Raw genomic sequence first — 57,671 nt, forward strand, 5'->3', positions numbered from 1 at the left:
TGGTTCGCCTGAATCCCCTTAGACTGAAGGACATAAAACATCATTTGTTGAAAATCTTGATATAATCTATTCAACAAATCCGCATTTAAAAACTCCTTCTCCAAATTGTTTAGATACTTAGAAGCTTCAGCACATACTTCGTCAAAAGCCCCCTCTTTTAACATAACGGACCATAAGGTAATATTGGCGGGCGCATATTTAGATGAGTGGGTAGGAGATTTCGATAGCATGAATACTTTATTACTGTAAGCAACGTTATTTCTATCCATTTCATTGAGTTTATTAACCATTCCTAACATTTCATGAGCCTGGACGTTCTGCCCAATATAACAGGAGATATCACAGTAAAAATAACGACTACAATCATCGATGTACTTTTTACTAATAGTTTCTAGATCTAAAGAAAGAATTTGGCTAGCTTCGACAGATAATACAGCAAGCATCCTTCTGTTGTTTAATGCAATGATTAATCCATCTTGGCTAAGTTCAAGGAAGATCTCTTCGGCCGAATTTTTGAGACCATATTCCAGGATTTTTTCTTCTCTCAGACTCAAAGGTTTATGCCACCTCTGAATGCTTATGAGAATAGGTATAAAGACCATCTCTTCCAAGTAGGGAATATTTCGTTCAGCCGCAGCAAGCCTTACGGCATTGGAGATTGAGGGGACTGTTTGATTCAGTATATCCTGCCAGAAACGTTCAATTAACATAGGTTGATTTTTGAACCAATAATGCCCGAAACGACTATATTGGTCCATTTCTGATTCTTTATCAATCTTCTCTTTTGCTTTTTCAATCACTAATTCTAATTCAGCAAATGGCACTGGCTTTAAAATATAATCCAGACTTCCTAACTGAATAGCCTGTTTGGCATATCCGAAATCTGCATGGCAAGTCAAAATAATCGTTTCAGTCTTGGGATATCGTTCTCCTACCCATTCTGTTAACTCTAATCCTGACGTCTGCGGCATCTCAATATCACAGATCATAATGTCTATATGCTCTCTCTTGAACAGTTCTTTCGCTTGTTTTGCAGTATAAGCCGTAAATACAGTTTTGATACTAAGTTTTTCCCAATTGACACCTGACAGAATTCCTTCGACTGCATGGATTTCATCATCAACGATTAACATTCGATACATAGTGGGTCCACCTTTCTAAAAATCGTCCTTATAGGGAAGATTTATTTCAATTACAGCTCCATTAGGGTAACCATTATAACAAGATATTGAGGCATCATCACCATATAAAAGTTGTAATCTCTTCTTAACATTCCAGATACCAATATGTTCTCCTTTTTCATCTGTGATTCGATTTCCCGCGCGAATCTCTTCTAGAATCTCTTCTGAAAAACCCTTTCCAGTATCCCGAATAATGATTTCAACATAAGGAATAAATCCTGTTTCCTTTAAATCAAGAGTCACACTTAAATGCATTGCCTCTTCCAATGTAACACCATGTTTAATAGAATTTTCTAAAAACGTTTGAATCGTCAATGGAGGAATATGTAAATTATTCAGAAAAACAGGATAAGTGATCTCGCACTTTAATTGATCAGGGAAACGTAATTCTTGGATTTGAATATAGTTACGTACATGTTGGATTTCCTCCTGCAAGGATACAAAGGATAGATTGCTTCGAAACATATAACGAAAATACCGAACCAAGCACAGCGTCATCTCTTGAATGAGCTCAAAATTCTTCACTTGTGCCAGATTATACAGAATATTTAAAGTGTTCATAAAAAAATGAGGATTAATTTGAAGTTGGAGATGTTGGAGTTCCGCCTTCTGTTTATTCAATTGTTCTTCATAGACATTAATTTTTAATTCTTCAATCTGCGTAATCATTTTATTAAAAGTCTGATTCACCATCTGAAACTCATCTGAGGTTTTGTGATCCTCTACTCGTACATTAACAAGACCTTTGTTGATCTTATTCATTACAGTGATTAGACGATTCAATGGGACTAGCAACGATCGATGCAGGAACAATAGGCTTAAAGGTAATAATGCTATGGCAGAAAATGATATCCATTTGATTACCCATGTTATCATGGGGAGCTTTTGCAAAATTTGATCATTGGGAATAATGGCAGCCAAACTGAATTGACCTTCTTTAGACGTTTCCCCAACTACAAGCAAATTATTGTTGCTAACGGTTAAATAATCCTGTTGGAATCCTTTCGAAAGATCAATATCTTCATCGTAAAACAAATGGGTGCTGACCATAGATTTACCAGCAGAATTAACCAGTAGCGCATTACCTTTCGTTCCTAAATCAATCAGATTCATTGGACCTAATAGAGTATTGACATTTACCCAAGCACCTATATAAAGGTTCCCTGATTTTATCGTACGAAGAATATAACTGTTTTTTTCGATTTCTCTAACATACCAGTCATGAGCTACCTGTGCGTTCGTATTCGCAAGTTGATTTAAATGTTGAACAAGAAAACTTTCAACTTCTATCCGTTCAGAATAGGAAATGGAAGACTGAAAAACATCCAGCAAATCTTGGCGTTCATGATTAAATATAAAAAAAGCATCGATTGAATTATACAAAAGAATATTGTTAGATAAATTCATAGATACATTGTGTTTTGCGAGCTGATACTCATCTTCTGAATTAGGCATATCCATGGATTGAACATCATAATTGGCTGTAGACAATCCCAGTATATTATTTTCAGCAACTTGTAACTGAGTATCAATCTGACCCATGTACAAAGAAATGAGATTTTTGTTGGATATGGCCACCTGGTTACGGACAACATCTATACTGTAATAATTGTTGTATAAGAGCAGTGAGATAAGCGGGACAGTAACGATGAATAATGCGATAATCAACTTTAAACGAATGGAGTTCCAAGAAACATGCGGAAATCGAATACCCATGTGAAGTCCTCCTGTTTATTTTACGAATAATGTCTTCAACTTATTGGCAGTCGATCCTATTTTATCTTTGTTGATCTTATTTGCAAATAGATAGTACTTATCCAACATTCGCCTCTGGAACTGAATCACCTCTCTAATGTTGAGGGTTGTATTATGCTTCCCTCTAGCTTCGTCTATCAGTCAATTCCTTATTCCCGATAAATATAAAAGCCGTGTCTCCATTTAGAGGAGTACGCAGCTACTATTTTTACGTTTTATATACTGAAATTTGTTCTTGAAGACGTGAAGCCTCACCGTTCATTTCAGAAACGGATTCAGTGATTTCAAGTGTCGTTTGCTTCTGTACTTCTGCTTCTTTCACGACTTTTTCTATGCGGTTGTATGACATTTCAGCTATATCCGCAAGCTCTATTACAGATGTGTTGATCTCTTTTGTACCTATGGTCATCTGTTCAATAGCCGAAGTAACTTCCTGAGATTGTTTAGAGATAGCGATAGTATCTCGCAATATTATTCCAAATGCTTTCTTGGCTACTTGTAGAGTTTCTGTTGTAAGTTCCACTTCTGCCTTCCCAGCTTGAACTGTCGATACAGTTAAACGAGTATCATTCTGAATGTTTTCAACAATCCGGTAAATATGCTCAGAGGAACTACTCGTTTGCTCTGCAAGCTTACGAATTTCGCTCGCAACAACGGCAAACCCCTTCCCTCGTTCCCCTGCTCTAGCAGCTTCAATTCCAGCATTAAGTGAGAGAAGATTAGTTTGTGACGAAACCGCTTTAATAACATCCATGATTTGATTGATATCTTGGGACTGTTGCGTCAATTTGTTTGATATTTCAGCAAAAAGGAAAATGGTATGTTTCAGAGTGCTCATTCGCTCCTCTGTTTGATCCAATAATTCATTACCTTGAAGGGCCTGTTTTTTCATGGAAGTAGTTAGAGTCGCCACCTTCGTTGTAGACTCAGCTATATGTAGCGTTCCTTGAAACAGTTCATCCATCGCTAAAGCTGTTTCACTCGTCGTTTTCATTTGTTCCAGAGCTCCAAGAGCAATATTATTTAATGAATCTGTAATTCTGACCAATGTTTGCGATGAATCACGAGCGTGCTCTGATACCTTCATACTAGAAACAACTACTTGACTGGCTGTTTGCTTTGAGGTCTTGATAAAATTGGACAGACTTGCGCGCATTTGTTCCATAATAAGTGCTAATTGACCGATCTCGTCTTTACGTTTATAGTCGAGCGTGTTACTTAAATCCCTGACAGAGATCCGTGACGAAATGTTAATGAGTTTATGGATTGGTCGGGTTAGGGATAGTCCGAAATAATAAGATAGTAAGAATGAAGACGTCAATATAAAAATTTGAAAAATCAAGACGTTGCCGCGTGTTTCCTCGCTTGTTTTCACAACATGATTGAGCGATTCACTGAGTTTTTTTGTGTTTTGATTTCTCATATCGATGACTAATTCATTCAATCGAACCGCATTTTTAATGTCACCTCTAATATAATCAGAAAAAATTAGCATGATCTCTTGGATACTTTCGTTCTCCTCAGGAATCAGCCTAGCATACAGTGTTGCTTTCTCTCTAAAATCCTTTATGTATCCTTGAATTATTGGTTGCTTTGATGTTGGTATAGTAGATTCAGTAGATGGAAGTAGCATTTGTATCTGGAACCCATTTAAAAGTTGTTCAAGATCTTGAGCAATTAAGGCAGCTTTTAAAGTCCTTTCATTAGCTTTCTTTATTTCATCCACTTGTATGTTGGATTGTTGGAGTTGGTAGAGGGTAGTACTTAACAATAGTAACAGAATTATTCCAAAGGATAGGAAGGTTCGAGTACGAATGCTCATTTTGTTGTAGTCCCCTAACTAGTAAATTAATTTGACACCATCTTATAAAGAGCCAAGTTTACTTGTAATATTTCATTACATGATATCCCCTTCCACGTATAATTCAGCATTATAGTCACTACATCTACTATTCCAACATGAATAAACGGATCAAAACTACCACAATAACGACTTTATGATGTGCATTTGACGACATTTTTCGCATCAAATAATTACTACAATCTTGCCTGGTAATTTAGACATGATAGCTCTGGAGCGGTTTCATTCACTCTAAATCAAGGATCTTTTAGGCGTTTAGGCGGAATACGCTTACTCACGGCCACTTGGCTGTAAACTAATTAATAGGTTAACGAAAGTTGAATTAAATTAGCGACAGCTAGGAGTATATTTTATCTTCCATGGCTGCCGCTCTGAGGAAATATATATATTTAAATTGATCGAAAAGTAAACTATATATTTAGTTTAGTTTTTTAGTTTTATAGTTCTGTAATCGTTACCTGTGATGAAAATACCTTTCGTTCAACGTTAACTTTTTCTCCTGTAATCTCAAAGGAACCTTTTAATCGAATATCTTGGGATGAAGCACCTATAAATAATTCCATAGTTCCGGGTTCCACCACTTGATCCATGTTCAAGTCATGAAATGCCAGTTGTCTCATGTTCACTTTGAAAGTAAATGTCTTTGTTTTATTCCCATCTAGTGTAACCCGTGCAAATCCGACCAGCTGCTTAACAGGTCTTGCAACACTGCTTACTCGATCCCGGATATAAACCTGAATTACTTCATCTCCGGTAATCTGTCCTACATTTCTCAGCTTAAATTCGATGTTTAGTTCACCGTTTGCATAAACCGTTCTGTCATGTACCAAATCGCTGTATTCAAATTGTGTATAGCTTAATCCATGTCCAAACGGATATAGCGGTGCATTATGGTCCGTTTTAATGTAAGAAGCCCATTCATTAATATCAATATAGAGTGGCAATCTGCTATTATACATTGGAATCTGTCCTGCTTCTTTCACAATGGTCACCGGCAGCTTTCCGCTCGGGTTAGTCTTTCCCGTAAGTATGTTCAAAATGGCTTCAGCTCCAGACTGTGCCGGAAGCCAGGAATACAATACTGCTTTACTGTGTTCACTAATAAAAGGTGTAGCTAATGGTCGGCCATCAATAATAATTGAAATAACAGGTTTATTCAGCTTAAATACTTCTTCCATCATTTCCATTTGAGGTTTTTCGAGACCAATGTTGATGTTATCTTTGTTTTCACCGCAAGTAGCTTCCGGATCGATCATGCTTTCTTTGCCGCCTAAAACTGCAATCACAACATCCGCTTGCTCTACCGCATCTTTTACTGCTTCAATCCCTCCATCTATGGCCTTGAACATATTGCAGCCTTTAGCATGAAGCACATCATCTTTCCCAAACTCTGCTTCCATAACTTCTTTTACAGATTTACAATCTGGATAGAATAATTGAACAAATTCTTCGTTCGTTTTATAGACTCTTTTTGAGGAATCATCAGAATTTAAATTTTCTCTGAGCATATTCATAATAATTTCTTTTTGTTCAGGAGTTGGTTGTTCATCAAATTCAATTCCCATCAATTTTAATGACTCTTTATTGTCGGTAATGGTTCCTGTATAAATCATTCTCAGGAAAGTGTCTTCTTCGGATTTATCGAAGTCACTGCTTTTTGTGTTAGCCGATCCTACTGATGAATATCCCCCAAAGAAATTGGTTTTAGTATCTGTGTTCGGGCCAATTAGCGCTATTTTTAGCTTCTTTTTGAGTGGTAGAATGTTGTCCTCATTTTTCACCAAGACCATTGATTTCTCCGCAATCTCTAGTGATAATTCCGCATTCTCCACTTTTTTTATTTCATTGAAGAAATCTCCTTCCCCATAGGGATTCTCGAATAGTCCTAATGTGAACTTGGTCTCTAGAATCCGTCTTAGCGAAAGGTCAATATGTGCCTCTTCAAGTTCACCTGACTCAACTGCCTCTACCAAATGCTGGTAACATTGGTTGCCGGGCTGTTCTACATCCATTCCAGATTTTAATGCCAAAATTCCTGCCTCTTTAGCATCCTCTGCCACTCTATATCTTAAAAATGCATGTGTGATACTACCATAATCCGCTACAACCAGCCCCTGAAAGCCCAGCTTGTTTCTCAATATGTCCGTAAGAAGCCATTTTGACGTAGAAACTGCCTGCTCATTTAACATCCCATAACTATTCATTACAGCTTTTATGTTTGCCTCATGAATGGCTGCTTCAAAAGGAAAGCAATAACTATCCAATAAACTTCTCTCGGATATTTGCTGTTCTCCACCGCCTCGTCCCCCTTCGGCATTTCCGTAGCCGACAAAATGCTTGGCGGTAGCCATTATCTCATGATCCCCTTGTATTCCTTTGACAAAAGACACGCCCATCTGCGCAACTAAATAAGGATCTTCCCCGTAAGTTTCACCAACTCTTCCGAATCGTGGATCTCTCGACAAATCGAACAGAGGAGAATGTACGGCCTTGAATCCAAAGGCCAGTAATTGCTTTTTGACTACCGTACCCATTTTTTGTGCCAATTCCGGCTCCCAAGTTGAAGCAAGATTAAGAGACTGAGGAAATGTTGTTGCACTGGGGATCTGCGCCCCAGCTATTCCTTCACTGTGAATCAGCCCCGGAATGCCCAATCTCGTTTCCTCGACAAGAAATTTTTGTATGTCTTCTATAGTCTCCCTATCTTTTTTAAGGTCACCTGTAAAGGAATCATTTAAGTAACTTATAGTCCCAATGCCGTCCTTTAACTTTTCAGTTCTAGTGTCATAAATGGATTCTCCACCATATGAATTTGCACAATATAATTGGGCTACTTTCTCCCTCAATGTCATTCTTCCAATTAAATCCTCGACTCGCTCATGAATAGACTTACTTGCATCTTTGTAAATCATCTCTTACCTCCTAGTCATAATGTCTGCGTTTAGATAAACGGCACGAGCTAGCTCTTCTCTTAAAACGACTTTTATTATCATCTGACCATTTGATCTGTCTTCGTCTGTGCCTGCTGTACAAGTTCGAACGAAGCCTCTTTCACATCAATGGAACTTGTGCCGATATATACCTTGAAATCCCCCGGTTCAGTGCCATACGTCTGATTCGGATTCCAGTATACTAATTCCGCTTTAGAGATACTGAAGCAGATTTCTCTTGCTTCACCTGTTGCCAATTTCACTTTTTTAAATCCTTTCAGCTCCTTCACAGGACGAACCACGCTGCCATACAGATCCTGGATGTACATCTGAACGGTTTCTTCTCCCGAGACCGCTCCTGTATTCGTAACTGTTACGCTGGCAAATATTGTTTCCGAATCTGTCATCTGTGTTTTCGATAATCGAATGTCCGAAATCTCAAAAGTTGTATAACTTAAACCGTAACCGAACGGGTATAGCGGGTCATTGGAGCCATCGATATATCTAGAAAAGAACTTTTCCCCCTTATTGCTTTCCGTTACGGGTCTCCCAGTTTTAAAGTGGTTATAGTATACCGGTACTTGTCCGATATGTACGGGGAAACTCATCGTAAGTTTGCCGGAAGGATTATATTTCCCCAGGAGCACATCGGCTATGGCATGCCCCGCTTGAGATCCTAGAAACCAAGTCTCTACAATGGCATCCACGTGGCGCTCAAACCAATCCAGTACCAGAGGCCGTCCATTAGTCAGAACCAATATAGTTGGCTTGCCCACGCGAACAACGGCCTCCGCAAGTTCCTGTTGCACCTTCGGTAGTGTAATATCCATGCGGGACGCAGCCTCACCAGATAGTTCACTGCTCTCTCCGAGCGCAAGAATGACGATATCGGCTTGTTCCGCCGCTCTGACAGCCTGCTCAATTCCCTCTTCCAATGCTTCTTCAACCTTACAGCCGGCTTCCACCATCAGATGTGTCTTCAAAATCCCGTTCTTTTCCAGACCTTCTCTCAGCGTTATAGTCTCTTTCGAATAGCGGGACCACTGCCAAGGACCCAGCATATCCTTGCTATCGCCGAATGGACCGATCAACGCAAGCTTCTGTTCCTTGTTGGCAAGCGGGAGAACGTTGTTATTTTTCAACAGAACTATGGACTTCTTCGCCAACGTTAGACTTGCCTCCAAATGATTCGGATGAAAGTGATATTCCTTTTCTTTCTCCGGACGAACATAGCGAAACGGATCATCCATAATCCCGATCTTATACTTATAGGTCAGGATTCGCCGCACGGCTTCATTTAATTGATCTACGGCAACGAGACCTTGTTCAATTAATTCATGCAGATGATCATACGAACGGGTTACCATTTCGATATCCATGGTTGCGTCAAGTGCTTTTTGTGCTGCTTCCTTACTGTCTTTCGCATTTCCATGAGCGACAATTTCATCGATGGAGCCATAGTCGGAAATCAATATTCCGTCAAAGCCTAACTCTCTTCGAAGCAAATCGTTAAGGATGTAGCGGCTTGCTGCCACAGGCACGCCTTGATACGTATTAAAGGAATTCATAACTGAACCTGCTCCAGCTTCAACCCCTGCTTGAAAAGGCGGCAAATACATATTGCGAAGTGTGCCTTCAGAAATATCCACTGTATTATAATCCCGCCCTGCTTCCGCTGCCCCGTATGCGATAAAATGTTTCAAACAAGCAATAATTGTTTCTGGATCGAATAGGCTGTCCCCTTGAAAACCTTCGACTTGCGCTTTGGCGATTAGGCTGCCCAAGTAAGGATCCTCGCCTGCGCCTTCAACGACACGTCCCCAACGCGGGTCTCGTGTAATATCCACCATCGGCCCATGATTGTAGTTTATACCGGTAGCACTGGCTTCTTTTGCTGCAATCGCGTTAGCTTCTTGGATTGCTTCCATGTCCCAGCTACAGGACCAGGCAAGTGGTACGGGGAAAACCGTCTGAAAGCCGTGGATCACATCGAAGTTAAATAACAAAGGAATACCATGGGGAGACTGTTCTACCGCAATTTTCTGCAATTCAAACACGCGATTACTGTTTACAGCAGAAAGTACCGAACCCACGCGGCCTTCCCTAATCAGTTTCTCTGGCGTGTCAGACTCGACATCAGATCCGAGGGAGAGGTTGGTCGACATACACTGGCTCATCTGACCGATTTTATCAGTGATGGACATTTTTTTCAGCAGGGCTTCAACTGCTTGACGGATCTCATGATCATCGCGTTGCCGTACATCTTTCTTCCGGTAAGGAGCGAGCGTTGAGATCAGTAAATCTTCGAGGGAGGGACCTGTTCCTTTCGAACCACTCACGAAGAAGTCTTCCTGGTGGGGAAGTTTGATCCTGCCTTGGAATCCCTGATCTTCAAAGGTCAAATCAAATTCGAAAGATTCACCAGGGACAAACTGTGACATGCCTCTGGCTTGTAACATATTCCCTTCAACCGTCACGGTGTGGATTTCAACTGGAAATGGAAAGGGTTCAAGGATAACAGATAATGCAATATCTTCTTTATTTTCGATGATGAACTGCATCTTAATCGTCGTATCTGGTGTTTGATGCAGAAAATGCCAGGTGCCGATCATACGATTCAACTCACTTTCAAGGAATAATTTGAAACGATCTCCGAACGGAAATATTATAAAGAGCACAGCATGTCTACTGCGCTCTGACAAACCGGGTAATGATTATTCTTCTATATTAGGAATGCCTTTTAGTGAGGCGATTCCAATTCGTTACCTGACTTGTCTCACAAGATGAGGTGTAACTTTGGTAATCGTATACCGTATTATATTGTAATAATGGTGTCTGAATGGTCGTACTCCATTGTTCAATCAATGTCTAGTCTCCTTTCGATGTGTGAACTTCGACCAATGGAATATGTGGAAGTTGATTGGAAAGAAAAAGCGTCGAGTAGGATGGTAAAAATGAAAAACTCTCTGCGCAATGATAGATTTAGGAGCACCTCGATTCTTTCTATGATATATCTACACGGTTCCTCTTCTCTGCTCTTCCAAAGACATTTCGTTGTTGATTGTAAAACAAACCGCAACGACGCATGCTGTAAGCGTGAAAATCTCTACTATTCTTCTCACTATCGCTAGAGCAGTATCATCAGTTTGACAGCTGCAGCACACAAATATAACCCGACAGAATTGTAATTAAGCCAAATATGTTGTACCAGTCAAAGTGTATGTCCTAGTGATATAACGCATTGCCCAGTCTAATCATTAGGGTAATTAAAGTGGGCTAGATAGAATAAATCATACGCAAAAGCACGACCTTTCATAGGTCGTGCTTATGGTTAGGTACATTTTATGTTAGGAGATCTTTATCTCGTTAATACCGCTTTCTCCGAGCAATATTAAAAGATAAGTGCCTGCACAATCAACGGTTTCGGTATCCTTAGGTAACGAAGCCACGGAGAGGAGATAATGGTTAACAGAAAGGGTCATATGCTTCTTTAATGAAATACCGTCGGCTGGATTACCGCTAAAATAAGTATAGACTTCGGTCTGGATGCGGAAAGTCTCCGCTATTGTATCAAAATGAATCTCTCCGGAATCTGAGCAAGAACACGGTCATCAGGCAAATTCTATGATCAGAACCATTTAATAAAAATTATTAAGTGCTATACCGTTCTGACACCGAAAAAATACGGAAACAAGAAAAGTTTGATGATTTATCCTTTACTGAATCTTAAATAAGCATGAATTTCAAGTTACATGCCCGTCGAATACTAATTCTTAGGATTGGTTTCCATTCTCATTTGATTGATGTTGCAGTTTCTGCATAGGTATACGGATGATAACGTCAGTACCTAATCCGGGCTTACTATGGAACGTAAGTCCGTAACTTGTACCATAAAAAAGATGAATTCGCTCATTAATGTTTCGTAGGCCGTATCCACTACCTTTCGTTTGATTGTGGAGCTCGCTAGTGAGTAATCTGGATACGGTATCCGGGGACATGCCTTCACCATCATCCGATACAATTATCTCAATATTGCCTTTGATGAGACCGCCCCTTATTCGAATCGTACCGGCTTCTTCATCTGTGCATAATATTCCATGGATGATGGCGTTCTCTACAATAGGCTGTAGTGTGATTTTTAAAATGCCACACTCTATAATTGCTTCATCCACCTGAATATCCAGTTGGATTTTACTGGCGTATCGGGCGCTCTGTATTTGCATATAACTGCTGACATGGAGAAGTTCATCACGGATGGAAATGATCGTATTCCCCCCGCTTAAGCTAAGTTTGTAGAACTTCGAGAGCGAGGTCACAACCTGTCCTATCTCGTCGGTCATTCCGCTACGTGCCATCCATTTCATCAAATCAAGTGTATTGTATAAAAAATGAGGATTGATCTGTGCTTGAAGCGCTTTCAACTCTGCACTCTTGATTTCTTGACCAGAGCGGAACTGTTCTTCTAACAATCCCCCGATTTTATGAACCATATAATTATAATTCTCGATTAACTCCCCGAACTCATCCCTGGACGAGGGTAGTGAGAGTGCTACGACGTTGCCCTCTTGTACATTTCGCATTTTACGCATGATCCGAGTTAAGCGTGATGTCATATAATTTGAAATCAAAACGGATAGGAGCAAAGCGATTAAGCCAATAACGATGAGCAAAAGAACTGAGTTTTTTAGCATGGCTTTGCTTTCAGCAGCAATTTCCTCTAACGGAATTACTGTAACCATATACCAATCGGTTCCGGGAATCATTTTGCTCTGTAGATAAACTTCAGAGTTCTCCAATTTAACAAAATGAGGGTCCCTCTTAGAGGAATGAATTACCTGATCCTGATCAATATTATATTCCTGTTGAAGCGAGAGATTAGAACTTGCAACAAGTTCCCCATTGGAATTTTGAATATATGTCAAGCTATTCTGAATGGGTGCGGCATTGTTTAGAATATCAGTGACCATGCTGAGCGGAATATCCAATCGGATAACGCCAAGAAATTCCGAATAATCATTGGGATTACGAAATGGCCGGAGAACCGCCAAAAAATCATTTTTATTTGCCTCGGAATCTGTAAAGTAAGAGTTCGGTGCCCACAAAATCCCTTTACTACTCTCCATCATTCGCTTGAACCAATAGGTCTGACGTGCTTTCTCCAGACTAAAGAGGTTAATGTTCTCATTTGAATAGAACAATTCCTCATTAACGAATAATTTGACGTTTTGAATATTACTGTGGTCTTCCAAGGAAGATAAGAATGGCTTCAAATCGAGAAAATCTCTGTACTGTATGAAGAAATCATCAGTGCTTCCTTCGGATGTCATCACATCGGTAAGCATTTTCTCTGATATAAGAATATCACTCGCTGTACGAATTTGTTGAAATTTGAAGGAAAGAAAAGAGAATGACTGGTCAAAGTTTCTTTCCACAGAAAATGAAGTCCTATTTAAAAACTGTTTGTACTGTTGCTCAGAAGACAGATAGAAATACCCGCCGAGCGGAAGTATGATCAGTGTGAAGAAGGAAAGGATCAGTTTATTTCTAAGCTTGAGATCAGAAAAAAATTGGAAAAACCGTGCTTTCTCCTTCATTTTCATCCTCCAAGCCCCTCCCTATATTCTGATGGATTGTACCCTGTCAATTTACGAAAACATTTAGCAAAATAGTCTCCATTGTTATATCCCACGCTCAACGATACATCAGCCACCTTGCGCGAGGGATCACGCAATAGCTCCTTCGCTTTATTAATCCGATAATTCGTAACATACTGATTAATCGTTTGGCCAGTCTCCTGTTTAAAGCGGTTACAAAGATAGGAGGTCGTAAGCATCGTATGGGTACTGATTTTACTGATGGATAGATGAATGTCGGAGTAATGGTCATGAACATATTGAAGAATTCCGTTAACAATACCACTATACGGAGATTGCTCCATAATAGATGACGAATAGTGCTCCACCTTCATGACGATCAAATCTTTCAACTCGCTCAAGGTTTCTAATTCGTGCATCATGTTCCATATCGATCTCGAGCTCTCCGTATTATCGAAGAGGTGGATATTTCGTTCTCCTGAAGCACGAATCAATGTCATCAAAAGCTGGAAATACATTTCTTTTACATAATTGACCATGGTGTTTTTATGCTGCTTGATATCAAAGGTGAGACTGGAAATAAGCCGAATCGCTTGCTCAATTTCCTGTTTGGAGAGATGTTCCCCAAAAACTGTCACTAAGTTAGGATCAATGGAATACGCAGGTGTCTGATTCTCGTGATACCCGTAAACGGAATATCCGTTATAGAACATATGCTGCAAGGCTATTACCGCTGTACTATAGGACTTTTCAGTAGCCGACAGCCCAATGACGGTTTTGCCTGAAGCAATGAATACCATTTCTTTGTCTGGCAGGATATCCAATAAGTTCGAGGCAAATCGGTCAGCAGCATTCTGGAGTTCATCCAGATTGCCTGAGACGACGTACAGGTGTATGACGATATGAGATTCGTCCTTCACAGCCGCGATCCCCGTGGTGCTGGATTCTGTCAGCAAACCAGAGACTAAACCATAAATGTTTTCTACAGTCAATTCCAATCGTTGTGGATTCAGCATGTTTTTCTTACGAACCTTCACCAATAAAGATTGCAAACGCATTCTGGATGGAAAAGTATATCCTGCTAATTTAACCAACTCATCAATCCGTTCTTTGCTACATTTGGGTTTCGTAATTGCTATCGCGAGTTCGCTGGAGATGAGTGGTATAGCTGCCAACATCATGTTCGTTTCCACTTTGGCATTCTGCCCTGTCGACCGAGTCTGAGAAACTCCCAACTGGAGAGCATCTTGTAGTTCGTTTATTTCTATGGGTTTCTCAACGTATGAGACTGCTCTCAATTTTATTGCGGATTTCAGATATTGTTTGTCAGAGAATCCACTCATGAAAATAATCTGACAGTTCGGATTGATTTCCCGATAAGCGGTTGCAAGCTCAACCCCGTCCATTTTGGGCATACGTACATCGGTTAACAGAAGCTCGGGATGCTCTTGGCGTGCGATATCTAACGCTTTACTTCCATTGCTCGCTTGCAACACTAGATCGATGCCGAACTGGTCCCAGTTAATCGCCCCAATTATCCCCTGAAGCGTAAATGGATCATCATCTGCAATTAGAATCTTCATTTCGAAATGCTCTCCTGTCATGGACTTATTTTTATTTCCGATCCTACAATATATTTGGCTAGATTACAATTTTGTCGGGTTTTATTGGTGTTGGATAGCTGTCAAACTAACGATAACGCTTTCATGATTATTACAAAAAGAATAGGAGGTTTCAACAGTGAAACGTGAATCGTTGCTAAAGCATCTGATTAAGAATCGACTATTGGTATTTATGGCCTTACCTGCTGTGGTCTTCTTTTTCATTTTCAACTATTTACCCATTGCAGGGTTGGTGATCGCATTCAAACAATACAACTACCAAGATGGTATCTTTGGTAGCCCGTGGGTAGGATTAGACAATTTTCGATTCTTCTTCATTTCAGGTAAGGCTCTACTTGTGACGACTAATACGTTCTTGTACAACATTGCGTTTATTATCGTCAACAACATTTTGGAGATTGTACTTGCAATCGCGCTTGTAGAATTATCAGGGAAGTGGTTCCGTAAGATTACGCAATCGATGCTATTTCTTCCTTATTTCGTTTCTTGGGTAACCGTGGGGTTACTGGTCTTCGGTTTTGCTGATTTTGATTCAGGTATCATTAATGGTTTCATGCGATCCTATGGATCCGAGCCCATCGATATCTACAATACCCCCGATTACTGGCCGTTATTGATTATCCTTGTCAGTGCATGGAAGTCTGTAGGGTATGGAATGATTTATTACCTGGCTGCCATTATGGGCGTGGATAAGGAAATTTACGAAGCTGCTCAGATTGATGGTGCGAATATATTCCGCCGGATATGGCATTTGACCTTACCCTTCCTTACTCCAACCATTGTTATCCTGGTGCTTCTTGCAATTGGGAATATCTTCAGAGGTGATTTTGGTTTGTTCTATCAGTTGGTACAGAATAACGGTGTTCTATATGATAAGACGGATGTCATCGATACTTTCGTTTTCCGTTCTTTGCTCTCAACAAGGGAGGAAGGTATGGCAGCTGCCGCGGGCTTCTACCAATCCATTTTGTGCTTTGTCACCATCATGATTGCGAATTATGCGGTCAAAAAATATAACAAAGATTATTCTCTGTTTTAGAAAGGGGCTGCCAACTTGAGAAAACCATCTGGAGATATCGTACTTTTTAATGTTCTCTCTTATCTATTGCTGGGTGTCTTTGCAATCCTGTGCTTCGTGCCATTTCTAATGGTCCTATCTTCCTCATTAACTGATGAACAGGAAATTATCCGTAACGGTTATACCCTTTTCCCGACTGCTTTTTCTTTAAAGGCTTACGAAGTCGCGCTTGAAAATCCAATGGTGATACTGAGAGCCTATGGCGTAACGGTACTGGTCACGGTGGTTGGTACCATAGCCAGCGTGTACCTGATGGCTATGACGGCTTACGTTATTCATAAACGTACGTTTCGCATAGCTAACGGCTTGGCTTTCTATTTCTTCTTCACTACGCTGTTTAATGCAGGTCTGGTGCCTTGGTACATCCTAATTATGAAATACTTGAATTTGAAAGATAATTTGCTTGTTTTAATCATTCCAGCACTCTTTAATGTTTTTTACATCATTGTGATGAAAGCATTCATGCGAGGAGTACCTGAAGCACTTAGTGAATCCGCCTTCATAGATGGAGCAAACGAATTTCGTATATTCACTTCCATCATTCTTCCCGTATGCAAACCGGTACTTGCAACAGTCACGCTCTTCGTTGCCTTGCAATATTGGAATGATTGGTATTTATCGATGCTATTTATATCAGACGAGAACTTGCGACCGTTGCAACTGCTTCTTTACAATCTTGTCACGAATTCCGACGAGTTGCGAAGAATCTCAGCGTTATCCAATGGAGGAGCTTCTGTTGATATGAGTAGTATGCCGCAAAACTCTCTTAAGATGGCTGTTACCATGATCTCAATAGGTCCTATTCTTTTTCTATATCCCTTTATACAACGATTCTTTGTGCAAGGGCTGACTTTAGGTGCTGTGAAAGGTTAGTTTCGGCAAACTGTCGATTTAACATATACTACTTATAGGAGGGTCAACATGAAAAACAAACGAAGCAAGTGGTCTAGCACGCTGGCAATTGTTATGGTCTTTGCATTGGTCTTGTCAGCTTGTAGTAATTCAGAGCAAAATAGTTCATCTGAGTCAGAGAACAATGAAGTCGGTAAGGTCACTCTTAAGATGATACTTCTCGGTGATAAGCCGGCTGATGCGGATCTTGTTTATCAGGAATTAAGCAAAATGGCACAGAAAGATATCAATGCAAAAATTGAAGTGACTAACTTTACCTGGGGTGAATGGGCACAGAAATACTCCCTTCTTTTCTCAGCAGGAGAAGATTTCGACCTGATTTATGCTTCGAACTGGACCGACTATCAAGGTTTTGCCAGTAAAAATGGGTTCTTGGAATTGACCGAGGATCTTTTATCCAAGAACGCGCCAATCACTTGGGAGAAAACACCTAAGGATGCTTGGGAGCAGGCAAAAGTAAATGGAAAGGTATACGCTGTACCTCAGGCAGTTCAGGAGAATGGAGCAATTGGATTCTTACTGCGCGGAGACCTAAGAGAGAAAAATAATGTGCCGCCGGTTAAAGATATGGCTGGTTTGGATACCTATTTAACGGCAATTGCAAAGAACGACCAAGGAATTACTCCGTTTGCTTATCATCATTCAACGGAAAATTTCATCCGAACCTTATTTGATCCGAATTTAGAAGCGCCTGACAACATAGGTGTGCCATCAAACCAAGCCCTTTCCTGGAATGTTCACAGTAAAGAAGGAATGCAAGCTAAGGTTACTTTCGAAAATGAAGGGTACAAAAATTTTGCGAATACAATGTTCCGCTGGCAAAAAGAAGGTATCCTCTCGAAGAATGCATTGTCACAAAAAGAAAAATCGCCTGAGTTGTTTGAAGCAGGAAAATCGGCAGTTCAGGTTTCGTCACTTGATCAAATTTCAAACACAGCTGTAACCATTGAAAAGAAACATCCAGACTGGAAGGCTGAGATATTCATGCCTGAAATGAACGTTGTTCCTTCTGGTTACATGCAAAATGGAGTAGCAATAAACGCTCGTTCCAAAAATCCTGAACTTTCGCTTCAATTCCTGGACCTACTAAAGTGGAACAAAGAATACTCAGATCTAACCTGGTATGGAATTAAAGGTAAGCATTGGGAGCCTGTCGGGGACGACCGATTCAAAGAACTTGCAGATTCTTCAAATTATCCTCCTGGAGCAAATGACCCATGGGGATGGCGCGGCCCTAATGAAAGATGGAGCGTTGAATCACCTGATGAAATCGTCAAAGAACTAAGAGATTATCGGAAAATTGAACACAAATATCCATATGGGTCTAACTTTATCTACAGTGACGCTAATGTGAAGAACGAAAATGCAGCCATTCAAAATCTCGCCGAACAATACATGAATCCGGCTAGCGTTGGCCTGATCGATTATGAAACCGCTTATGCGAGATTTGAGTCGGCTGCCAAGAAAGCAGGTCTGGACACAACCTTAAAAGATCTGCAGGCACAGCTTGACGCATACAAGGCAGAAAATCCATAAGAAGAAAATCAGCCGTATTGCTTCCGACTCGGAAACAATACGGCTGATTTTGTATTTCGTTCATTCCCCCACTTCCATGCTGAGTCGGATTTGGCCACGTTTCTACTACAGGATGCGCGGGCTATCACGGAGATATCACATGATCGTTGTTGCACCGATTCGCGAAACCAATATCGAATATCCTACTTGGGAATGTCCCCCGCCCGAACTGAGCGATGAAACTCCTGCAAAAAACTCTATGACCATAACTTAGGACTTCTTGGTTTACTGGCTCCTAATTACCTTTATGCACCTGATTATATATCCAAGCGAGTAATGCCAGACTGTAAGCAAAAAAAGAGTGGTACCCTTCTTTTTTTTTGGGGTAAATAACTTCGTTTTCAAGCCTAACTCCCAACTATTCGACGAGTGGGAGTTGGAACTTTACGAACAAGATATCCAAGTGATAAAACGACTACTGTCACACGTTACTCTGCCCGTAAGCTTAATGAATTATTAAATTAATTAGATGTATGCCTAATCAGAAATAGGACCATATTCTTGTCCATTTCGGCAATCGGTAGAAGTTCTTGTCCTTAATAGCTACTTTCTGTATCAATATTTCACTGTTTTGATACCTATCTGCCTATGTGTACCTCTTAGCATGCCAGTTGTTCCATAACAATTTAAATATTTTTGTGTATTATGGTGTTAAAGAATGTATGTGTTCGTTGTTTAGATATTGATCTAATCGGTAATCGGTACAAGTTCTTGTCCTCAACTGCCAGTTTCAGTCTGATATTTCGCTTTTTAATGCCTAGCCGACAGTGTTTTTACCTCTCATCGTGTCGGTTTTCCTTTATCAATATGAACATTGTTATGTATTATGGTATTTAATGAATTTGTAAATGCGTGTGCTTAATGTTTAGAGATACACCTAATCGGCAATCGGACTATGTTCTTGTCCCTTGACACTTTGCCCATACATCATTTTGTGATCATCGGTATTTGTAGTATATTTAGAAGCCAATCACATATGAACGGGCTGCTTTTTATGTTTGATTGAGCTAACGTTTCCCGTTAGCTTATTCCCATTCCTTCCAAAAGACCCATCCTCCATTTTTAAGCGAAAAAAGTGATTTACACTGCTTGCATCTCAGAATCGAACCAGAAGGATATTTTGGATTATCGATATACAGTTTGGGAACACATTTCTCGTACCCACATTTTGGGCATATCTGTCTCATACTTTTCTTTGTTTTCAATTTCTTACCTCAATTTATTCTTATATTTTCTTTACTTTAGCATCGTTCATTAAAACTAAACTGCCCGTTAATTTAATGAATTGACGGGCAAAATACCGATTAGATGTTCATCTAATCGGTAATCGGCCTATGTTCTTGTCCATTCCGGCAATCGGTACAAGTTCTTGTCCTTGGCTCGGGACAAGAACTTGTACCGATAAATTAAAAAAGCCGCTAAAATAGCGACTTCAATGGGACCATGTTCTTGTCCCTCGACACTAATGCTTCATCCATATACTAAATAAATAAATAAAGCTAAGGATCGCCCTTGTCGGGAAACGATCATTAGCTTTATTTTCATCAGAGTGATCTCTGGAACTATAGGTGATAAACTCTACACTATCTAGTCGGGTCTCGGTGCCACTTATCATCTCCCATTATTCTATCAACAATATGATGAGCTTCCCAAGCAGCCGCCATCTCTAACCCTTCACATTCTTCGCGAGTAGAAGGTCTAATCTCTCCCAAATGATATATTTCATACCCTCCTGATATCCTATCAATGATACAGGCAGGTGGGGGCCACGCCTCTTCTTCATACGGGAACGGACGATTCTCAACGACCGGCCAATCGCCTGATTTCAGTACATCATCATACACACCCACGATAAATTGGTATTCCTCTTCTTGAGGTATCTCTTCTATCGTGTCACTTATCACATTATAGATTGCAATGCTGGCATCTTTAAGCCTTCTCCCAAAGGCAAACTTACCGTTAGGCAGAGGTATAGCGTAGATATCACCCAATTTTATTCGTTTACGTCTCGTATTTTTCACGGTTTTCCAAACTCCTTCGTTGCGGCTTTAATATACTTACTGTACTTCTTATTTTTTGGAGAAATTCCATTATACGCATTACCAGAAGTGCCCTTTTCAGATTTGGCTCGGCCATTTTTTATGATCATTTGCTGTTCTCGTCCACGTATTGCATTTTTGTTACTTGAAGACTTATCTATGTTGGAATATTTACTAAATGAAAAATTTGCTAAATGTTGTCCGTTCCCCAAATACTTATTGCATTTTGGGCTGTACTCCACTCTATATTGATTGATAAATGTCTAATCGGTAATCGGACTATGTTTTTGTCCTTTTCGGCAAAGGAACCAAGTTCTTGTCCTCGGCTTGGGAAAAGAACTTGGTTCCTTAAATCAAAAAAGCCGCTAAAATAGCGACTCTGAATGGAACAATGTTCTTGTCCCTCGACAATCATCCGCTTGTGTTTTTACTGCGATTTCTCGAAGGTTGCAATTTCTGCACTTCTATATCACTATCCTGCCCGTTAGCTTAATGAATTAACGGGGAAAACGATTAAATATACACCTATTTGTGAATAGGAACATGTTCCTGTCAAATCTGGTAATAGGTACAGGCTTTTGTCCCAGATATCAGCACAAAGTAAGATAGTTCATATGTTTCTCCTCCCTTGACCCAGAGTCACATTCAGCATTCACCGTATCCCCCTAGTGTTGAAGCTGGTCTCTTGATCATAATCCATCCTTTATTGTGTTAACAACTCAAAAGAGACTTACTTCTCAAACGTAGATATACATCTAATCGGAAATGGGAACATGTTCTTGTCCATTTCGGCAATCGGTAGAAGTTCTTGTACTTGGGTTGGGACAAGAACTTCTACCGATAAAATAAAAAAGCCGCTAAAATAGCGACTTTAATGGGAATATGTTCTTGTCCCTCGACACTTAAAACAAAAAAAGCCGCTATAATAGCGACTTTATGGGCTGACCGACTGAGTACGTCTCCCCCTGTTCATCATAACTGTATTGCTGTATTCTCTGACCAGATTGGTCTTTCACTTCAACTAATTGATTCAGTGCATCATAAATATACGTTTGTTTGCCATCGTCCTTTTCCATTGACAGATGTCAACTGATTGGCGTTATTATGCGTATATGTTGTTATTTGCTCTTGCCCACTGCTGACGTCTACCTTCTACGTACGATTACCCTCCTTGTTAGACCCTGTAACTCCTTTTTCGAGCTCTAATAAGTATTCTGTCCATCATTAGGTAATTAGCTAACTCGTTTTCATGAAGGCTAAAATGAAGTTCATTACAAATATCACATTCATCATAATTAAAAAAGATTCGATTGCCTAAAACTGCTGGAATAACATCTGCCTCCTTTTTAAAAGGCACATAGGAGGCCCTTTGACCGCAAAAAGGCAAATTCTATCTTGGTAATTCCCTATTTGTACATACGAGAGGTAACCACTTGTGGGAGCGATGCCCTTCACACTTTACCTGTTTTCTTGGATCTGAAAATCATGAAACTAATCGCAGCCAAAACCCACACACCAATGCCACCATATAGCATTACCAAGCCAAAGCCGTGCACAAGAGCTTTATGGACCAAGGCTCCTGACGTATCTAGAGAGGACAGTTCTGGAAAACTCTGCTTGAGAGATGTAAAATTTCCGGCCGCTATTTTCTCAGCTAAAGTCCGCAATTTCGTTGTATCGAAAATCCCATGAAGTGCTCCCTTCAAATAAGACAAAATACCATTCTGCAAAATGAATCCCATAACAGCGATGTTAATAGCTAGACTGATCAATCTGGCACTCATGTCTATACCCGAAGCCATGCCTGCACGTGTAATCGAAACCGAGCCAGTCGTCGTGTTGGTTACAGGCGTGTTCGTCAATCCCAGCCCGATACCAGCAAGCAGAGAACCTGGAAGCATGGTTAGCCAGTTGGCGTTATCTCCTCCACTACCATATTTCATTAAAATGAAGCCCGTACCGATGATGAACAAGCCCAATGGAATAACTATACGCGGCTGATAACGGAGCGAAAGGCGCTCTGCCAAGGGAGGGATCACCAAGGTTGGCAGAGCATAAGCCAAGAGAGACAGCCCAGCAGCTACAATGCCATAACCAAGACCGCTCTGAAAATAAATCGGCAGATAGATCATGAACGGCCAGAAACTGAAATTCATGCCGATAGAGCCAAGAAGAGCACCGGAAAAATTACGTATCTTGAATACGGAAAAGTCGAACATCGGATGGGCGCTAAGCGTTTCCGCAAAAAGAAAAATAATGAAGCTTGTTGATGCTGCAACAAGAACGCCTATGGATACTACGCTAGTAAAGCCATGTTCGGTTCCTTGAGTGATAAAGTATGCCAGACCAAAAACCGTCAACGAAAGCGTGACGATGCCAATAATATCTAGTTTTTCCGCATGAGGATCGCTTGATTCATCCACACCGCCAAAAACAAGGATCAATGTGAGGATAGTCAGTGGGACGTGGATCAGGAAAACCCAATGCCAGTTTAATACGGCCACAATCATCCCCCCAATAATGGGTCCAAAACCAAGGCCGATACCAAATACGATCCCCCATACTGCAAAGGCTTTGCTACGCTCCCGCTCCTCCTGAAACCGATGCGAAAGAATTGCAATCTGGCAAATCTGCATTGCACCCGCACCCACACCTTGAAGAAATCGACTGATGATTAGAACCGATGTGTTTTGTGCCAAGCCACAAATCAAAGATGTAATACCAAACAAGACGAGGCTAATAATAAAAATACGTCTCCTTCCATAACGGTCAGCCAGCGTTCCCACTGCCATCAGAACCGTCGCACAGGCAATGGTGTAGGCGTTCATAATCCATTGCATATCCTTGAGGTTTCCATGCAGCACCTTTTCCAAGGTAGGCAGAATTACTGGCACACTGGAAATTTCGAGGCCAAACATTAGTGCGGACAAACATATCGCAGCCAATGCGATTATATTTTTGCTAGAATGGGAAATAGTCATTGAAAGTACCCTCCAATATAAACACGTACATATAACTCTTCTGTAATTACTTTATTTATTTCATATCTACTCATTGCTTGCCATCCTCTCTGACTTCTCATGTATAATTTACGTGTGTCTTATTATATAATTTATATCTTCCATTTTACATATCATATAAAATCAAATATGATAATTATGCTAAGTAATAAAAGCTATTTTCTTCAAAACACCTTAAATTTAAAGGAGCTTATTCAAATGGATCATGTAGATAAACAAATACTCTTCTATCTTCAAAAACAGGCGAGGATTTCAATGACTGAGCTAGGCAAAAGCGTTGGGTTATCCCAACCTGCCGTAACGGAACGAGTTAAGAGAATGGAAGAGAAGGGAATCATCGAAGAATATCACACCGTTATTTCTCCTGAAAAAATTGGGAAGCATGCGACTGCCTATATGCTTTTTCAAACTAGAGACTGCTTGGCATTTCTTGATTATGTCCATGCATCTCCCCATGTTGCTGAGTGCCACCGCATAAGCGGAGAACATAGTTATTTATTAAAAGTTGTAACAGAATCCACACGCACGCTCGAGGAGTTCAGCAATCAGTGCGATAAATATGGAACCTACACCATCTTGATTGTCATGTCTTCACCGATCGATCATAGTCTTCTCATTCGTTCTCTCGAAGAAGCCAATAGAGCGGACTAATTCCAAGCTGAACTTCCAAAATCATAATCAAGTTCTATATCAACGGACGTTTACAGATATAATAAGGGCCTTAGTCCGAAGAAACTCAGGACCAAGGCCACTTATCTCATTTTTTTACTGTGGAGAATTTCATTTTAATCAATTCCTACGGTCCGATGTCATACAGATCAGAGGTTTTAACTACATATGCTTAATTTTAGATAATCATCTAATCGGTAATCGGACTATGTTCTTGTCCATTTCGGCAATCGGTACAGGTTCTTGTCCTTGGCTCGGGACAAGAACCTGTACCGATAAAATAAAAAAGCCGCTAAAATAGCGACTTTGAATGGAACAATGTTCTTGTCCCGTGACATCTCTCTGTGAGATCCCTAATACCTTACCTATCATAGCCTTTTCGTTTTAAATTAAACCTATGCTATCAACACTCAACTTGCTCCGTCAATTAACATTTATGTTAAATTCTTAAAAGGGCAGAAATTAGTTAATCTGCCCTTTTCTTTGAAAGTTATTGTTTGTTAATGAGATAGGATTCATTCGTTCATTGTATATCCCCCTCATCATTTCTAATTTAGTGTCCATGTAGAAATTCTTAAAGGGTAAGACCACCATCGGCTACGATAATGGAACCTGTCATATAACTTGATCCATCCGAAGCCAGGAATGCAACGACTTGAGCGAGTTCCTCTGGTTCAGCAAACCGTCCAATTCTCATATTAGGGAATTCTTCTGGCATATATTCATTGTCTTGCAGCATTTGTGGAACAGCCGCTGTCAATGGTGTAGCTACACCACCAGGACAGATCGCGTTAACACGGATACCTTTTCTGACGTATTCAAGCGCAGCTGCCTTGGTTAAACCGGCAACGCCGTGTTTGCTGGCTGTATAAGCGGCCAAGCTGTGTTCAGCGCGAATGGCTGTTGTAGATGCAGTATTAATGACATGACCGTATCCTTGTTCGTCCATCACTCGAAGTGCATGTTTCATTCCGAGGAATATGCCCTTCAGATTGACATCGATGATTCGATTGAAGTCTTCCAGGCTCATGCTATGGAAACTTTGGAACTGTTGGATGATTCCGGCGTTATTAAAAGCTACATCAATTTTTCCGTACGTATTAACAGCTTGCTGGATATAATTTTGAACATCATCTTCTTTGGAAACATCGGCTTGTACAAAAATGGCTTCGCCATCTTGCTCCTTTACCAGCTCCAGTGTCTCTTGTCCTGTTGCAGTATTATAATCGACCAGAACCAGCTTGGCTCCTCTGGCTGCCATCAGAATGGCGCTTGCTCTTCCTATTCCACTGCCTGCTCCTGTGATTGTAATGACTTTACCTGCCAGGGAATCAGATTGTTTGTTTGCAGCAACCGCAGGTTTGGTTTTCGGAGTTTCTCCTGACACAATTGAAATACCAGCCAAATCATTCTTTAAAGCTAGCAATGTAACTTCAGGAATATCCACTTGAGGAACCGCTACCAACTGATTTAGTGTGAAATTGGAAGCCATCTTAAATGTAGGAGCGTTAATAAACTCGGGTAGATGTTTAGTTAGAATTGCTAACGCCTCTTCATTATTCAGTAAATCCCCGATTTCAATATTTTCATTGTAGGCCATTATTCTTCATCCTCCGATACATGATGTGTGTAAAATATTAAATGATAGTATGACTATCATTTTGATTGTTAAGATATCATTTATTGTCTACATTTGCAATTATCATTTGAATACTTGGTAAATTATCGAGGTGGAACGGGAACAAGCCGCAATTGATGATCCAACTGGATTGCTGCTGCTTCTGATAAGAGATCACCCCCAAAGTCAAGAATAGCTCGGAGAGGAACTTCCATTGCTTCTTGATTCAACGATTCCCCAAGAACAGGTATTGCGGCTAAAATGACCTGTTTACAGACTTCATTTTTCCACAAAACACCCAGTTGTACATCCAAACTGTATTGATCAACAGAATCAACCTGAACGCTCTCTCGCTCCGAGGCGAACTCACCAAATATGCCTCGGAGCCAGCTTATACAAAGACGAAACCACTGCGCAACAGCCGGTTCGACCATGCTGCGTAACCCTCCTGAAGTATGAGGTCTTGCGAGCGATAAGCCATGTACGCCTTTGGTAAAGATATGCATCTCAAACGGGACATTTGCATGGTTAAGAGCTTCTGCAAAAGTCAAAGCGTTACTAACTGGAACCAATCGATCCTCGTACGTGTGAAATATGAACGTTGGCGGTGTTAACGCATCTACAGACTTATCGACGCCTGGTACCAGTACAGGGAAAATACGGCTCATCGATTCCACAATGCATGGATAACCAAGAATCATGGCATTGGGCCTAATCTTTCCCATAGTTCCTAACGCTGCCGCTAAGTGTCCACCAGCCGAGAAGCCACATACAGCTATTTTGTCTGGATCAATCCCCCACTTCGAACTATTCTCCTGAATCAATTCCAGTGCTTCTTCTGCATCATTCAAAGGTTTCGGAAATACAGCGTTCTGATTAATCGAATATTGTAACGTAAAAGCCTGGTACCCCTCCGCTAGAAAAGCCATCGCTATCGGTTCTGCCTCCCGCTCTGAACATGCTCTGTATGCCCCACCAGGTAAAATGAGAACAGCAGGTCGATTGCCCATGTTAGACATTCCTTGTGAAGAATCCAATACATAAGCCGTTAGACTAACGTTCGTATTGGTGAGTTCAACCGTTGTTAACTTCATATATCCTCCTATATTTTCATTTATAGTATATTGAAGCGTTCTCAATTTAAATTTTAGCGGTTCTTCTTTCTTCGAGATCTTTAAGGACTTTAGGGAATTCTTTATCCAGTTTGTAGAAGAACAGACAGATTGCAATCACGACCATTACAACAATAGGTACATATATGTTTAAAGCAATAATAGCTTGTTTAGCTGCATCACCTTGCTCGCTCGCCTGCTCCACGTAACCACCTAAGGCTAGAAACCATCCAATCATGGCTGCTCCCAAAGCAGTACCCACCTTGTTGCCAAAGGCATTAACACTATTCGTTAACCCAACCATTCTTTTACGGAACTTCCATTCTCCATATTCAATCGTATCCGTGGTGAGTGCTCCTCCAACTGCCATGAGAGGAATCGTACCCAGGGTTTGGAATACCGAACACACAAGTCCTAGCATAATACTCTCGGGTGCAATCAATCTAGCCGTTGCTCCAATCAAACCAATGATAACACCACCAAGAGCTGTGTTACGTTTGCCAAACTTTTTGATAAAGGGTCCCGACAAGCTAAAACCGATCACGACCGGAATAAGACCTATCCCTCCCATAATGGCAACCAGATTCACATCTCCCCAGATGTACTTGGCGTAATAGGTTCCTGCAGCGACACCTAATGCGAACAAAATATGAGAAAAGGTACCAACAGTGAACATCAAAAGCCAGTATTTATTGGAGATCAACATTTTCAAACCTTGGACTAGTGAAATTTTCTCCTGAAAAACGCCAAGCTCGTCCAATTGTACATTGTTATATTTCTCTCTGTTGGAGAAAAAGGCGATGAGTATTCCTGCCGCGGCCATGAATGCGAAAATCCCGGCTAATATAGTCCATTCCCTTCTGCCACCACCCATAGCGTTGACAATAGGAAGAAAAGCAATCGCCACAACCATTCCTGCTAAATAACCGCTACTTGATCTGATAATACCCATTAAAGATCTTTCATAGGTGTTGCGTGTAGTCAGGGCCATCAAACTTGAGTAGGGTATGAATGTAGGTGTATACACCATAATGTAAAATACCAGATTTGTTATAATGGCATATACAATTTTACCAGTGACGCTGATATCCGGAACTGAAAATAACAGTAACAACGATACAAACATCGGAATGCTCATCCAGAGTAGCCACGGACGTGCTTGCCCATACTTGGATTTAGTCCGGTCTACGAGCACGCCCATGCCCACATCTGCAACTGCATCAAGTAGTTTGGTAACCAATAGAACAGTTCCTACAATTGCTGCCGATACACCTACAACATCCGTGTAATAATACGTAATTAGTCCCAGCAATCCGCTTGAAATGTTCAGCCCAAACATTCCCATGGAATCTCCGATCAGTCTTTTAGTCGGAATTTCACGTTCAGGTTGATGAGGTGTGTCTGTGTGAGATGTGACGTGTTGGTCATTTACTGCAACTCCCATAGCTTTTCCCCTCCGATATACTCTTGATGGATACGCAATGAATTCGCTTTCATACTTATATTGTAAGATCCATACAGGAATACGGATATAACGCGTTGTTAAGATGAAATAACGTAATCCAAATACAATATCGGAGGTGAGTACCTTATAAAAAAAGAAGCCACGATAATTGTGGCTTCTCTTCATTCAATATGAATAAGTACGTTTATCATTTAATGTAAATCAGAACGAAACCGGGAAGTCTTTTAATCCGCGAATAATCATGCCTTGGCGCCATTCCAATGATTCCTCTGTTGTGTTCAGACGAATATCAGGCATTTTACGCAGTAACGCATGAATAGCAATCTCCCCTTCTAGTCTCGCTAAGGGTGCTCCAAGACAGAAATGTATGCCCTTTCCAAAGGCAATATGATTATTCACCTTACGTGTAATATCAAACGTATCCGGCTCGGGGAACTGCTGTGGATCACGATTTGCAGACGAAAACGAAACAAAGAGCATATCCCCTTGTCGAATATGTTTTCCGCCATACTCTACATCTTCAGTAGCCCAGCGTATGTTGCTCACTTCTGCCGGTCCGTTATACCGAAGGATCTCCTCCAGGGCTGGATGAATCAATTCAGGATCATTCAAGAGCAATTGCTTCTGCTCCGGGTTATCAAGCAACGCCAGCATACCGTTCCCGATCAGATTCACGGTTGTTTCATGGCCTGCAATGATTAGAACGAAGACAAGGGCATATAGTTCCTGCTCCGAAAGAACATCTCCCTCCTCCTCCACGCTGATGAGGTCGCTAATCAGGTCTTCCTGAAGATGTTGGCGTCTTTCTGTGATCAACACATGCAGATAGTCTACGAATGCCTTCATGACCTCATCGCTCTTCTCGTTCATATGTGGATTGTTGAATCCCTCCATGATGGTATTGGACCACTCCTGGAATTTGTCCTGATCCTCTAGAGGAACCCCCAACATTTCACATATAACCATGATCGGAAGGGGAAAAGCATAATCTGCGATCAGATCCAGTTCCCTTTTTCCACTCGCCAGTACCTTGTCAAGCAATTCATCGCTTATTTCTACAATTCTACCGCGCAGGCGCTCAATCATACGGGGTGTAAAAGCTTTCTGTATCAATCTCCGTAGACGGCGGTGATCCTCCGGATTCACACTAAGCAAATTACGAGAAATGATCTCTTGATGTGGCGGAGCTGCCCCCTCAACATTTCCCATGAACGGAGGATTCGTCACAAAGCGTTTATCCTGAAAAATCTCAACGGCGTCTTCGTAGCGAGTAATCATCCATGCAAAGTGACCACTGGGCAAAGGAAACCGATGCACTGGATCTTCGTTTCGCAGCTCCTTGTAGACCGGAAAGGGATTATTTATAAACGATTGATCAAGAAAATCAACTCCCGACTTCGAATGTCCCTTGTTGCCATTGGTAAACATTACAACGCCTCCCGAATATATGATAGTTTGTATATCAATACAATATCAATTCTATCATTACCGAATACGACTTTCAAATTTTGTAATCTTACGTACCCTGCTACACTCACTGGTCAAGCTGAACCATCGCCAACTTGCGATCAAGTTCATCCAACTGTTCTTCAGGTGCGCTGAAGGATGGATAACTGGCCAATTCACGTATACTCGCTTCTCCCATTGGTCCAATGGTTTCTGGATTCAACGTAGCAAAAACTGGTGAAAATCCGCTTAAAGCTTCGCGGCCTCCCTCATTACGAAGCAAGTCATTGAGTGGAGTGTGTGTGCTAAGAATTTTCTTGTATACTTTGGATGGAGCATAGCTTACTTCATACGTACCACTACTCACTTCAATTATGGTATTCTCTTCTTCCTGTGTGACAGGTAATCCGGAATCGGTAAGGATAACACCGTTCAGGGTCACATTCTCCATTTGAGCATGTGGTAGTTTTATCGTAGCTGTTGCATTGAACGGTATGGAGAAGCTGAAGAACAGATTCCCTTGCTCGTTGAATTTCCATTCGCTCTTATACCGTCCTGCTGCCGTATCTACATGAGCTTTAACCCATTGGATTCTGAAATCAGGTAGAGGTGCCAGTAAAGCATGACGGAATCCTGGATTATCCTCGACGGGATTGATTCCTGCCATATTCCGATACATCCATTCTGCAACCGCTCCATAAGCATAATGATTGAGCGAGTTCATGCCATCTCCGCTGATTTTCCCATCCGGAAGAATAGAGTTCCAGCGTTCCCAGATCGTTGTCGCCCCCATATTGACCGCATACAGCCAGCTTGGATAATCATCATTCAGCAGCAGTGTGTATGCAATGTCGTTGCTTCCATGCTCTGACAGAACCCGGTTCAGATAGGGTGTTCCGACAAAGCCTGTTCGCAAATGGTTCTGGTCTTTGCGCAGACGCATGCGGATGTCTTCCTCAATCCGCGGAGTGTGTTGTTCTGGCACCAGATTCATAAACAAGGCAACCGCATATGCCGTCTGCGTATCTACAGCGAGACGTCCATTGCTGGTAAAGAATTCATCCTTTATCGCTGCTCTAACCTCTAGTGCCAGTTGCGCATAGGTCTCCACGAGGTCTCCATGTCCCAGAACTTTGGCTGCCTTCGCTACAATATCTGCTGAATAAGCGTAATACGCTGAAGCCACAAAATGATTATCCGTTCCCCCCATTGGAGAATCGGGATTACCCCCATCCAGTGCAAGCCAGTCACCAAAATGGAAACCTACTGTCCATAACCGTTTGCCGCCTAATTCATCATCGGTACGTTTGATGAAGTCCACCCATGCCTTCATGCTGTCAAATTGTTGCTCAAGAATACCCTTATCTCCAGAGTGAACGTAACTGTTCCATGGAATAATGGTGGCTGCATCGCCCCAAGCACTAGACCCACCGCCTTGCACTCGGCCAACGGGGATCACCATGGGTACCATACCTTCCCGATCTTCCTGTTCCATCCATAGATCATAACCATACTTACTGAAGAAAGCATAGGTATCCATGTTGAAATTAGCAGTACCAGAGAAGACCTGTGCATCACCTGTCCAGCCCATTCGTTCATCCCGTTGCGGACAATCTGTAGGTGTATCCAGGAAATTTCCTTTTTGACCCCATAGTGCATTCTCATATAGACGGTTGATTCCTGAATGGCTTGTCTCCAAATATCCGATGCGGTCCATATCCGAGTAAACAACACATCCTGTAAAATCGTCCAAGTCCAACTTACCAATCCAACCCTCTACTTTGATATATCTGAAGCCGTAGAAGGTAAAGTAGGGTCGAATGATGGCTTCATTGCCATCTGATGTATACGTATATTCCGCCTTGGCCGATCTAAGATTCTCCCGATAGAAATTACCATCCTGAAGTACTTCGCCATATTGTAAATGAATGACTGATCCACGCGGTGCCTGAGTGCGAAATTGTAGCCAGCCGACCATGTTTTGTCCCATATCAATGACGGTCTCCCCAGCTGGGGTGGTGAGGACCTCGATCGGTTTTAATGTTTCCTTGATCACAACGGGGAGACTCTTTCTAGCCATCAGACGCTCGTAGCCTAGATTCGTTTCTTTGACTGGATATTCCTCAGAAACATCCAGAGTAGCATCATAAATTTCTCCATCATAGATGTTACTATCCAACACCGGGGAGCGGGTAGCTCGCCAGGACGTATCTGTTTTAAATACGACTTCGGTACCATCTGTATAGGTAATAATGATTTCGGAAATCAGTGCAAAATGGTCTCCATACAGCTCCCCTGTTGTATCGCCTTCAAAACCAAAGCGACCTTTGTACCAACCGTTCCCGAGGCCTACATCAACCGTGTTTGTACCAAGCTGTAGCATATCTGTAATATCGTAGGTCTGATACTGCAACCATTTGTGATAGGCATTATAATGGGGAGCCAAATATTCATCTCCAACCTTGGCGCCATTAAGCGTCATCTCGTAAACACCCAGACCACATACGTAGGCACGGGCTTGTACCACTGAACCCGCAATTTCGAAGCTTCTTTTCAAGACAGGATGGACTGAACTGTCCAGTTCAGGGGTAATCCACTGAGCTGTCCACGCCTCTTCCTGCTTTGCGGTTTCAAACCAGGCTGTCTCACTGATGGCATCTTCACCACGTTCGTTCCATACCCGAACTCTCCAGTAATATCGGGTCCTTGGAGCTAACGTCAGAGAGGGTATATATGCAAGCGGATCAATGTCCTCTTTTATATCACTATCAAAAACGATGTTAATGAAGGCTTCATCCAGCGCTATTTCTATTTGTGCAGCAATCTGTTTAGTTGCCGTAGTCTCCGTAACAACATAAGACAAGCTTGGATATTCTATTGCGAATCCTAACGGATTGGATACATGATTTGTTTTTAAATTTGTGATTTTCATGATTTTACCCTCCATTATCGTTGAATACGTTCTCACAACTTTGTTCTGCATTATTGAGATTGGATTGACCTGTACCACTCGTTCACTTCGTCCGTCATTTGTTTCCCGCCGGATTTGAGCCACTTCTTAACAAAATCATCAAAAGCCTCTATAGGCTGCTCGCCATAAATAATAGAATTAAAGGTATCCAACTCCATCTTTTGCAGATAGGTGTTCCTTGATCGCATTATTTTCGTCGCCGGTCCTTGAAACAGGTTTCGTTGGTCTATTTTTTCCTGAGTTGCCTCAACAACGTCTGCCTGTGTAACCGGCAACTCATCCGGGTTGTTCGGGTCTACCCCCATGCTGAAAAAGACGGCTCGATCATAAGCATTCAGTTGTTCACCCTTGCCTAGTTTTAAAATGGCGTCTTTAAATCGTGAGGGGTAGCTTGCGTATTGGCTAAACAATGTATATTTGGAGGTATTTACTTTCCCCCCCGGAATTGTACTGCTCTCACTGTTAACAGATCCATCCTGCTTCAGAACATAGTCATACCCGTTTTGATAGGCACTAAGAAAGAACGGAATATCGGTTACAGTTGCTTCATATAAATAGTTCTGGTATTTAAAAAAAGCCTGTAACGCTTCTTCAGAAATGTCTTTGCTAATGAGAAGAGCAGCACTGTAAGAATTGCCCGCCAGTCTTCCAGCTGTACCATCCGGGCCCATCGGAATCGGATAAGGAATAAATTCTGCCTGAGAATCTCTGGCTTTGAGCTGCTTCACCGGATAGTCAGCAAACCATCGTGGTCCTGCAACAATTCCGACCTTGCCGGCAATTACGTTTTCGTTAACTTGACTGAAATCTTGTAATGCAACGTTGTTTCCCATATATCCTTTGCTTTGCCATGTTTTCAGTCTCAACAGTGCTTTTTTGATCTCCGGTTGAATGCTGCCGTACATCAACTGTCCCTTTCCATCTTTACCCCATATTTCAGGAAGGGCTCCATAAGCCCCGAATACCCATGAGATATCTCCTGTTGGGGAAGCCAGATACTGATCCTTGATGGCAAAATCAATGCCGTAGGTATCTTTTATCCCATTCCCATCCGGATCATCATAAGTAAAGGCATTCATGATTTGTTCGAGTTCATCCAGATTACGAGGGGCTTTAAGTCCCAGTTTATCCAGCCAATCTTTACGGATCCATAGTACAGCTTGTGAAGCTTGTTCAGTAATAATGGGGATTGCCATTCTTTTTCCATTTTCAGTGAACGGTTGCCAGGCTTCAGGAACTTCAGCCATAGCCGCTTTCCAGGTGGGAGAGGCGTATTGATCAAAGGCTTCTCCCGCATCCAATACCTTTCCTGAAGTCAGGAACTGATTCGTCGTATCCATGACTTTAGATGAAAATACATCAGGAAGTGGGTCATCGGAAGACAACATTAATCTAAGCTTCATATCGTAATCCTCCACTGGAGCACTCCATTGTGTGCGAATATCCACCCCCAATGTCTTCTTGGCCCAACGTATATGTACGTTATCGGACGCCGTTTCGCTGTTTTTGTATACGGTGGTTGGTTCATCCATCTTAACGGTGGTTAGGACGACTTCATGTTTAACAGATTCCTGTTGAGGAGTTGTTTCATCACATCCCGTCAATAGAGCCAAACAAAGGACGGACAGAAGCAGGGATTTTTTCCTCCAGCTCATATTCAAAATTCTCCTTCATCTATTTCATCTTAATCATATCGTGACAACTATGGGATCGAAATAACGCTATTTCAACATTCCATAATTCAATCTTAACTTACGCTTCTATTACTCTTTGTTTCACTTGTGTTTCTCCTTTGGTCGCCCTACAATGAGATATATTTACATCATTGGCAGGGGGAATAGCGGTGTGAAGCAGAAGTACAGAACATTCCTGAACATGGTGGCAATTACTTTGATTATGCTTGCAGCAGTATTAATCATGTACACCTTCTCTGTCCAGTCCAGCTTGGATACAGTCAAAAAAGATATTGAGGCCAACAACCTTAATCGGGTTCAATTTGTAGTAAATACACTCGACCAGAACATAGATCGGTTAAATATGCTTGCCATTACACTGGAAACGGATAATACAATTGCTCTCCTTCAATCGATCGACGTCATGAGTGCATTTGAGCAAGTTCAGCTCATTCAGAATGTTGAGGCCAGAGTGAAACTTCAAAGTCTTTCGGAAGGATGGAGTAACAAAATATCCATCTACTCCATCCTCCTCAATCAATGGATTGTATCTTCGGAAAATCAGATGCAGTCTCCTGAGAATGATTCACCACAGTCAGGGTGGAAAATCGATCCTGTTTCAGGGGCATTTTATAAATACAAGACGAATTCCGAGCTAATTATGCGAATGGAGTTCCCTCGGGGCAATCTGGAGGAACTTGTAGAAAACTCACATCAGGGAGAGAATGAGGCCGTATTCTATCATCCGAATCAGGGATCCATTACTCGCAAAAACGCAAATCCCTTGACCTCCCTTATTTTAGACCAAGTCGTCACTAATCTTAAGCCTGCTTCCGGTACCGAGACAGTCTCCGTTAACGGTTCTGACTATATCGTCAACTATGTTTATTCGCAACAACTTGAATGGTATCTTATTGACTTTATGCCTCTGGATAAGGTGTTGCAACCCATTAAAACCAGCCAAATCTGGTTCTACTCCGCCTGTGTAATGCTATTTATGGCAGGGTTGACAATTATCATTGTTCTCTTTCGGAAAGTTCAGATTCCTATACTGGTTCTTCTGAAGGGAGTTCGACTGCTGAAGCATGCTGAATTCTCTTATCGGATTAAGAGGCAGAGCGGCAATGAATTTGATTATTTGTATGGACAGTTCAATGACATGGCCGAACAGATCGAAGACTTGATCGAGAAAGTATATAAAGAAAAAATCATAGCACGAGAAGCTGTGCTCAAGCAGTTGCAGGCTCAAATCAATCCGCATTTCCTTTATAATTGCCTGTTTTTCATCAATAACATGACGCGACTTGGCAACGAGGAAGCCGTTACGGCCATGACCCAGAATCTTGCGGAGTATTTCAGATATACGACCCGCCTGAATGAACCAATGACCCGTTTGGAAAAAGAACTGGGTATCGTCCGGAATTATCTTGAAATTCAATGTCTGCGTATGGAACGACTCTCCTATCATATCGAACTGCCCGATGATCTCAGTTCTATTCCAATTCCAAAGCTGCTTGTCCAGCCTCTGGTGGAAAACAGTATTATCCACGGAATTGAAATGAAGCGTGATTCAGGTTATATACAGGTTAAGGTAGAACGGACCGAACGAGGTATCCTTCTTATTGTTGAAGATGATGGAACAGGGATGACACTTGACGAGATCAACTCCCTTATGGTTAGACTCGCCGAACCTCCTGTAGATACCATAGGTTGTGCCCTGTGGAACATCACTGAACGTCTGCGTATTCATGATCCTGTTCATTCAGGTATCCAACTGGATCAAAGTCCACTCGGCGGAATGCGGGTGAGAATTCACTGGTCCCTTCCCACAAATGATCGAGAACTTGAATAATAAAGTCTATACAAAATGCCTCATACATCACTTGAATTTTGATGTATGAGGCATTATTGATTTTTAATTGACAGAAAAGTGTCATGTTTGTTAGCATAGTCTGAGTTAAATCGAACAAGGAGGTTTTTCCAATAGAACCCCGGCAAAGGCTTGAAAACGAGCGCAGCGATCTAAAATTGAAGCGGCGCACAAGTATTATTGAAGCAGCTCAAATCGTTTTTTTCAATAAAGGTTTCGAACAAGCAACGATGCAGGAGATCGCCGCTGAGGCGAGCTTGGGCGTCGCTACCATATTCCGTTATTTCCCCAAAAAAGAACAGTTAATTGTTGCGGTCGCTTCCGAAATTGTTCAATCCGAGATCGAAGTGTTCGAGGGCATTCTACACGATCAAGGAACCTGTTATGACAAGCTGGAAAGAATCTTTGATACACTTATTTTCTTCCAACAGGCGGAACATCAACGGAACTCGAAATTAATTGAGGCATTCGAATGTTACGTCTCCATGTCGAAGCTTCCTCTGGACGATATGGAAATCTATCAGGCCAATTATAATAAACTGATTACCCTGTTTACCGAGCTTGCGGAACTTGGTGAACAGGACGGGTCCTTGCGGACGGATGGCAATACTCGTGAAACCATTAATACCATGATTAATGTGTTTGGAAACTTTTCCAAAAAGATGGCGATGTTGAACGGTATTGATGCATTCCAGACCCAAGTAAATGAAGTGCAGCAGTTCAATATCCTAAAAAAACTGTTCCTTGATCATTTGAGAGCCTGAACAAGAGGCTCCGACTTCAGGATAAAACTGATTGCCAGACTATGAGGACCACTGTGAGAGCATATGGAGCAGCCGCCTTCGATGATGTGTACATTGCGAACAGAGGTCTCTTCTAGAATCATGTTGCGTATCCACTCCGCAGTTTCCTCTTCCAGTGTCTGGGCAATAATAATCTGGTCGTGATCAATGCGATGGATATGGCTCAAAATATCCTGTAAAAGTTTCTTAACAATTCTCTCCTTGCTTCCCCTGTATTTCACTCCGGAAAGCACCTTTCCATGTCTAACATATAAAATGGGACGAATTCGAAGCATACTTCCTAGCATATGTTGAATGCTGCTAACCCTGCCTCCCTTGTGAAGATAATCGAGATTATCAACGAGCACATTTAACTGGATTTCATGCCGCGCTGTCTCAAGCCATTCGGCGATCGCAAGGGCACTTTTTCCTTCTGAAGCCATTTCCGCTGCTAAAAGTACATTCATGGCTGTCCCGGCGGATACATTCAGTGAATCTACAACCGTTACCCGTCCTGCGGGGAACTCTCTTGCCGCCACCATGGCGTTCTGATACGTCGATGATAGATGAGAGGACATACTGATAAACAGTATATCCTCTCCGTTCTCGATGACCGGACGGAACACTTGAATGAAATCTGCAGGCGGAGGTGCAGCTGTCTTCGGCAATTGGTCGTATATCTCAACCAAATTGTACATGTCTTTTGCATTGATTTCTTTTCGATCAACATAGGACGTGTCCTGAAAAACAATATATAAAGGTACAATTCCGATATTATATTGGTCCATCCAATCCTGTGGGACATCCGAGATACTATCTGCAAAAATGCGTACTTTCGACATGCTACGCCTCCCCCTAACCTGATTTCTCTTTACTCATCAAAGTTGAACTTTCCGATTCTTCATCTTTTTTCGATGAAATGGAGGTATCGATAGAATGAGTATCCTTCATCACGGATTCTCCCTCCACATCAATATTAGGAAGAATTCGATCCAGCCACTTCGGCAAATACCAGGCGCTTCGCCCTAACAGGGTCATCACCGCCGGGACAAGCGTCATCCGAACGATGAATGCATCCACCAAAATACCAAAGGCAAGTGCGAGTCCCATGGATTTGATCATGGCATCTCCGGCAAAGATAAAGCTCGCAAAGACGGCGATCATAATCAAACCTGCGGCACTTACAACAGGACCACTGTGAGTAATACCACTTCGTATTGATTTCACTGCATCTCCCGTATGGTTATAATCCTCTCTCATGCGGCTTACCAAAAATACTTCGTAGTCCATAGCAAGTCCGAAGAGAATACCTGTAACCAGAATTGGCAGGAAGCTCAGTACCGGCCCTGGTTCGGGAATGCCAAAGAAATTTGCCAGATAGCCATCTTGAATGACCAAAACGATGACGCCTAGGGTTGATCCAAGGGTGAACAGGAATCCAAGTACGGCTTTGATTGGAACCAGAATGGATCGAAAAACCAGCATGAGCAACACGAAAGCGAGACCTACAATCAATATTGCAAATTTCGGCAATGCTTCGTCAAGTTTCTCGGAGATATCAATATTGACTGCCGTTCCCCCGGTAACCATAATTTCGACATTATTATCTTTCATCACCTGTTCCGCTTCCGCACGAATAGTTTGGACCAATTCGGTCGTTTTGATATCATGAGGGCCTGTCTTCGGTAACACCGTAATGATTGCGGCCTTCCCGGAAGGACTCGGAATTAAAGGATTGACACTTGCCACATCAGGCAGATTTTTGATATATGAAGTTGCTTTGGCAATATCCGCTTGTGGATCTTCCGTTTTTGCTGTTCTAGCAACTACAACCAGTTGACCATTAAATCCTTCTCCAAAGCCTTCCGCAAGCAGGTCATACCCTCGACGTTCTGTTGTATCCGTGGATTTTAAACCGCTATCTGGTAGGCCGAGTTGCATATGCAAGAACGGGATAGTACAAACCGTCAATAAAACGATACACAGGATGGCAGTGAGCCAAGGTTTGCGTGTTACAATCTTGCCCCAACGATTCTCTGTTCCCTCTGCTTTTTTGGGACCAGACCATTTCCGCAGCCATTTGTTCTCCCGTGCCGGACTAATTCGATCTCCTGCAACTGCCAATACGGCAGGAACAAAAATGACAGCAATTAATACTGCTACGAATACACTTACAGCTGCCGCCAATCCCATCATGGTTATGAATGGAATCTGTACGACCGACAGACCAACCAGGGCGATAATAACGGTTATTCCTGCAAAGACAACGGAGCTACCTGCTGTTGCATTGGCTTGAGCAATGGCTGTATTTCGCTCAAATCCTGCTGCCAGTTGTTGACGATACCTGGACATGATGAACAGAGCATAGTCGATCCCTACAGCCAAGGCCAGCATAACAGCCAGTGTAATGGAGAATGAAGCCATAGAAACTACATTTGAGCCAATGACGATAATCATCATTCCTATACCGAGCCCTACAACTGCGGTTAGGATCGGTAATCCTGCTGCGAGAAACGATGTGAATGTGAAAGCAAGGATCATGAACGCAATCAGAACCCCGATGACTTCAGAAGTACCTCCTATCTCAAGCTCAGAAAAAGCTACACTCCCTGCAAGTTCCGTTTGAATTCCACGATCCTGCAGTCTCTCTACAACACCAAGAACATGTTCTTTGGAATTCTCTGTTACTTCATTGGCTGGCTGACTGTATGTAACATCAGCATAACCAATCTTCTTGTCTGCACTTAACGTACCGGCGTCATACGGACTGACGATAGATGTTACCGATGAATCCGATTGAACCACTTTTAATGCTTCTGTAATCCATTTTTTGTTCGATTCCGATTCCAGTGTTGCCTTTTCAGACTTGAACACTAACCTGATCTGTCCACCATCACCGGAGGATGGAAATTCTTCATTCAATATTATTCCAGCCTGTTCCGATTTGGTTCCCGGAATGGTCATCTCTCCTGTAAAGGACGTTCCCAAGCCAAGACCCAAGGCGGCCACAAGCAGTAAAAGCATCAAACCTCCTGCGATTACCATTTTCCTTTTTCTTACCGACCACTCACCGAGTCGAAATAATAATTTTGCCATATTCTTTTGACGTCTCCCTTCTTTGCTACAAATCTGGGCTATCTTGATGTTGGACAACCTCGTGAATTCATCATATCTAAAACTGAACAAGAAAAAACGTACATAAGGGCATGCCCTTGATGTACGTTTGGGAAGCACCAAAGGGCGCTTTTAGTACTCGCTGACCATTGATATGGAAAATAATATATCAATTTAAAATGTATTTACAAATGTAAGATGCCCTTTTCCACGGATACAGCGACAGCTTCCGAACGTGAATCTACGCCCAGTTTGTTATAGATATTGGTCAACTGTGCCTTAACGGTTCGTTCCGCCATACCCATATCAAAAGCAATGTCTTTGCTGCGAAGGCCCCGGGCCACTGCCTGAAGAATGATTAATTCCTTCTCAGTCAACGATAGTGCGTTTTTCGGTTTCTCTTCTACCGCGGACTTGTCCCGATATGCAAATACTCTGGCAGTTATTTCAGGCTGCAGCAGTGTCTCCCCACGTAGAGCAGACTCGAGTGTGCGGAACAAATTCTCTCTGCTTGTATCCTTAAGTAAGTAACCTTTCGCTCCCAGTCCCAGCCCATTAATCATAAGCTCGTCTTCATTGTATGTGGTCAAAATAATAACAGGAATCTGAATCTGTTTTTCGTTCATGATTTTCAATGTATCCAGTCCACTCAGCCCCCCGGGCATATTCAGATCCATCAGAATGACGTCTGGCTTCAGTGCCTCCATCTGTTCTAAGGCTGCGTTTCCTTCCTCGGCTTCTCCGACAACATCGTAGTTGTCATCGGTTCCCAGAATCAATTTCATCCCTTCACGTACCACCCAATGATCATCTACAATCAGAACTTTATGCTTCATTATTTTTCCTCCCATACAATACAGGTACAGATAGCTCTATTGTAGTACCTTCATTGTTGCTCTCAATATGAATTTGCCCGCCTATAAGCCTAGCTCGTTCATGTATGCCGATCAGACCGTAATGTCCTGTCTCTTTACCGATTTTGCCAATGTTAAAACCTCTTCCATTATCCTTAATAACCATGTGAAATTGTTGCTGATTGTCCCCAATATTTATGGATACATCGCTCGCCTGCGCATGACGTGCCACGTTGGTCAGTGTTTCACTCAACATATGCAATACATGCTCCATTTTGGCGCCGGATAGAACAGATTTTATTGTAGCTTCCAACTTGACATTAACTCCTGTCGCTAGTCTGAAGCGTTGCAGTTGATCATGAATCGCCTCGTTAAAGTTAACAGCAGGTGTAGCTCTAGTTCTTAGATCGTCAATCGCTTTTCTCGCATCGCCCAGTGTCTGTCTAGCCTGTCCCATGGATGACAAAACAATCTCATGAGCTCGGTCGATGTTCCCTCGGCTAAGATATGCGTCTATCGCTTCCAGTTGCATAATCAGTCCGGCTTGCCCCTGAGCCAACGTATCATGCAGATCCCTTGCCATTCGTTGACGCTCGTTGGCCAGCGTCAGCTCTTCCACCTTCTGGTGGGTCAGTTCCAGATCACGCAGAAATGTCTGCGTACGAACCCTTGCATTAACCTGCCGATAGTAGAGGAGCGCATAAGCCATAACAACGACAATCATAAGCATAAGTAATGGAATAAACAATGCAAGATCCTGTACCTCCTTGACCCACAAGGTAATCAGGCAAAAGAAAAGATACAGCACAAAAGCTACAAAAACCACCTTTTTGGTTTCAAAAAAAATGGCCACGCTTTGTCCTATTAATACTGGAATCAAGCCAATAAGTATGACGGGAAGCCCATCGGGCATTATGAATGAGCTCCCAAATATAAGGCCACCCTGGATAAACAGATATAGTGCTTTGGAACGGTTGATAATATCGCTCACACGCCAGTACAGATACATATGAAGAACCATAATAATTACAAAAAATAAGCTGGGCACTACTAGGGGAACAGACATGGTTTGTAACGCGACAGTGACTATAGACACCAGAACGATCCAGATGATAATGGGAAGACGTGATGAAGTGATCTTATCATAATCTTCATCCATATTTGATTGGAGGAAACGGGACTGATTGGATGTATTTTTCACGTAATCACCTCTCTTCCAATCATTATAATACGGTTTGTCTATGGGTTATATGTACTTTAGTGCATGCCCTTTCGTACATTTAGAGCTAACTTTGTAATATAGTATAAGAAAATCGCCCATAAGTCATTCTTATGGACGATTCCCCCTTGTTTTATTTTCTTTAGTCCCTCTACTTTTTACTGCCGCACGGCCGCATTCAAGCCTACAAGAAGCTGTGAGAGCAGCTCTTCTGTAAGTGCTCCCCCGGTAAAAGGGATCAATGCGCGTAGTGGCATATAACGCATGGATGCCTGAAGCATTTCCGCAGAAACAGCATCCGAATGCGCATTTTCAGCTCCTTGAGGAACAAATCCCTGTAATTGACTCAGTATGGCCATTGTTTTCGGATTAGAGAGCAATTCTCCGAGGGCTGTATTGCGGTCATAGACTGGAATGATTTCAGGTGAAGTCGATTCTACATGAACGGTCTTTTGCAGGATGATTTGACGAGATGAAGAACCGATCAGGAGATCATACTCACCACTCTCAACATGCCAATCCTTCAAGTCAATATTGTAATACGCAAAGCTTCGTTTATCTAAAGTAAAAGTAACAGTCTTCTCTTCATCCGGCTCAAGAGAAACCTTGGCGAAACCTTTCAGTTCTTTTTCAGGACGGCTAACGGTTGTCTGCCGATCATGAACATATAGTTGTACCACTTCTTGACCATACCGTTGCCCTATGTTTTTCACGTTAACCGTAACAGTGATTATATCTGTATCCTTGAATTCCGATTGGCTTGCGTTCAGCTGTGAATACTCAAATTGAGTATAGCTCAAACCATAACCGAAGGGGAATAAAGGTTCAATATCTTTGCCGTCATAATAGCGATAACCCACATAAATGCCTTCTCTATATTCGACCCGATCCCCATCACCAGGGAAGAACAGCGAAGATGGATTATGCTTTAAGGATTGCGGGAAAGTCTCTGCGAGCTTCCCACTGGGATTAACTTCTCCGAATAACAGATCAGCGATTGCTCCTCCTACAGCCTGTCCACCCAGGTACGCTTCAAGTACAGCTTTTGCATTGTTAAGCCAAGGCATAACAATAGGTGAGCCATTGCTGAGCACAACCACCACGTTAGGCTGGACAGCAGCAACGGCTGTTATAAGTTCCTGCTGGTTCACCGGAATATCCAGATGTTCTCGATCATATCCCTCGGACTCATAGCGGTCTGGCAGACCAATGAACAACACGGCGACATCAGCTGCTCTTGCGGATTCAACTGCTTCGGCTACCAAAGTCGGAGCACTCTCATCGGAGTCGAGGTTGTAACCTGACTTGTATGTGATCGTTGCGTCAGATCCAGCTAGCTGGACCATCTGTTCAAAGGCACTATCCAGCTTGGTTGGTTTGATATGGGAACTGCCCCCGCCTTGATATCTAACTTTGTCCGCCAACTCTCCGATGACAGCAATGTTGCCTTGTTTTTTTAGCGGGAGAATTTGATGTTCATTTTTTAATAGAACCATCGTTTCACTTGCTGCTTTTCTGGCAATCTGATGATGTTGTTCCTGGTCGTAAGTGGTATCGGGACGGCTGTTATCAACCGTTTTGAAAATGACACCTAAAAGTCTCTCCACGGCACGGTCCAATTGCTCTTCAGTCAGCTCCCCGCGGTTTACCGCTTCTACAATCTGTTTTGGTCCTTCTCCGTTGGATGATGGCATCTCAAGCCCCAGACCTGCTGCAATACTTGGTGCAATTTCACTCACCGCAGACCAATCCGTGACAACAAAACCTTCATGACCCCATTCTTCCTTCAGGATAGTAGTGAGTAAGTACTCATGCTGGGAAGCATACGTTCCATTGACCTTATTATATGAAGACATAACCGTCCATGGCTGTGATTGTTTGACTGCTTTCTCGAATCCGGTCAAATAGATTTCTCTTAATGTCCGTTCATCCAAAGTGGCATCTGTCGTCATGCGGCGATGCTCCTGGTTGTTTACCGCAAAGTGCTTCAGAGACGTTCCGACTCCCTGACTCTGAACACCTGTGATATGTGCAGCGGCCAGTTCTCCAGTCAGATAGGGGTCTTCGGAGAAATATTCGAAGTTGCGTCCGCAAAGTGGGGAACGCTTGATATTTGCCCCTGGGCCGAGCAGAATGGCTACATTTTCTGCCTGCGCTTCTTTTCCGATCGTCGCTCCTACAAGTTGAACAAGGTCACGATTCCATGAACTGGCCAGGCCAACGGCTGAAGGAAAACAGGTTGAAGGAACACTCTCGTTCAAACCCAGATGATCTGACTCGCCTGCTTGCTTACGCAATCCATGAGGACCATCTGTCATCATGATCGAAGGAATTCCTAACCTTTCTACAGCTTGTGTAGTCCAGAACGTACTTCCTGAGCATAGCTCGGCTTTTTCAGTCAAGGTTAATTGCTTTACCAGTTGTTTGATGTCACGATTCATCTTCTATACACTCCTTCATCTCCCGGCAGGTCTCCTCATGAACAGCAGATCCTTGTATGTCCCACCGCGCGTTTAAGCTTTCATGTCTATACTACGGGAAAGAAAAAATGATTGAAATATCTCTTTCTTAATGTTGCATAACGCAATCTGAATGATAAGGATATCTAAAGATGAGTATCGTTATCTTAAGATCGGAGGTGATTGGAGTGCTCATCCATTGAAATGAGTCCACCTCCACTCTACAATAAGTGGTACAGTCAACTTTGTTGTGAGAGGGGGAAAAACTATGTACGATTTATTAATTGTGGATGACGAGAAATCAGTAGTTGATAGCCTGGCATTGACCATCCCCTGGGAAGAACACAGCATCCAGGAAGTACACAGAGCATATTCTGCCGCTGAAGCTTTGGACATTGCGTCCAAACACGCGATTGATATTATGATTACGGATATTCGTATGCCTGAGATGGATGGTCTTGAACTGATTTTGGAGATTAGAAAGTTTTCTCATAAAATACGTTGTATTATTTTATCGGGTCACGATGAATTTGAATATGCCCAAAAAGCAGTCCAGTATCAGGCAACGAACTATCTTCTCAAGCCGATTGATACCGATGAATTGATTCATTCCGTAACGGCTGCGATACAAGATATCGAGCACGAATGGGAAGAAATCAGCTCTTTTCAACAAATACAGCATGCCCTTCACGCCAATTCGCCATTGCTTCGGAACCAGCTTCTCAATGATCTTCTTCAGAACAAAGCCATGAGCGATCACATTCTTGCAGAGCGGCTGGGTATGCTGAATCTCCCGTTTAGATCGGCCGATCCATTCAAGATGATGGTCATTCGAATGGAGGAAGAATTCTCCGGCTATGATCTCCGATCTTTATCGCTGTTAGAGTACGCCGTCTCCAATATAACGGAAGAGGTATTTCAGAATCCTTTTAAATTATGGCACTGCATTACGGATCAGGGTTACCTTGTGTTCCTAATAAAAAATAATGACCGTAACGTACTCGACTCGGTAGATTCCTATGCGATCAGACTGCAAAATAATGTACAAAAGTTCCTGAAGGGTGCAGTATCGATATGTTTGAGTAAAGAGCATGCCTTTCCTGAATCTGTATCAGAGCTGTACATGGCTTCCGTGTCTGCCATCAACCGCAATGTTGGCGAAAACAAAAGTTATTTCATTACTTTAGACAAAAAAGACACCGAATCTCATGAACAACAAAATTTGATTAATCTGCACGAGCCCCCTTTGTTGCCCAATCTGCTGGAATCGGGGAACTGGGACGAGGCGGTCAGCAAAATTGCCAGAATATTATTTTTGAATGATGCCAGAAGAGAGCTTTCGCATGATCAATTATTTATGGTTCTGCTCTATCTGTCTTCTACGTTTTCCATATCCTTTAAGTCACAGGAAGCAACGGTTGAGGAGCTTCTTGGCGAAGAGTTTGATGTTCTAATCAGAAAGAAAAGCCAATTATCCAGCCAACGAATATATATATGGGCAGAGAAAATGATTGATCTGCGTCGGAAAAAGACCTCTCATCAATTGAAGAATGCCCATGAGCAAATTACTTCAAATGTCAGGACGTATATTCAGGAGCACCTTGCTGAGGGCATCTCACTGCAGATGATCGCAGAACATGTTGGCCTTCATCCAGTGTATCTTTCCAAGGTATATAAAACAGTTACCGGAGAAACCATAGGAGATTATTTGTATCATTTACGTATGAAGCGCGCTTCATATTTCCTGTTAAACACCGACTTGAAAATTGCAGATGTCAGCAAGGAGCTCGGATTTTTGGCTCCTCCGCATTTCATTAAAATCTTTAAAAAGCACTATGGTTGTACTCCACAGGAATTCCGCACCAGATAAACGTAATGACAGAATACAAATCAGTATAACGCTACCCTAAATACCTGAAAGGCCAGCCATAAGGCCGGCCTCAGAACGACAAATGGATGAATGCCCCTTTTGTTTATTACTCTCCATGAATTCCTTGTTAATCCATAACGATCTCATGAAATTTCTCGCCTGAACAAGGGAATTTCGATCATGCGAACAATCTCCTTTCGATAAGCTTTTCCGGTCTTTGCTAAACAACAGCTTCATGGCTAATAAGGTTTCATTATTCCCCATTGGGCTAAACATCCCTGCTTCGGTTGAGCTTAATGATAGCGCAATAACATTAAGCAAAGGCACAACACAGACAAGCGCCAGCAGAACCATCAGAACGATGCTTCAACCCGCAATAGGACTTGTCCTTCCTGTGGTACTGGAATAGGAATTACCACCAATTGCATAGGTTCCCCTTTTGCAAATACCTGTAAGGCTTTCATTGTGTTCATCTATGTTCCTCCTTAATTGTCTGTAATACTGCAACGGTCTGTTACAGTATCGCAAATAATACAAATAAGGACTTGCTTATTTCTACGAAAAAATTGCACGATCCTTTCACATAAGTAACTAAACTAACCTGCCCGTTAGTTTAATGGATTGACGGGCAAAATAACGATATTTTACATACCTAATCGGTATGGGAACATGTTCTTGTCCATTTCGGCAATCGGTACAAGTTCTTGTCCTTGCTTCGGGACAAAAACTTGTACCGATAAAACAAAAAAAGGCGCTGAAAAAATAGCGATTCTCAACGGAATATGTTATTTCTCTAGAGAATTATCAAAATATACTAGTCACGATAATATGGTTCCATAACTCCTTTATTGTTTTGCCCTCAATTTTGGATTTTGATATTAACTGTTCTACAGAGTTATATCTAAGTTGAACTTCTTCATTTTGTTTAACGCAATACCATCCATCTTCATTATAACTGATTAAAAAGTGGAAATCGTTTAAGTCAAACTCGACTTCATGTCCAAGATTTAAATCCTCAATAAACTCTTCATAACTGTACATTCACTGTCTCTCCTTTCATTATCTCCAAGGACTTCTAGGTTTCTGTTTATTCCAATCCCAATCATGGGTATGAGGGACTTTCGGATGTTCTTTAGGCTCCAACATGAAACACACCAATTACAGTTTCACCATCAATATCAAACAGCGGAATATCAAGACCTTCTGGTGATCTACTGTTCTGTATTGCAATGGCTTCCTCGGGTGATTTTGGTAACTCACCATCTAAGTCTTTTTTTAGCACATATCCTGAAGTGCCATCCTCACCTATAGCACTGATTAATTCAGGTTCCGTTTCTGGAGAACTAGCATCTGCGCTTGAACCGTATGTCTGTCCTTTTTTATTTTTAGGATAGTTCATATTCTTAGGGCTAATATGAAAAGAACCAATTATGGTTTTCCCATAAACATCATACAGTGGGACATCACCAGGTTCACCGAGATAATCTTTTTTCAGTAAGTACCCTTTAATGCCATTTACACTTCCTGCATAGATTAAGTCAGGTAGTATCTCAAAGGAGTTGGACTCTTCAATTGTTCCGAATGTCAGTCCAAGTTCATTTTCAGAATAGTCGATAGGCGTTATGTGACTTGGATTAACCGTATTTTTAGCACTTGTATTCTGGGATACCATCAGACCGCCTGAAACACTAATGATAAAAACCACAAAACCCGATATTAGGGCGCCCTTAGAGTACATTTTCATAACTGTTCACTCCTCATTCTTTATTAGCTCTTTATTCTTAGCCACACTTCCATGCTCTTTACATTCTAAACGTTACCAATCCATGGAGAGTTACGGTAATTTAATCGTTAATTAAACAAAATCGACGATCCAATTTGGTATTCAATTTCGTATACAAACCGAATTTAGGAGAAAAAACTGCACCTCATTTGGTGTCTTTGCGGCGATACACTTCAAGAAGTAATCCAATCATGGGAAAATTGTCCTTCGATCTATATGGCACGAACTACGGAAGGAACTTCGCGAACTTCGGTCCAACACTTTATTGATAAACCGGCATGGTAGATTTCGTTGAAAGACTTAAAACCGGTGTTCGACTCAATGAACCGGATCGTACAACATTCTTTGGTAAGGACAGCCAGCAAAGGATACACTGATTATCCGACACTCAATGAACAATAATCTTTTCAGCAATGGAACTGAGTTCTTACCTTTAGAAAGCGAATTGTGCTTTTATCTCGCCACATAAATTCTGTCATGATAATATTTAGATAACAATCTAATCCGAAATGACACAATGTTCTTGTCCTTTTCGGCAATGGAACCAAGTTCTTGTCCTCAACTTTGGACAAGAACCTGGTTCCATAAAACAAAGAAGCCGCTATGATAGCGACTTTGAATGGAACAATGTTCTTGTCCCGCGACAGTACCTGGATTCAATCCAGGCGATGACGACCTCAGCTTCCACCTCCGTTCCAAATTATTGCTTCAGGAAACGGTTTTCTGCTTTAACTTTTTCGAGCTCTGTGGAGTGTCCTGGGCCTTTTCCATAGCTATATTGCTTGCCTACGGGTTGCTCCAGGCGATGAACTTCTCCTTTTCGATACCAAGATGATCTCCTTATCTTACGAAAAGGTTTCATTCACTTGAATGCAATGGCCTTACCGTCAGGATCAAAAACCTCCTAACTTAGAAAGTTACCATGGTTCTAAAAAAGACGCCCCAGCGCTGAACCATGCTCTTTCTATCCTAGCTAATTTTATTCCTCGCCGGCGATGCCGGCAGCTCTTAAATGCCCGTATGCAACGATTCTACTAAACTGAGATGAAACTTCATCTGCAGGAAGGGGCTTATCGTTTTTAATCCACCAAATTACAATCCCCATGAAAGACGATCCGAGGTATTCGAGCAGCAATTCCTTGGATATTGCTAATGGGGAGTTTCCCTGAGCAGGTTTCCTCCCCTCCATTAATTTATCTTTAATGATATTCTCCATTTTTGCTTGAAACTGATAGATTCTATTCTCTTCAATTAACATGGAATGATAAAAGGTCATATTTACGGAAATATGTTTTAGTACAGTTTGCATGACGGTTTCGAGTAGAGAAATACTGAAAGGATTCATGCTGATGGGACAAAGAACGACCGCATCCTTTAATTCGCTCAACAATTCATTCATACATGTATCTAATAAATTAGGTTTATTTTGGTAGTGGAGATAAAAAGTGTTTCGATTGATCATAGCCCGGTCGGCAATATCCTGGATCGTTATCGCTTCATATCCCTTTTCCCGAATAAGCTCATAAAACGCTTTTCGAATCGATTGTTTCGTGCGCAGTATTCTTAGGTCGGTTTTCTTGTTCATTGTTTTCGTTCCTCCTAAATTTATTTTTAGGTCGTTAAGCGACAAAGTTTTATGAGTTGTCTGTTATACTTCAAAACTAAAAATATTGAATATTGAGCCTTATATTAACCTCTATTATAATGAGCATCAGATAGATAAACAACATATTGTTCATTATTTATCTAATGACTAAAAAAATCCAAGGAGGATATTTCAATGACATCCAACCATCAAAATGAGCTTGTTCGTAAGGCAGTCGCCGTACTGGAAAGCTTTGAGAGCGGCAACCCCGAAGCGATTACGGCTTACGTTCATCCAGATCAATATATTCAGCACAATCAGGCCTTACTCGATGGTCGTGAAGCCATGCTTGGCGCACTTGATCATTTAAAGGAGATTGGTACTAAGGTAAGCATAAAGCGAATTTTAGTCGACGGAAATTATGTTGCTCTTCATTCTGTATATGATTTTCACGGCCCTAAAATCGTATATGATATCTTCCGTTTTGAGAATGGACTAATCGTTGAACATTGGGACAATTTGCAAGAGATGGTGGAGAAGACACCAAGCAAACATACGATGATTGACGGACCGATTACGATTAAGGATATCGACAAGACGGATGCCAACAAAGCATTTGTCAAAAGCTATGTTGAGAACATCTTGCTCGGGAAGAACCCTGACCTGCTTGCTTCTTACTTTGATGGAGATAACTACATTCAGCATAGTCCGCATATTGCAGACGGTCTTTCCGGTCTTCACGCTGCTTTGCAAGCTCTGAAGGAGAAGAATATTGAGTTTGAATATACTCATGTCCATCAAGTAATCGGACAAGGTAATTTAGTTCTTACAGTAAGTGAAGGTCTATTTGATGGTCAACATACTGCTTTCTACGATTTGTTCCGTGTAGAGGATGGAAAGATCGCTGAGCATTGGGACGTAATCGAGGCCATACTGCCGGCAGAAAAACGAAAAAATTCAAACAGTAGATTTTGAAGTTTGTGTAGCTGAATCGGATGAAAGACATCGCCAAATTTAAGTACGGTGATGTCTTTCACCGTTCTTCTTCGCCCTGTTCGGGTGATGCTAACATAAGGCTGAGAAGTGTTTAATCGCTCAGTTATTTCCGTTGCTTAGTTCGATTTTTCCCGTATGTCAAATGTATAAACGTTTCTTTGGAAAGTTTAAAATCTGGTGCATTCCTAACTCAACGATCCTCTCGTGAGTATCTTCAATAAGTTACCGCGAGATCTCTTTAAGATCCATATTCCCGCTGTATCGCCGGAACCAAATTCACTTGCGCGATATCCATATCTAGAAACTGTTGCGGTAAGACGCTTAGCTCGTAATATTCTTTTATAGCTTCAGCACGAAGTCTTTCCTTATATCTGTTATTTGAAATCACATTTATTTTACGATCATAATATCGATGTTGCTATCATGTTTATCTGCCCGTTTGCTGCTCAATGAAACAGATAAAGATTCTTATCAACATTGGTGCCAAGTTCTTAACCGTTTCAATGATGAACTAGTCCTCAACTTTTACCGAAAAAAACTATTTCCTGATACAAAAAAATCGATATTCACGCGAATACTTAAATTCATGTGCTTTTTACTCGCCACATGATCTCCATCATGATACTATTTAGATGACTACCTAGTCCGAAATGGCACAAAGTTCTTGTCCTTTTCGGCAATGGTACAATGTTCTTGTCTCTCGACACATTCAGATCATCGGCATGACATCTGCTATCGAACGTGATGCCGCTCCCCCTCTCTCTCGATTCAATCAACAGATGCACTTAATTTCTCGAAGTGGCCGTACCCTTTCACAGCCGATTTAATCGTTTCCTTATACAAAATTTGCGGTTGTCCAAAAGAGGATAGCAAAGCCAAACCGCTCTCTAACAAGCTGCTCCAGCACTTCCAGTTGAATCAATCCCATAACGCGGATAGAAATCTCCTGCAATTTCTCATCCCAAACGACGTTCAGAGACGGCTCTTCCGCCTCCAGCGTACGAAAAGCACCGAGCACCTTCTGTACTTGGGGTTTTAACTACATCGTCTTTTGTTTAGGTATTCATCTAATCGGAAATCGGACGATGTTCTTGTCCATTCCGGTAATCGGTACAAGTTCTTGTCCTGCGGTTCAACTTCGCTGAAAGCTTTCTCGACACGAAGAAGCCTCCGAACCAGGTCGGAGGCTTCTTCGTGTTTTGATGTTGAGTTTGCGAACGCGTTCGTGGGGACTTTTTTTTCTTAGCTTGAATACTCGGACGCGTTCATTGTGCCTCTTTTGACCCCGATGTAATAGATGACTTCTTCCGTTCTTAGGTTCACATCCAGGATAGCATCTCCATACGTACCTGTGGACGAAATAGAGAATCGCCCCGAGGAATCGGTCTGCACTGGAATTTTATCTAGTATCTTCCCGCTTCGCCCATTATTCTGGTGTTGATTAATATGGATCTCCAGCTTCTTGTTCGCCTGCTCCGTGAATCGTCCCTCCACCTGCAGCGTACCGTCCGCGCGGAATTCGGCAATCAACATCTTGTTGCCAAGCACTGGTTTGTTATACACTTCCGGAAACAGCCGTTCAGGTAGCTTCTTCTCGGATGTAATCGCTTTAGGTGCGCCGACCAAATACTTCATACGGGACTGCAATTGCATCAAGATCACCGCTGCCTGTGCCCGAGTAACGATATCGTTGGAACCGAACATCCAGCTCTGGTTGCCTTTGGTTCCGCGCATATAATCATGAGCCAGCACGTAGTTCACCGCATTCGAAAAATCAAAATTCACGCCGTCCGCCGACGCGATCAGGCCAGCCGCGCGATAGCGGTTAATTGGCTTGTCCTTAAAGTCGCCTTTGCCAGGACTAGAACTAAACAACAACAGGTTGCGGACCGTCGCCACGTTGTAGGCGCCTTCCGCCCAGTGCTTCTTCTTTTTGGAAGCATATGATTCGTCATCTACTTTATAGGTGCGCAGCAGCATGATAAGGAACTGTGCTTCGCTCACGGAATCTTCCGGGTGGAATTTGCCGTTTGTATCCGCTCCGGCGACGCCCGAACGAAGCGCCCACTCGATCGCTACTTGATCGGAGCGTCCAGCGATATCTTTGACCTTGGCCGGATCCGTTGCTGGATAGCTCTTACTCTTGAGACGCTCGAATACTCGTACCGGCACCGTGCCACGCACTGCCCCGGAGCTGAACGTCACCTTGTAACTGCCGGGCTTAACCCCTTCGAGCATGCCGTCTGCCGAAACTTTCAGACCCGCAGGGGAACTGCTGGAGTAGGCAATCGGCGTTTTCGGGGTTCCATATGTGCCGTCGCCGTAAGAGGCCACGATCTCGATCGGCAGCTTGCTTCCCGGATTCAGCATGAATTCGTCGTACTGTGTGGATAAGCCCTGTATCGCGCGCCCTTTGCCAGTCGTGAACGACCAGGTCTTGGTGCGAAGCTGCGACTCTTTATACAGCGTATAATCGAGCTTCACCGTATAGACACTGTACCCGTCTAGCACTTCCTTCGGAAACAAAAACACCGTATCGCCTTGCAGTTCGCTGTAGTACGGAACTTCTTGCCTTTGCGAGTCCACGATGCTCGCTTCAAACGAATCGATGGCGAGACCAGCCGTAGCCGAGATGATGCCACCTGAGTGTTCAACACCGAAGCGGTCAAGCGGATTTGGAATTTCCAATCCATAGAATCCAATGTCGGCTCCTTTCATGCCGTCATACGGATACACTTTGGCTTCCGGGCCTTTCTTCTGGATTTTCACGTAAGCCGGGTTCATGACCGCGGTACCACCTTGCACCCCAATGCCGACCGATGTATACTGGCCGTCCAATATAATCTTGCGATGATAAGCGGTGCTTAGCCAGGAATCAATCGCTTCCCTTGTCGTTTCTTTTTCAAAAGACATGACTTCAGCGACCGAAATGTTTGGCCATCCGGCTGCTTTGCCCCGGTCTCCGGCCGTCGCTCCTGTAAAGCCTGCCGTACCGGGCTCCTCCCGATGCGCTGACAATCCTTCGAAGCGGGTGGTATTGTAATAAGCCGCGTGCGCCTGCGACGCCTGCGTCAATCTCGCATCCAGCTCCAACGGGCCTACGCCTACCTTCGCCCGAATCTCGTTCAGATAAGCCAATCCGTCGAGTTGATCCTGCGTGAACCCTCCCTGCGACGCCGTCGTAGCCGATGCCGCGGATGCGCGTTCTGCCGGATAAGCCGGTACGACGACCGTAATGGCCAGGACCGCGGCGAGCAGACAGGTTGCCCACCTGCGCCCCGATCTCCGGCCGATCCCCCGATTCGGCCTGTTGTTTTTGCTGCGTTTGCTTGCGTTCATGGTGTTTCTCCCCTCGTCTTCCCATTTTTACGAAACTTGCTAACGACTTGTCAGTTTCAAACTGATAGTCTTTTTCATCCAATCATTTCACTTACTTGAATGGATTGATGATGGCCACAGCGTAATTGTCCAAATCGCCATCCCTCAAAAGAATATAATCTGCCGAAGAAAGCTTGAACTTCGTGTAATCATAATTCTCTACGAACTTTCCATATTGGAAGAGATCCAAGCTACTCACTACTTGATAGTTATTCATTCCTGTTTTATCACCATTATTTATAAAAGCAGCATCTAGCACATGGCGCCCCTTTGCAAAACTATTCTTTACTAAGAACGAGATAGAATTTCCTCTGACACTACTTCTGATCTGTACCACATTCCCGCTGCGTACAGGATCTTTTACCAAATCGATGCTGTATACCACTTGACTATTCGCTAGTTGGATGGGTAAATCACTCTCTTTGATAATCTTCACGCCAGGGTAAGTTTCATTCTTCAGGTTTTTATAATATTCAATGCTTTGTGTAATGCTTTAAAATCACTTAATTGGGTTAACTTAAATGCCTTATCATCTGTACTACGGAACTCTTTGTTACCGATCCATACCCAACGACCGATCTTATCCCACTCTACCTTCTGGCCAAGCCCTTCACTCACTAGACGTAAGGGAACGAAAGTCCGATTTTGCTTCAGAATGATTTGCGTGCCATAGTCCTTCTTCTGCCCATCAAAGAGGGCTGAAGTCTGCCCGATTGTCATGTCCACTTTATGATCTGTGCTGACCATCCCAACCTTGGAAACTTTGCCTTCTTTGGAGTACATCACCTTTGCACCCAGCGCTTCAGATACAAAGCGGATCGGAACCATAACACTACCTTGGCCATCCTGGAATGGCTTCGCATCTGGAAACTTCATTTTAACGGTATTCAGCAATACCTCTACTTGCTTCGGAGTGCTTGCGGCTGCAACTGCTTCGTTTCCCGAACCTATTAAGCTTACAGTCAACATACTTGCTATTACTGTTAATAACAGTTTCTTCATGATGTAACTCCTTCTGCTTTCCATATGTACTTCTTCTCACTTTCACTTCCCGGGATCTTTTTTTTACATAGGTCTAACAAATCCTAAATATCAAAAAAACTGGCAGTAGTAAGAATATTTTACCATGTACAATAGTTTATAAATAGGTATTTTATCCCATTGGTATAATAAAACCTAACTTTTTATATGAATTAATTAGATATGTATCTAGTAGAAAATTGGCTACTATGTTCTTGTCCATTCCGGTAATCATTACAAGTTCCTTTTCCTCGACAAATCTCCAACTGCTTGTTCGCCTGATCCGCGAATTGTCCTTCTACCAACAGTGTTCCGTCTGGGCGAAATACGGCGATCATCCTTGCTGCAAAATCACCACGGGCTTCGCCCGAGTAACGATATCGTTGAACCGAACTTCCAACTCTGATTGCATACACGCTTAGTCTCCTTAATAAAAAAAGCCGCTATTTTAAATAGCGACATCAATAAATCCATCTGTAGTTCTCCTTCAAAAATATACACTTAAGTTTACTTATAAATATCTCATCGACTCATTTCAGTTCTGTCTTCATTCCCTTTACCAAATATAGAGTGTTTAAGCGATGTTTCATCAGTCTTTCTTCACCTTTAACATGTAAAGAGTAAGCAAATAACTCAAACTTCTTATAAAGCCCTTTTATCTCCCATTGTGTTTCTATTCGTTATATTATCCCCTTGGTAAGGCTTCTTCATTTCATCTTCCCAGAAAAGAACTGCTTTCTTACCTAATCCTTTATTTCGATATGTATCATCAATCCAAATCATATTCATAAAAGGTGTGTTGTCCCAAAAAAGCTGTGCCGAATCCAGCCAATGATACTATGCTCTTCATCCTGTAGAATATAGATTTAATATAGATCTCATTCCCCCTAATCTTCGGTAATATTAAGTTTTCTATGATATGATGGTCATGTTTCTTAATATATTCATAGTGTGCGAATTAGTTGCAGCAATAATTTTCATTAAAATTACTCCTCATCATTTTTAATTATAATATTATAGATCTATTCACTGACCTAGATAAAATGGAATTTATTAACCTGACCTACCCGTTAGCTAAATGACTTAGAGAACAAAAGAATTTAGCTAAATGCTTTTATAATCGGAAATCGGTACAAGTTCTTGTCCTTGGCTCGGGACACGAACTTGTACCGATAAAATAAAAAAGCCGCTAAAATAGCGACTTTAATGGGACTATGTTCTTATCCCTCGACAACACATGTTAACTCTTCTTCATAACTGTACATTCACTGTCTCCCCTTCCATAATATCCAATAAATTCTAGGTTTCTGTTTATTCCAATCGCAATTCTTGAATTTAAGTACTTTATCTCTAGCGTGACATTTTTATTATGTATTTTGATACTAAGAAAGTCTAATCTACATTTGTTTAATAGTTAGATATGCATCTAATCGGTTATCGGAATATGTTCTTGTCCATTCCGGTAATCGGTACAAGTTCTTGTCCTTCGACAAATTTGCATTTGAATTGTTCCATCTTTTTTAGTGAAAAAACGCTGGGTATGACCAGCGTCAACAAATTATCACTTCACTCTTTCGGAAATATTTTCACTTATTTCTTCAGGATTATCAACACCAATGATCAACTTTGATATTTCGAACTTCCCAACTTTAAAGTTATTCAAATCTAAATGAAGAGTTTTAAGCTCGTTTTCAAAAAAGTGTAGTTGATAACCACCATTTGATCTAAATAACCCATTTCTCATTTCTCCTAATAAAGCACCATATAGTTTAAAAGCATTTGGTATCGGTCTACCAGTTGTTATTCCTTTGATTGAAGAGTATGGAATTTGCAACCCTTTATCTAATTTTAAAAAGGGTGAGTTTCCAAAGTCGATATTTACGTAGGTTTCCATTAGTTGAATTTTACGTTCCATATTTTGATTCCCCCATTTTCTTTTCAAATAATCCATTTATTTCACAACCCATAATTACATATAATACCACAAAAACCTATTTTGTTCATGAAAGACTAAGCACTGCCCTCCGCCCCTTCGCGGGTTACGTCCTCCTTTTTATATTTCATTTCCAATCACCTAATAAAGAACCTACGCGTGTAGCATGTAGTGCTTAGACAGGGTAGCTTGCATTGTTTTTCCCTCTATATCAGTTCCAGATACCTCAAACTTACCTTGTTCCAGAGAATTAACCCAATATCCGCCAATTTTTGGATTCCACACTA

The 57,671-nt window shown here is 41.9% G+C and carries 39 protein-coding genes and 1 pseudogene (2 of these 40 running past the window's edge); 8 read left to right on the plus strand and 32 right to left on the minus strand.

Annotation, left to right across the window (positions count from 1 at the left end):
* The 7 genes from BLV50_RS06395 to BLV50_RS06425 all read right to left on the minus strand — a co-directional run.
* On the minus strand, positions 1 to 1,142 hold the 5' portion of the coding sequence (locus tag BLV50_RS06395; protein ID WP_090806548.1) for a helix-turn-helix domain-containing protein. It extends 454 nt beyond the left edge of the window; 1,142 of the gene's 1,596 nt are visible here — the first part of the coding sequence; its start codon is at positions 1,140 to 1,142; its stop codon lies beyond the left edge, outside the window.
* 15 nt (positions 1,143 to 1,157) lie between these two features.
* Complete coding sequence (locus BLV50_RS06400) at positions 1,158 to 2,897, minus strand: sensor histidine kinase (protein WP_090806550.1); 1,740 nt, start codon at positions 2,895 to 2,897, stop codon at positions 1,158 to 1,160.
* Between the two features lie 247 nt (positions 2,898 to 3,144).
* On the minus strand, positions 3,145 to 4,758 hold the full coding sequence (locus tag BLV50_RS06405; protein WP_090806552.1) for a methyl-accepting chemotaxis protein: 1,614 nt from the start codon (positions 4,756 to 4,758) through the stop codon (positions 3,145 to 3,147).
* Positions 4,759 to 5,234: 476 nt separating this feature from the next.
* A complete protein-coding gene (locus BLV50_RS06410; RefSeq protein WP_090806554.1) occupies positions 5,235 to 7,709 on the minus strand; it encodes a glycoside hydrolase family 3 N-terminal domain-containing protein in 2,475 nt (824 codons plus the stop codon).
* Between the two features lie 77 nt (positions 7,710 to 7,786).
* A complete protein-coding gene (locus BLV50_RS06415; RefSeq protein ID WP_090806555.1) occupies positions 7,787 to 10,339 on the minus strand; it encodes a glycoside hydrolase family 3 N-terminal domain-containing protein in 2,553 nt (850 codons plus the stop codon).
* A 1,161-nt stretch (positions 10,340 to 11,500) separates the two neighbouring features.
* Positions 11,501 to 13,327: a sensor histidine kinase gene (locus BLV50_RS06420; RefSeq protein WP_090806557.1), complete on the minus strand. Its 1,827-nt coding sequence runs from the start codon at positions 13,325 to 13,327 to the stop codon at positions 11,501 to 11,503.
* Positions 13,324 to 14,904 carry a response regulator transcription factor gene (locus BLV50_RS06425; RefSeq protein ID WP_177031125.1) on the minus strand — a complete coding sequence of 527 codons (1,581 nt, stop codon included), beginning with the start codon at positions 14,902 to 14,904 and terminating at the stop codon, positions 13,324 to 13,326. The genes BLV50_RS06420 and BLV50_RS06425 overlap by 4 nt, the downstream gene beginning before the upstream one ends.
* Positions 14,905 to 15,061: 157 nt before the next feature.
* Here BLV50_RS06425 and BLV50_RS06430 point away from each other — a divergent pair, with 157 nt between their 5' ends.
* From BLV50_RS06430 to BLV50_RS06440, 3 genes are read left to right on the plus strand one after another with little or no spacing between them, the layout of a single operon-like run.
* Entirely contained in the window at positions 15,062 to 15,982 is a 921-nt protein-coding gene (locus BLV50_RS06430; protein ID WP_371129222.1) for an ABC transporter permease, read from the plus strand.
* 15 nt (positions 15,983 to 15,997) lie between these two features.
* Positions 15,998 to 16,894: a carbohydrate ABC transporter permease gene (locus tag BLV50_RS06435; RefSeq protein ID WP_090806561.1), complete on the plus strand. Its 897-nt coding sequence runs from the start codon at positions 15,998 to 16,000 to the stop codon at positions 16,892 to 16,894.
* Positions 16,895 to 16,942: 48 nt separating this feature from the next.
* Entirely contained in the window at positions 16,943 to 18,469 is a 1,527-nt protein-coding gene (locus BLV50_RS06440) for an ABC transporter substrate-binding protein (RefSeq protein ID WP_090806563.1), read from the plus strand.
* 1,622 nt (positions 18,470 to 20,091) lie between these two features.
* Here the strand turns inward: BLV50_RS06440 and BLV50_RS06445 are convergent.
* From BLV50_RS06445 to BLV50_RS06460, 3 genes are all read right to left on the minus strand, one after another.
* Positions 20,092 to 20,529 (minus strand): immunity 26/phosphotriesterase HocA family protein, encoded by a 438-nt coding sequence (locus tag BLV50_RS06445; RefSeq protein WP_090806565.1) that lies wholly within the window; start codon positions 20,527 to 20,529, stop codon positions 20,092 to 20,094.
* A 938-nt stretch (positions 20,530 to 21,467) separates the two neighbouring features.
* Positions 21,468 to 21,623: an RHS repeat protein gene (locus tag BLV50_RS06450; protein ID WP_090806567.1), complete on the minus strand. Its 156-nt coding sequence runs from the start codon at positions 21,621 to 21,623 to the stop codon at positions 21,468 to 21,470.
* A 375-nt stretch (positions 21,624 to 21,998) separates the two neighbouring features.
* Positions 21,999 to 23,528 (minus strand): MFS transporter, encoded by a 1,530-nt coding sequence (locus tag BLV50_RS06460; RefSeq protein ID WP_090806571.1) that lies wholly within the window; start codon positions 23,526 to 23,528, stop codon positions 21,999 to 22,001.
* A 237-nt stretch (positions 23,529 to 23,765) separates the two neighbouring features.
* On the opposite strand from BLV50_RS06460, the gene BLV50_RS06465 reads away from it, so the two are divergent.
* Entirely contained in the window at positions 23,766 to 24,218 is a 453-nt protein-coding gene (locus BLV50_RS06465) for an Lrp/AsnC family transcriptional regulator (RefSeq protein WP_090806573.1), read from the plus strand.
* A 592-nt stretch (positions 24,219 to 24,810) separates the two neighbouring features.
* Here the strand turns inward: BLV50_RS06465 and BLV50_RS06470 are convergent.
* The 6 genes from BLV50_RS06470 to BLV50_RS06495 all read right to left on the minus strand — a co-directional run bounded on the left by BLV50_RS06470 (position 24,811) and on the right by BLV50_RS06495 (position 34,503).
* A complete protein-coding gene (locus BLV50_RS06470; protein WP_072733506.1) occupies positions 24,811 to 25,563 on the minus strand; it encodes an SDR family NAD(P)-dependent oxidoreductase in 753 nt (250 codons plus the stop codon).
* A 395-nt stretch (positions 25,564 to 25,958) separates the two neighbouring features.
* Positions 25,959 to 26,948 carry an alpha/beta hydrolase gene (locus tag BLV50_RS06475; RefSeq protein WP_072732967.1) on the minus strand — a complete coding sequence of 330 codons (990 nt, stop codon included), beginning with the start codon at positions 26,946 to 26,948 and terminating at the stop codon, positions 25,959 to 25,961.
* A gap of 46 nt (positions 26,949 to 26,994) precedes the next feature.
* Complete coding sequence (locus BLV50_RS06480) at positions 26,995 to 28,410, minus strand: MFS transporter (RefSeq protein WP_177031126.1); 1,416 nt, start codon at positions 28,408 to 28,410, stop codon at positions 26,995 to 26,997.
* Positions 28,411 to 28,632: 222 nt separating this feature from the next.
* Positions 28,633 to 29,859 (minus strand): cytochrome P450 family protein, encoded by a 1,227-nt coding sequence (locus tag BLV50_RS06485; protein WP_090806577.1) that lies wholly within the window; start codon positions 29,857 to 29,859, stop codon positions 28,633 to 28,635.
* Positions 29,860 to 29,965: 106 nt separating this feature from the next.
* On the minus strand, positions 29,966 to 32,809 hold the full coding sequence (locus BLV50_RS06490) for an alpha-L-rhamnosidase (protein ID WP_090806579.1): 2,844 nt from the start codon (positions 32,807 to 32,809) through the stop codon (positions 29,966 to 29,968).
* A 50-nt stretch (positions 32,810 to 32,859) separates the two neighbouring features.
* Complete coding sequence (locus BLV50_RS06495; RefSeq protein WP_090806581.1) at positions 32,860 to 34,503, minus strand: type 2 periplasmic-binding domain-containing protein; 1,644 nt, start codon at positions 34,501 to 34,503, stop codon at positions 32,860 to 32,862.
* A gap of 190 nt (positions 34,504 to 34,693) precedes the next feature.
* Here BLV50_RS06495 and BLV50_RS06500 point away from each other — a divergent pair, with 190 nt between their 5' ends.
* Positions 34,694 to 36,373, plus strand: a complete 1,680-nt coding sequence (locus BLV50_RS06500; protein ID WP_177031127.1) for a sensor histidine kinase — start codon at positions 34,694 to 34,696, stop codon at positions 36,371 to 36,373.
* A 176-nt stretch (positions 36,374 to 36,549) separates the two neighbouring features.
* Positions 36,550 to 37,155: a TetR/AcrR family transcriptional regulator gene (locus tag BLV50_RS06505; RefSeq protein ID WP_063563809.1), complete on the plus strand. Its 606-nt coding sequence runs from the start codon at positions 36,550 to 36,552 to the stop codon at positions 37,153 to 37,155.
* Here BLV50_RS06505 and BLV50_RS06510 read toward each other — a convergent pair.
* The 5 genes from BLV50_RS06510 to BLV50_RS06530 form a co-directional block, all read right to left on the minus strand.
* Positions 37,140 to 38,015, minus strand: coding sequence for a DegV family protein (locus BLV50_RS06510; protein ID WP_079697500.1), 876 nt, complete (start codon positions 38,013 to 38,015; stop codon positions 37,140 to 37,142). The genes BLV50_RS06505 and BLV50_RS06510 overlap by 16 nt on opposite strands.
* A gap of 13 nt (positions 38,016 to 38,028) precedes the next feature.
* Complete coding sequence (locus BLV50_RS06515; protein WP_083584599.1) at positions 38,029 to 40,269, minus strand: MMPL family transporter; 2,241 nt, start codon at positions 40,267 to 40,269, stop codon at positions 38,029 to 38,031.
* A gap of 203 nt (positions 40,270 to 40,472) precedes the next feature.
* Positions 40,473 to 41,123: a response regulator gene (locus BLV50_RS06520; RefSeq protein WP_072732972.1), complete on the minus strand. Its 651-nt coding sequence runs from the start codon at positions 41,121 to 41,123 to the stop codon at positions 40,473 to 40,475.
* The gene (locus BLV50_RS06525) at positions 41,113 to 42,342 is read right to left on the minus strand and encodes a sensor histidine kinase (RefSeq protein ID WP_072732973.1); all 1,230 of its coding nucleotides are present in this window, start codon (positions 42,340 to 42,342) and stop codon (positions 41,113 to 41,115) included. The genes BLV50_RS06520 and BLV50_RS06525 overlap by 11 nt, the downstream gene beginning before the upstream one ends.
* Positions 42,343 to 42,518: 176 nt before the next feature.
* Positions 42,519 to 44,801: a glycoside hydrolase family 3 C-terminal domain-containing protein gene (locus BLV50_RS06530; RefSeq protein WP_090806585.1), complete on the minus strand. Its 2,283-nt coding sequence runs from the start codon at positions 44,799 to 44,801 to the stop codon at positions 42,519 to 42,521.
* Between the two features lie 286 nt (positions 44,802 to 45,087).
* Here BLV50_RS06530 and BLV50_RS06535 point away from each other — a divergent pair, with 286 nt between their 5' ends.
* The gene (locus BLV50_RS06535; protein WP_063563803.1) at positions 45,088 to 46,689 is read left to right on the plus strand and encodes a response regulator; all 1,602 of its coding nucleotides are present in this window, start codon (positions 45,088 to 45,090) and stop codon (positions 46,687 to 46,689) included.
* Between the two features lie 36 nt (positions 46,690 to 46,725).
* On the opposite strand, the gene BLV50_RS06540 is transcribed toward BLV50_RS06535, so the two are convergent.
* The 4 genes from BLV50_RS06540 to BLV50_RS06555 all read right to left on the minus strand — a co-directional run bounded on the left by BLV50_RS06540 (position 46,726) and on the right by BLV50_RS06555 (position 50,057).
* Entirely contained in the window at positions 46,726 to 47,043 is a 318-nt protein-coding gene (locus tag BLV50_RS06540; protein ID WP_063563802.1) for a hypothetical protein, read from the minus strand.
* A 450-nt stretch (positions 47,044 to 47,493) separates the two neighbouring features.
* Complete coding sequence (locus BLV50_RS06545) at positions 47,494 to 47,730, minus strand: hypothetical protein (protein WP_063563801.1); 237 nt, start codon at positions 47,728 to 47,730, stop codon at positions 47,494 to 47,496.
* A 91-nt stretch (positions 47,731 to 47,821) separates the two neighbouring features.
* On the minus strand, positions 47,822 to 48,433 hold the full coding sequence (locus tag BLV50_RS06550; protein ID WP_090806587.1) for a hypothetical protein: 612 nt from the start codon (positions 48,431 to 48,433) through the stop codon (positions 47,822 to 47,824).
* A gap of 1,018 nt (positions 48,434 to 49,451) precedes the next feature.
* Positions 49,452 to 50,057 (minus strand): TetR/AcrR family transcriptional regulator, encoded by a 606-nt coding sequence (locus tag BLV50_RS06555; protein ID WP_090806589.1) that lies wholly within the window; start codon positions 50,055 to 50,057, stop codon positions 49,452 to 49,454.
* A 195-nt stretch (positions 50,058 to 50,252) separates the two neighbouring features.
* On the opposite strand from BLV50_RS06555, the gene BLV50_RS06560 reads away from it, so the two are divergent.
* Entirely contained in the window at positions 50,253 to 51,032 is a 780-nt protein-coding gene (locus BLV50_RS06560; RefSeq protein WP_090806591.1) for a nuclear transport factor 2 family protein, read from the plus strand.
* 722 nt (positions 51,033 to 51,754) lie between these two features.
* Here the strand turns inward: BLV50_RS06560 and BLV50_RS06565 are convergent.
* From BLV50_RS06565 to BLV50_RS06585, 7 genes and pseudogenes are all read right to left on the minus strand, one after another.
* Positions 51,755 to 52,080: pseudogene (locus BLV50_RS06565) on the minus strand (elongation factor G); the annotation flags it as partial.
* A 215-nt stretch (positions 52,081 to 52,295) separates the two neighbouring features.
* Complete coding sequence (locus tag BLV50_RS06570) at positions 52,296 to 54,392, minus strand: CAP domain-containing protein (RefSeq protein ID WP_090806593.1); 2,097 nt, start codon at positions 54,390 to 54,392, stop codon at positions 52,296 to 52,298.
* A gap of 91 nt (positions 54,393 to 54,483) precedes the next feature.
* Positions 54,484 to 54,867 (minus strand): hypothetical protein, encoded by a 384-nt coding sequence (locus BLV50_RS33335; protein ID WP_256337872.1) that lies wholly within the window; start codon positions 54,865 to 54,867, stop codon positions 54,484 to 54,486.
* Between the two features lie 20 nt (positions 54,868 to 54,887).
* Positions 54,888 to 55,433, minus strand: a complete 546-nt coding sequence (locus tag BLV50_RS33340; RefSeq protein WP_256337873.1) for a stalk domain-containing protein — start codon at positions 55,431 to 55,433, stop codon at positions 54,888 to 54,890.
* A 191-nt stretch (positions 55,434 to 55,624) separates the two neighbouring features.
* Positions 55,625 to 55,867, minus strand: a complete 243-nt coding sequence (locus BLV50_RS32425) for a hypothetical protein (protein ID WP_063563787.1) — start codon at positions 55,865 to 55,867, stop codon at positions 55,625 to 55,627.
* Positions 55,868 to 57,012: 1,145 nt separating this feature from the next.
* Positions 57,013 to 57,366 carry a hypothetical protein gene (locus BLV50_RS06580; RefSeq protein WP_063563786.1) on the minus strand — a complete coding sequence of 118 codons (354 nt, stop codon included), beginning with the start codon at positions 57,364 to 57,366 and terminating at the stop codon, positions 57,013 to 57,015.
* 302 nt (positions 57,367 to 57,668) lie between these two features.
* On the minus strand, positions 57,669 to 57,671 hold the final stretch of the coding sequence (locus BLV50_RS06585; protein ID WP_090806595.1) for a hypothetical protein. It continues 477 nt past the right edge of the window; the window shows 3 of its 480 coding nt (coding positions 478–480); the start codon falls outside the window, past its right edge; it ends in the stop codon at positions 57,669 to 57,671.

Origin of the sequence: Paenibacillus sp. 276b, from assembly GCF_900107875.1 — a bacterium.
GTDB classification, from domain to species: Bacteria; Bacillota; Bacilli; order Paenibacillales; family Paenibacillaceae; genus Paenibacillus; species Paenibacillus marchantiae.

Bases quoted from the DNA above. Each gene is read 5' to 3' on its own strand.
- BLV50_RS06400 (WP_090806550.1), bottom strand. From the start codon at position 2,897: ATGGGTATTCGATTTCCGCATGTTTCTTGGAACTCCATTCGTTTAAAG.
- BLV50_RS06405 (WP_090806552.1), bottom strand. From the start codon at position 4,758: ATGAGCATTCGTACTCGAACCTTCCTATCCTTTGGAATAATTCTGTTA.
- BLV50_RS06410 (WP_090806554.1), bottom strand. From the start codon at position 7,709: ATGATTTACAAAGATGCAAGTAAGTCTATTCATGAGCGAGTCGAGGAT.
- BLV50_RS06415 (WP_090806555.1), bottom strand. From the start codon at position 10,339: ATGATCGGCACCTGGCATTTTCTGCATCAAACACCAGATACGACGATT.
- BLV50_RS06420 (WP_090806557.1), bottom strand. From the start codon at position 13,327: ATGAAAATGAAGGAGAAAGCACGGTTTTTCCAATTTTTTTCTGATCTC.
- BLV50_RS06425 (WP_177031125.1), bottom strand. From the start codon at position 14,904: ATGAAGATTCTAATTGCAGATGATGATCCATTTACGCTTCAGGGGATA.
- BLV50_RS06440 (WP_090806563.1), top strand. From the start codon at position 16,943: ATGAAAAACAAACGAAGCAAGTGGTCTAGCACGCTGGCAATTGTTATG.
- BLV50_RS06450 (WP_090806567.1), bottom strand. From the start codon at position 21,623: ATGGAAAAGGACGATGGCAAACAAACGTATATTTATGATGCACTGAAT.
- BLV50_RS06460 (WP_090806571.1), bottom strand. From the start codon at position 23,528: ATGACTATTTCCCATTCTAGCAAAAATATAATCGCATTGGCTGCGATA.
- BLV50_RS06465 (WP_090806573.1), top strand. From the start codon at position 23,766: ATGGATCATGTAGATAAACAAATACTCTTCTATCTTCAAAAACAGGCG.
- BLV50_RS06475 (WP_072732967.1), bottom strand. From the start codon at position 26,948: ATGAAGTTAACAACGGTTGAACTCACCAATACGAACGTTAGTCTAACG.
- BLV50_RS06480 (WP_177031126.1), bottom strand. From the start codon at position 28,410: ATGGGAGTTGCAGTAAATGACCAACACGTCACATCTCACACAGACACA.
- BLV50_RS06485 (WP_090806577.1), bottom strand. From the start codon at position 29,859: ATGTTTACCAATGGCAACAAGGGACATTCGAAGTCGGGAGTTGATTTT.
- BLV50_RS06490 (WP_090806579.1), bottom strand. From the start codon at position 32,809: ATGAAAATCACAAATTTAAAAACAAATCATGTATCCAATCCGTTAGGA.
- BLV50_RS06495 (WP_090806581.1), bottom strand. From the start codon at position 34,503: ATGAGCTGGAGGAAAAAATCCCTGCTTCTGTCCGTCCTTTGTTTGGCT.
- BLV50_RS06510 (WP_079697500.1), bottom strand. From the start codon at position 38,015: ATGTCGAAAGTACGCATTTTTGCAGATAGTATCTCGGATGTCCCACAG.
- BLV50_RS06515 (WP_083584599.1), bottom strand. From the start codon at position 40,269: ATGGCAAAATTATTATTTCGACTCGGTGAGTGGTCGGTAAGAAAAAGG.
- BLV50_RS06520 (WP_072732972.1), bottom strand. From the start codon at position 41,123: ATGAAGCATAAAGTTCTGATTGTAGATGATCATTGGGTGGTACGTGAA.
- BLV50_RS06530 (WP_090806585.1), bottom strand. From the start codon at position 44,801: ATGAATCGTGACATCAAACAACTGGTAAAGCAATTAACCTTGACTGAA.
- BLV50_RS06535 (WP_063563803.1), top strand. From the start codon at position 45,088: ATGTACGATTTATTAATTGTGGATGACGAGAAATCAGTAGTTGATAGC.
- BLV50_RS06540 (WP_063563802.1), bottom strand. From the start codon at position 47,043: ATGGTTCTGCTGGCGCTTGTCTGTGTTGTGCCTTTGCTTAATGTTATT.
- BLV50_RS06545 (WP_063563801.1), bottom strand. From the start codon at position 47,730: ATGTACAGTTATGAAGAGTTTATTGAGGATTTAAATCTTGGACATGAA.
- BLV50_RS06550 (WP_090806587.1), bottom strand. From the start codon at position 48,433: ATGAAAATGTACTCTAAGGGCGCCCTAATATCGGGTTTTGTGGTTTTT.
- BLV50_RS06555 (WP_090806589.1), bottom strand. From the start codon at position 50,057: ATGAACAAGAAAACCGACCTAAGAATACTGCGCACGAAACAATCGATT.
- BLV50_RS06560 (WP_090806591.1), top strand. From the start codon at position 50,253: ATGACATCCAACCATCAAAATGAGCTTGTTCGTAAGGCAGTCGCCGTA.
- BLV50_RS06570 (WP_090806593.1), bottom strand. From the start codon at position 54,392: ATGAACGCAAGCAAACGCAGCAAAAACAACAGGCCGAATCGGGGGATC.
- BLV50_RS33340 (WP_256337873.1), bottom strand. From the start codon at position 55,433: ATGAAGAAACTGTTATTAACAGTAATAGCAAGTATGTTGACTGTAAGC.
- BLV50_RS06580 (WP_063563786.1), bottom strand. From the start codon at position 57,366: ATGGAACGTAAAATTCAACTAATGGAAACCTACGTAAATATCGACTTT.